At 40.0% G+C, this 57,671-nt stretch carries 49 protein-coding genes and 1 riboswitch (2 of these 50 only partly in view); of the genes, 25 read left to right on the forward strand and 24 right to left on the reverse strand.

From position 1 onward, the window contains the following. On the reverse strand, positions 1–224 hold the start of the coding sequence (locus tag MTCD1_RS00725; protein ID WP_057182456.1) for an ABC transporter substrate-binding protein. Its footprint begins 1,516 nt before the window's first position; the window shows 224 of its 1,740 coding nt (coding positions 1–224); the start codon lies at positions 222–224; the stop codon falls past the left edge of the window. Positions 225–868: 644 nt separating this feature from the next. Between MTCD1_RS00725 and glpK the strand changes: the two genes are divergently transcribed. The 3 genes from glpK to MTCD1_RS00740 all read left to right on the forward strand — a co-directional run bounded on the left by glpK (position 869) and on the right by MTCD1_RS00740 (position 7,990). Continuing rightward, a complete protein-coding gene (gene glpK, locus MTCD1_RS00730) occupies positions 869–2,365 on the forward strand; it encodes a glycerol kinase GlpK (RefSeq protein ID WP_057182455.1) in 1,497 nt (498 codons plus the stop codon). Between the two features lie 178 nt (positions 2,366–2,543). Then, positions 2,544–2,999: a hypothetical protein gene (locus MTCD1_RS00735; protein ID WP_057182454.1), complete on the forward strand. Its 456-nt coding sequence runs from the start codon at positions 2,544–2,546 to the stop codon at positions 2,997–2,999. A 563-nt stretch (positions 3,000–3,562) separates the two neighbouring features. Beyond that, positions 3,563–7,990: a collagenase gene (locus tag MTCD1_RS00740; protein WP_082606582.1), complete on the forward strand. Its 4,428-nt coding sequence runs from the start codon at positions 3,563–3,565 to the stop codon at positions 7,988–7,990. 125 nt (positions 7,991–8,115) lie between these two features. On the opposite strand, the gene MTCD1_RS00745 is transcribed toward MTCD1_RS00740, so the two are convergent. From MTCD1_RS00745 to MTCD1_RS00765, 5 genes are all read right to left on the reverse strand, one after another. Continuing rightward, the gene (locus tag MTCD1_RS00745; RefSeq protein ID WP_057182453.1) at positions 8,116–9,471 is read right to left on the reverse strand and encodes a sensor histidine kinase; all 1,356 of its coding nucleotides are present in this window, start codon (positions 9,469–9,471) and stop codon (positions 8,116–8,118) included. Continuing rightward, on the reverse strand, positions 9,461–10,813 hold the full coding sequence (locus MTCD1_RS00750; protein WP_057182451.1) for a sigma-54-dependent transcriptional regulator: 1,353 nt from the start codon (positions 10,811–10,813) through the stop codon (positions 9,461–9,463). Before MTCD1_RS00750 ends, MTCD1_RS00745 begins: the two co-directional genes overlap by 11 nt. A gap of 198 nt (positions 10,814–11,011) precedes the next feature. Continuing rightward, positions 11,012–13,504 (reverse strand): FtsX-like permease family protein, encoded by a 2,493-nt coding sequence (locus MTCD1_RS00755; RefSeq protein WP_057182449.1) that lies wholly within the window; start codon positions 13,502–13,504, stop codon positions 11,012–11,014. Further along, positions 13,501–14,244 (reverse strand): ABC transporter ATP-binding protein, encoded by a 744-nt coding sequence (locus MTCD1_RS00760; RefSeq protein ID WP_057182447.1) that lies wholly within the window; start codon positions 14,242–14,244, stop codon positions 13,501–13,503. Before MTCD1_RS00760 ends, MTCD1_RS00755 begins: the two co-directional genes overlap by 4 nt. Positions 14,245–14,360: 116 nt before the next feature. Beyond that, complete coding sequence (locus MTCD1_RS00765; RefSeq protein WP_057182445.1) at positions 14,361–15,599, reverse strand: efflux RND transporter periplasmic adaptor subunit; 1,239 nt, start codon at positions 15,597–15,599, stop codon at positions 14,361–14,363. Between the two features lie 591 nt (positions 15,600–16,190). Between MTCD1_RS00765 and MTCD1_RS00770 the strand changes: the two genes are divergently transcribed. The 7 genes from MTCD1_RS00770 (at position 16,191) to MTCD1_RS00800 (ending at position 26,489) form a co-directional block, all read left to right on the forward strand. Further along, positions 16,191–16,619 (forward strand): hypothetical protein, encoded by a 429-nt coding sequence (locus MTCD1_RS00770; RefSeq protein WP_057182443.1) that lies wholly within the window; start codon positions 16,191–16,193, stop codon positions 16,617–16,619. Between the two features lie 22 nt (positions 16,620–16,641). Further along, the gene (locus MTCD1_RS00775; protein WP_057182441.1) at positions 16,642–17,364 is read left to right on the forward strand and encodes a pseudouridine synthase; all 723 of its coding nucleotides are present in this window, start codon (positions 16,642–16,644) and stop codon (positions 17,362–17,364) included. Between the two features lie 136 nt (positions 17,365–17,500). After that, positions 17,501–17,803, forward strand: a complete 303-nt coding sequence (locus MTCD1_RS00780) for a hypothetical protein (RefSeq protein ID WP_057182440.1) — start codon at positions 17,501–17,503, stop codon at positions 17,801–17,803. Positions 17,804–17,885: 82 nt separating this feature from the next. Beyond that, complete coding sequence (locus tag MTCD1_RS00785) at positions 17,886–20,492, forward strand: sensor domain-containing phosphodiesterase (RefSeq protein WP_057182696.1); 2,607 nt, start codon at positions 17,886–17,888, stop codon at positions 20,490–20,492. Positions 20,493–20,734: 242 nt separating this feature from the next. Next, positions 20,735–24,562: a bifunctional proline dehydrogenase/L-glutamate gamma-semialdehyde dehydrogenase PutA gene (gene putA / locus MTCD1_RS00790; RefSeq protein ID WP_057182438.1), complete on the forward strand. Its 3,828-nt coding sequence runs from the start codon at positions 20,735–20,737 to the stop codon at positions 24,560–24,562. 492 nt (positions 24,563–25,054) lie between these two features. Continuing rightward, positions 25,055–25,531, forward strand: coding sequence for an Lrp/AsnC ligand binding domain-containing protein (locus tag MTCD1_RS00795; RefSeq protein ID WP_057182435.1), 477 nt, complete (start codon positions 25,055–25,057; stop codon positions 25,529–25,531). Between the two features lie 115 nt (positions 25,532–25,646). Continuing rightward, entirely contained in the window at positions 25,647–26,489 is an 843-nt protein-coding gene (locus MTCD1_RS00800; protein WP_057182433.1) for an HDOD domain-containing protein, read from the forward strand. Between the two features lie 96 nt (positions 26,490–26,585). On the opposite strand, the gene MTCD1_RS00805 is transcribed toward MTCD1_RS00800, so the two are convergent. Beyond that, positions 26,586–27,482, reverse strand: a complete 897-nt coding sequence (locus MTCD1_RS00805; protein ID WP_057182431.1) for a hypothetical protein — start codon at positions 27,480–27,482, stop codon at positions 26,586–26,588. Positions 27,483–27,714: 232 nt separating this feature from the next. Between MTCD1_RS00805 and MTCD1_RS00810 the strand changes: the two genes are divergently transcribed. Beyond that, on the forward strand, positions 27,715–29,139 hold the full coding sequence (locus MTCD1_RS00810; RefSeq protein WP_057182429.1) for a sodium-dependent transporter: 1,425 nt from the start codon (positions 27,715–27,717) through the stop codon (positions 29,137–29,139). 84 nt (positions 29,140–29,223) lie between these two features. Further along, positions 29,224–30,123, forward strand: a complete 900-nt coding sequence (locus MTCD1_RS00815; protein ID WP_057182428.1) for a class I SAM-dependent methyltransferase — start codon at positions 29,224–29,226, stop codon at positions 30,121–30,123. Here the strand turns inward: MTCD1_RS00815 and MTCD1_RS00820 are convergent. Then, on the reverse strand, positions 30,104–31,042 hold the full coding sequence (locus MTCD1_RS00820; protein ID WP_057182426.1) for a DNA ligase: 939 nt from the start codon (positions 31,040–31,042) through the stop codon (positions 30,104–30,106). The two genes, MTCD1_RS00815 and MTCD1_RS00820, sit on opposite strands and share 20 nt — an antisense overlap. A gap of 135 nt (positions 31,043–31,177) precedes the next feature. Between MTCD1_RS00820 and MTCD1_RS00825 the strand changes: the two genes are divergently transcribed. Then, a complete protein-coding gene (locus MTCD1_RS00825) occupies positions 31,178–31,726 on the forward strand; it encodes a hypothetical protein (RefSeq protein WP_057182424.1) in 549 nt (182 codons plus the stop codon). A 13-nt stretch (positions 31,727–31,739) separates the two neighbouring features. Here the strand turns inward: MTCD1_RS00825 and MTCD1_RS00830 are convergent, their stop codons facing one another. Both MTCD1_RS00830 and MTCD1_RS00835 read right to left on the reverse strand, forming a co-directional pair. Continuing rightward, positions 31,740–32,465 carry a DUF3581 family protein gene (locus tag MTCD1_RS00830; protein ID WP_438819270.1) on the reverse strand — a complete coding sequence of 242 codons (726 nt, stop codon included), beginning with the start codon at positions 32,463–32,465 and terminating at the stop codon, positions 31,740–31,742. Between the two features lie 100 nt (positions 32,466–32,565). Then, positions 32,566–32,844: a GIY-YIG nuclease family protein gene (locus tag MTCD1_RS00835; RefSeq protein WP_057182422.1), complete on the reverse strand. Its 279-nt coding sequence runs from the start codon at positions 32,842–32,844 to the stop codon at positions 32,566–32,568. 52 nt (positions 32,845–32,896) lie between these two features. On the opposite strand from MTCD1_RS00835, the gene arfB reads away from it, so the two are divergent. The 3 genes from arfB (at position 32,897) to MTCD1_RS00850 (ending at position 35,275) form a co-directional block, all read left to right on the forward strand. Continuing rightward, positions 32,897–33,310: an alternative ribosome rescue aminoacyl-tRNA hydrolase ArfB gene (arfB, locus tag MTCD1_RS00840; protein ID WP_057182420.1), complete on the forward strand. Its 414-nt coding sequence runs from the start codon at positions 32,897–32,899 to the stop codon at positions 33,308–33,310. Between the two features lie 133 nt (positions 33,311–33,443). Continuing rightward, positions 33,444–34,295, forward strand: a complete 852-nt coding sequence (locus tag MTCD1_RS00845) for a DUF2797 domain-containing protein (protein WP_057182418.1) — start codon at positions 33,444–33,446, stop codon at positions 34,293–34,295. Between the two features lie 128 nt (positions 34,296–34,423). Next, complete coding sequence (locus MTCD1_RS00850) at positions 34,424–35,275, forward strand: HDOD domain-containing protein (RefSeq protein ID WP_057182416.1); 852 nt, start codon at positions 34,424–34,426, stop codon at positions 35,273–35,275. 74 nt (positions 35,276–35,349) lie between these two features. Here the strand turns inward: MTCD1_RS00850 and MTCD1_RS00855 are convergent, their stop codons facing one another. The 5 genes from MTCD1_RS00855 to MTCD1_RS00875 all read right to left on the reverse strand — a co-directional run bounded on the left by MTCD1_RS00855 (position 35,350) and on the right by MTCD1_RS00875 (position 39,785). Then, positions 35,350–37,023: an FAD-binding protein gene (locus MTCD1_RS00855; protein WP_057182413.1), complete on the reverse strand. Its 1,674-nt coding sequence runs from the start codon at positions 37,021–37,023 to the stop codon at positions 35,350–35,352. 56 nt (positions 37,024–37,079) lie between these two features. Next, positions 37,080–37,904, reverse strand: coding sequence for a PEP-CTERM/exosortase system-associated acyltransferase (locus tag MTCD1_RS00860; RefSeq protein ID WP_057182411.1), 825 nt, complete (start codon positions 37,902–37,904; stop codon positions 37,080–37,082). Positions 37,905–37,993: 89 nt separating this feature from the next. After that, a complete protein-coding gene (locus MTCD1_RS00865; RefSeq protein ID WP_268807339.1) occupies positions 37,994–38,614 on the reverse strand; it encodes a type III PLP-dependent enzyme domain-containing protein in 621 nt (206 codons plus the stop codon). A gap of 40 nt (positions 38,615–38,654) precedes the next feature. Further along, positions 38,655–38,843, reverse strand: coding sequence for an AMP-binding protein (locus MTCD1_RS00870; protein WP_057182408.1), 189 nt, complete (start codon positions 38,841–38,843; stop codon positions 38,655–38,657). A gap of 102 nt (positions 38,844–38,945) precedes the next feature. Further along, positions 38,946–39,785, reverse strand: a complete 840-nt coding sequence (locus MTCD1_RS00875) for a patatin-like phospholipase family protein (RefSeq protein ID WP_057182406.1) — start codon at positions 39,783–39,785, stop codon at positions 38,946–38,948. A gap of 198 nt (positions 39,786–39,983) precedes the next feature. Here MTCD1_RS00875 and MTCD1_RS00880 point away from each other — a divergent pair, with 198 nt between their 5' ends. Continuing rightward, entirely contained in the window at positions 39,984–40,748 is a 765-nt protein-coding gene (locus MTCD1_RS00880) for a S1 family peptidase (protein WP_057182404.1), read from the forward strand. A 20-nt stretch (positions 40,749–40,768) separates the two neighbouring features. Here the strand turns inward: MTCD1_RS00880 and MTCD1_RS00885 are convergent, their stop codons facing one another. From MTCD1_RS00885 to gpmI, 3 genes are all read right to left on the reverse strand, one after another. Continuing rightward, the gene (locus MTCD1_RS00885; RefSeq protein ID WP_057182402.1) at positions 40,769–41,548 is read right to left on the reverse strand and encodes a divergent polysaccharide deacetylase family protein; all 780 of its coding nucleotides are present in this window, start codon (positions 41,546–41,548) and stop codon (positions 40,769–40,771) included. A gap of 102 nt (positions 41,549–41,650) precedes the next feature. Beyond that, the gene (locus MTCD1_RS00890; RefSeq protein WP_057182401.1) at positions 41,651–42,886 is read right to left on the reverse strand and encodes a murein hydrolase activator EnvC family protein; all 1,236 of its coding nucleotides are present in this window, start codon (positions 42,884–42,886) and stop codon (positions 41,651–41,653) included. A gap of 81 nt (positions 42,887–42,967) precedes the next feature. Beyond that, a complete protein-coding gene (gene gpmI, locus MTCD1_RS00895; protein ID WP_057182399.1) occupies positions 42,968–44,530 on the reverse strand; it encodes a 2,3-bisphosphoglycerate-independent phosphoglycerate mutase in 1,563 nt (520 codons plus the stop codon). Positions 44,531–44,729: 199 nt separating this feature from the next. Here gpmI and MTCD1_RS00900 point away from each other — a divergent pair, with 199 nt between their 5' ends. The 4 genes from MTCD1_RS00900 (at position 44,730) to gpsA (ending at position 47,138) form a co-directional block, all read left to right on the forward strand. Then, positions 44,730–45,155, forward strand: coding sequence for a rhodanese-like domain-containing protein (locus MTCD1_RS00900; RefSeq protein ID WP_057182397.1), 426 nt, complete (start codon positions 44,730–44,732; stop codon positions 45,153–45,155). Positions 45,156–45,213: 58 nt separating this feature from the next. Further along, positions 45,214–45,477: a glutaredoxin 3 gene (gene grxC / locus MTCD1_RS00905; protein ID WP_057182395.1), complete on the forward strand. Its 264-nt coding sequence runs from the start codon at positions 45,214–45,216 to the stop codon at positions 45,475–45,477. Positions 45,478–45,586: 109 nt separating this feature from the next. After that, positions 45,587–46,084 (forward strand): protein-export chaperone SecB, encoded by a 498-nt coding sequence (gene secB, locus MTCD1_RS00910; RefSeq protein ID WP_057182393.1) that lies wholly within the window; start codon positions 45,587–45,589, stop codon positions 46,082–46,084. A 49-nt stretch (positions 46,085–46,133) separates the two neighbouring features. Continuing rightward, entirely contained in the window at positions 46,134–47,138 is a 1,005-nt protein-coding gene (gene gpsA, locus MTCD1_RS00915) for an NAD(P)H-dependent glycerol-3-phosphate dehydrogenase (protein WP_057182391.1), read from the forward strand. A gap of 70 nt (positions 47,139–47,208) precedes the next feature. Here gpsA and trmL read toward each other — a convergent pair whose 3' ends face one another. Further along, a complete protein-coding gene (gene trmL / locus MTCD1_RS00920; protein ID WP_057182693.1) occupies positions 47,209–47,673 on the reverse strand; it encodes a tRNA (uridine(34)/cytosine(34)/5-carboxymethylaminomethyluridine(34)-2'-O)-methyltransferase TrmL in 465 nt (154 codons plus the stop codon). Between the two features lie 137 nt (positions 47,674–47,810). Here trmL and MTCD1_RS00925 point away from each other — a divergent pair, with 137 nt between their 5' ends. Beyond that, positions 47,811–48,731, forward strand: coding sequence for a cation diffusion facilitator family transporter (locus MTCD1_RS00925; RefSeq protein WP_082606580.1), 921 nt, complete (start codon positions 47,811–47,813; stop codon positions 48,729–48,731). Here MTCD1_RS00925 and MTCD1_RS00930 read toward each other — a convergent pair. The 5 genes from MTCD1_RS00930 to rsgA all read right to left on the reverse strand — a co-directional run bounded on the left by MTCD1_RS00930 (position 48,724) and on the right by rsgA (position 54,536). Continuing rightward, the gene (locus MTCD1_RS00930; protein WP_057182389.1) at positions 48,724–49,746 is read right to left on the reverse strand and encodes an alpha/beta fold hydrolase; all 1,023 of its coding nucleotides are present in this window, start codon (positions 49,744–49,746) and stop codon (positions 48,724–48,726) included. The genes MTCD1_RS00925 and MTCD1_RS00930 overlap by 8 nt on opposite strands. A 124-nt stretch (positions 49,747–49,870) precedes the next feature. Next, positions 49,871–52,036: a M56 family metallopeptidase gene (locus MTCD1_RS00935; protein ID WP_057182387.1), complete on the reverse strand. Its 2,166-nt coding sequence runs from the start codon at positions 52,034–52,036 to the stop codon at positions 49,871–49,873. Positions 52,037–52,051: 15 nt separating this feature from the next. Further along, positions 52,052–52,435, reverse strand: coding sequence for a BlaI/MecI/CopY family transcriptional regulator (locus MTCD1_RS00940; RefSeq protein WP_057182385.1), 384 nt, complete (start codon positions 52,433–52,435; stop codon positions 52,052–52,054). 151 nt (positions 52,436–52,586) lie between these two features. Then, positions 52,587–53,480 carry an archaetidylserine decarboxylase gene (gene asd, locus MTCD1_RS00945; protein ID WP_498067562.1) on the reverse strand — a complete coding sequence of 298 codons (894 nt, stop codon included), beginning with the start codon at positions 53,478–53,480 and terminating at the stop codon, positions 52,587–52,589. Between the two features lie 9 nt (positions 53,481–53,489). Further along, on the reverse strand, positions 53,490–54,536 hold the full coding sequence (gene rsgA, locus MTCD1_RS00950; RefSeq protein WP_057182383.1) for a small ribosomal subunit biogenesis GTPase RsgA: 1,047 nt from the start codon (positions 54,534–54,536) through the stop codon (positions 53,490–53,492). A 98-nt stretch (positions 54,537–54,634) separates the two neighbouring features. Between rsgA and orn the strand changes: the two genes are divergently transcribed. The 3 genes from orn to MTCD1_RS00965 form a co-directional block, all read left to right on the forward strand. Then, positions 54,635–55,180 carry an oligoribonuclease gene (gene orn / locus MTCD1_RS00955; RefSeq protein ID WP_057182381.1) on the forward strand — a complete coding sequence of 182 codons (546 nt, stop codon included), beginning with the start codon at positions 54,635–54,637 and terminating at the stop codon, positions 55,178–55,180. A 77-nt stretch (positions 55,181–55,257) separates the two neighbouring features. Then, positions 55,258–57,039, forward strand: a complete 1,782-nt coding sequence (locus MTCD1_RS00960) for a DUF885 domain-containing protein (RefSeq protein ID WP_057182379.1) — start codon at positions 55,258–55,260, stop codon at positions 57,037–57,039. A gap of 261 nt (positions 57,040–57,300) precedes the next feature. Then, positions 57,301–57,383, reverse strand: a riboswitch (cyclic di-GMP riboswitch). A 112-nt stretch (positions 57,384–57,495) separates the two neighbouring features. Further along, on the forward strand, positions 57,496–57,671 hold the 5' portion of the coding sequence (locus MTCD1_RS00965; RefSeq protein WP_057182377.1) for a tetratricopeptide repeat protein. It continues 1,768 nt past the right edge of the window; 176 of the gene's 1,944 nt are visible here — the first part of the coding sequence; the start codon lies at positions 57,496–57,498; the stop codon falls past the right edge of the window.

Genomic DNA, 57,671 nt, shown 5'->3' on the forward strand with positions numbered 1-57,671 from the left:
ATGCCTTTAAAGGGTCTGGCCGCATTGATAAACCACTGCATTTCTTTCATTTGTTGCTCTTTAGTTAGGGTACTTTCCTTAAACTCATTGTTAATCCATTTTTCTGCTGCTAGCATATCCGCCATACAGGGCGTGCTAAGAATGCTGGCACATAGAAAAAGAGTCAGCTTTGACACCCGGTGACGCTTACGAGCTAAACACTGTCTTTTTTCTTGGTATACCATAATCAATTCCTTATCATCATAGCTTCATTTCTCCCACAGGAACTACGATAGAATCATGAATAATGTTCAATGAAAAATACCCAAACATTGATATATATGTTCAGTTTCAAATAAGTTATTTTAAGTTTAGCTGAGGTTTTAAAATGAAGGAGTTATATGTTGATATATAACTATTTTATAGATAATGTTTTTTGTTTTTTGTGATTTATTAAAGGATTATTAATCAATTGGTTATGAAAAACTCGTCTGGTGTTTTTTGTGCTGTTACGTTGTCACAACTGTCGCGGCATAGTTAATTAGGCCATATTATTAGAGGTTTTTTTGGTTGAAATCTTTAGGGTTAAAGTTTTATATCCAATAAATACAAGCTGCTATTTATCAAGGTTGAGCTGACTTATGTGGTCGTAATGTAGGTTTTTTTGTGGGCGTTAATCCGCAAGACTTCAGGTAAAACAGTTGCTAGTTTAAAAATAGTATTTTGTTTTTATAGCATTAAACTACAATCAAGCTAACAATATTGATAGCTTATGACTAAGTCATAAGGCGTTTGATGTGGCAAATATGATAACCACCTATTAACCTGGCTAGTCGCTTTTACTGCTTAGTAACTAGCTAAATACTAAAGCGCAGCTAAGGCATTAATAATGATTCTAGCCATAGATCAAGGTACTACGGGCACAACCATCAGAATTACCACGGCCCAAGGTCAGGAAGTTGGCGCGGCATACAATGAATTTCAACAATTCTACCCTAGGCCAACTTGGGTTGAGCATGATGCCATGGAAATTTGGCAAGTCACTCAAGACAGCATTTTACAGGCTTTAAAATCAGCTAAGTTAACCTCTGCTGATATCACTTGCATTGGCATTACTAATCAAAGGGAAACTACAGTTGTCTGGCATAAAAAGACGGGTAAGCCAGTATACAATGCCATTGTTTGGCAATGCCGGCGTTCGGCTACTATTTGTCAAAAAATAAAAGCCTTAGGTAAAGCAGACTGGCTTCATCAGAAAACCGGCCTGATGCTTGATGCCTATTTTTGTGCAACTAAGCTGCAATGGTTATTTAATGAAAAACCCGAATTAAAAGCATTGGCAGAAAAGGGCGAACTTGCCTTTGGCACCATAGACTCTTGGCTGATGTGGAAATTAAGCAATGGTCAGGCGCATTGCACCGACCATAGTAATGCTTCGCGTACCATGCTTTATAATATTCACCAGCAACAATGGGATGATGAGCTGCTGGAATTTTTTGATATTCCCAAGTCAATATTGCCAAGTATTAAAAGCTCAGCAGGCTTATTCTGCCATAGTGCCGCTGATGGCTTTCTTGGCGCAGAAATTCCTATTACCGGTGTTGCTGGCGATCAACAGTCGGCCTTATTTGCCCAACAGTGTACCCAAGCGGGAATGATCAAAAATACCTATGGCACAGGTTGTTTTATGTTGATGTATACCGGTGACCAAGCTTACTTATCTAATAAAGGTCTATTGACCACTATTGCTTGTGATAAAAATGGTCAGCCTGCTTATGCACTGGAAGGCGCTGTTTTTATCGCCGGTGCTGCGGTGCAGTGGCTTAGAGATCAATTAGAACTTATCGACCATGCCAGTGAAACTGAAACGTTAGCCTTAAGTGTTAGTGATAATAATGGCGTCTATTTTGTGCCGGCATTTAGCGGCTTAGGCGCACCTCATTGGGATATGCAGGCGACAGGCTCAATAACTGGACTAACGCAGGGCTGCACTAAAGCGCATATAGTTAGGGCTACCTTGGAAGCCATTGCTTTTCAAAGTTATGATTTAATGCAATTGATGCAACAAGAAAGCTCGATAACAATAAAAAAATTAAAAGTTGATGGCGGTGCCTGTGCCAATAATTTTATCATGCAATTTCAAGCGGACTTATTGGGCGTTACCATTGAGCGACCAGCCAATATAGAATCTACCGTGTTAGGTGCGACTATCTTAGCGGCAATGGGGCAAGGTATTTGGCACGCTGAAACTATACCAGCAAGTTTATATGGTGAAATAGACTACTTTACTGGCAACATGGAGCAAGCTCAGGGTAAAACTTTGCTTGCGGGTTGGCATAGTGCAGTTAATAAGTGTCTTGTGGCTAAGTTAGGGTGTTCTTTCTAGCTTATCTATAATGATATTGTCTTGATATTTATTAGTATTATTCAATTCTTTAGCTGTAGCTAAGGATATTTAACCCCAGGTGCAGATGGATTCACTTAATTGTGCTTGAATCAAAATCAAATTTTGTGCTAGCTTATTGTATTCAATATACAGTTATTGATTTAATGGGAGCGTCAAAATGAATAAAAGCATGAATAAAAATAAAGTGATCTTTGGCATACTTTTTGTTGGAATAGCTGCGGGGCTTATTTATAACCAAATACAACCAGCTAACCAAGCTCAGCAAGGTAAAGAGGACACAAGTGCCTTAAGCAGTACACTGGTAGGTAGCAGTAACAATGAAGGGCTGGTCGATAGCGCTTTGTTAACCGCTACGCCATCGAATACTGTGAATAACAGTGGGCAAAATACCAAGGGAAATAGTGACGCTATTCACTCGCTTGACTCTTCAGCTAGCAGCGAAATTAGCGCCAGAGTTGTGGTAAATAAACATCAACAGCCCGCAGATCACCGTAGTGCTCAGCAACCAAAACCACATGGACATGAAAACCAGCGCCGACACCCAGAAAACAATTCATTAATACCGCCCGGAGAGCCGAAAAAGCCACTGCCAACTCAAGAGTCTAAAGGCTAATTGAGTTCAATAAACCGATAAGGATATCGGTTATTGTTGTTGATAACATTTTAATCCCCCCTTAAAAGCAAGTCACTTATTTCTATTTAATTCGCAAATATGAGTAATTTTAATACATTTTTGTGAATTTATTTACATCTCGTAACATATTAATAACAAACGATAAAAGTCTCATTAATAAAGTACGAAGAAATTCTTATTAATATTACACTTGAATATTGTATACAAAATATCGTATAAAGTGTTTTGAGGTGTATTTTTAAGGCTCTGTTCCATCATACTGTTGTCCACATGGCAACTATATGACTTAATAGGAAGTGTTGCTGAAGTGATAAAAGCGAGCTTCACAAACAAGGATGTTTGTGCCGAGCCCCATGGATGGGTTTACGCGTATCGCTTGTTTACTCAACAACACTAAACTACAACAGAGCCATTTTTAAATACATTTCAATACGAGAGGGATGTACGCGTTAGATGCATTGAGAGCAATAATAAATACAACATGCTTACTTTGCTACACGGACGAAATACCTATCGCTATATTAAGAATAGGCTTAAGAACAATGAAACTAACTGCTAAGAAAACATTACTAGCTAGCGCGATATTTTTATCGTTAAACATGGCAAGCGTCCAAGCAGCAACAATGTGCGGCGCTAAAACTTTAGACCGTCAAGGCGAAGTTCCTGCTAACCAAACTCACTGTATTACCGATTATGGCCATTATTTATATGTGACTGTGCCCTATGAAAATAGTAACGTCACTATTACTACTTCAGGCGGAACATTTATCGGCAATGATGCCGATATTACACTCTACGATGGCAATGACTGGAGTGGCAATGTCGAAGCGAGTAGTGTTACTGCGGGTACTAATGAAGAAAGCCTGTCATTTATTTCCCGTGCGGGCGAACGTTATTTTAAGATTGACGGTAATATTGAGCAAACCAGTTTAACCGTTACTATCACGGGCGGTGATGTGCCACCACCTCTGGCTGACTATATCATTTACAATAGCAATGTCTTTGTTGATGTACCGCCAGCCTCAATTTCGTCTAAAGCGCAATACGGTGCTGTTATAGCGGCAATTTTAGTGGCAAGTTATAGTGACTTTGCTGGCATTGCTGGTGCAGCTAATGACCCTATTGATGAGGTGTCTCAGGCTATACATTACTTAGCCAAAGCCGATGATTTAACCGACCCTGATCTAAACCAATTATTATATTTCTTAGCCTCTTATAAATATAATGCTGCGGCATTGACCGATACCGAAGCATCAGCGCTAAGCACAGCGCTTTTAGCGGTTAGTCAAATGAGCAACTTCATTGCTCCAGCAGGCAGTGTCATCCAAGAAGGTTATGCCGCAGCCTTATCAAATTTTAGAAATGACGCGAGTTCCGCTTATTTTAAAGATCAGTTACCGCATTTATTAGCTATTATTCAATTTTATGCTGAGCAAAGTAACCCATTTGGCATCAGTAATGGTGGCGATACTACTATGGCCTTAATGGGCGCGCTAGGTGATGCTGCTTATTATGGTGATGCCTCAATAAAATCTGCTATCAATAGCAAGATGCTTGATGTGTTATCGGTAATGCGTTCATTTATCTTTTTAGGTGAAACCTCGCTTGATATGCGTTGGGCAACTGAAGCCGATAGAAAGTGGATTATGCCGCACTCATTTATCACCATGGGCAAGTTATCATCAATTGCGAATGATGAAGCCAAAGCTCGTTTTGACAGCACTATTTTAGAAGCGCGTGCCAAAGTGATTCAAACCATTTCGGTAGAAACCACTGAAGCAATTATCACTAAAAAATATTTAGAAAATGCTGGCCGTACTTGTTCTGCAGGTGACCCGTTATTTGGTAGCTGTGTTATACCACCAAAAGAGTCTGATATTTTAACAGTTAGTTACGATTGTACTGCTAACATCACTATTCGCGCACAAGCATCTATTAGCCAAGCAACATTGGCGCAATCATGTGCTGATATGGCCTTACAAGAAACTGAATTCCACGCTTTTTTCAATACCGCCGGCACCCCAGTTACCGGCGATTTAAATAAACATATTGAAGTTGTTGCCTTTGCTAGCCCAGCAGATTATGAAAAATATGCACCAGAATTCTTTGGTATTGCTACCGATAATGGCGGTATGTATTTAGAGGGCACACCAAGTGCCCAAGGTAACCAAGCACGCTTTATTGCTATGCAATGTCCTGATGATTGGCTTGGTGGCTCTTGTCAGTATATCGACCAAATCTATAACTTAAGACATGAGTTTACTCATTACCTAGATGGCCGATACATAAAAGCGGGCACGTATGGTTCATTTGATTATAACGTTTCATGGTCGGAAGGCATGGCTGAATATATGGCTATGGGTAAAGATCACGCTCGAACGTTAAAGACTTTAACCGATGAGACTATTCCGCCGCTTTATAACTTATTATTTATGAGTTATGAATATGACAACTTATACCCATGGGGCTATTTCGCCATGCGTTATTTGTCTGAACAGCATAAAGGTGAAGTAGAAACCCTTACGGCTGCGCTACAAGCGGGTGATAATACTGCCTATATTGCAGCGCTTAAAGGTGTCGCTCAACGTACTGAAGGCGGTTTTGAAGCTTATATGCTGGCCAACTCCGCAACTGTTGCGCCAATTGCTGCGCAATTACCGGCACAAGATGTTATTGGCAGCTGTGACTTGGTACAACAATACGTGCGCCATATTGATGCTGCCACCACTAACTTTAGCTTTACCAATACCACGGATACTCCGGTATCGTTATTTTGGATTGATAGCACTAAGGGGACGGCTAACTTTGCCAAGAACTATAAAACCCTTCACCAAGGTGATAGTTATAACTCAAGCTCTTGGAAAGTGGGCGATCGCATGATGTTAAGCGATAGTAATATGAATTGCTTAGGTGTGGCAGTAATGGCTGAAGTTGATAACAGCTTCACCATTGAAGCCGAGTTAGTTAAACATGTGGTAGCTGAGGTGATTCCAGCCTTAAATCAAATGGGTAGTTGTGCTTTAGCGCAACCGCATTTGATTATGGCTCAGTCACACGAATTTACTATCACTAACACTTCGGACACACCAGTACGTTTATTTAGAATCGACAATACCAAAGGCTCTATCATCACTACCAGTGGTGGTACTGGCTTTATTCATGGCTATGGCGTTTTAGCTCCAGGTGCGAGTTATAACAATGCCGTTTGGTATGGTGACCGTCGTATAATGGTTACCGACAATAGCTTAAACTGTTTAAGTGTTGGTGTATTAGACAACGCCATTGCTAGCTTTACCGTAGACCAAACTATGGTCGCTAATGCTGCTGCCGCAGAAGTTATTCCTGCAGCGAATACCATTGGTAGCTGTGCACTAATGCAGAAGCATTTAACTGGTCCTTTTGAAGCAGACTTCTCCTTTATCAATAACAGTGACCAGCCAGTACGTATTCACCGTGTTGATAATGAAACCGGTGAATTAAATGTTGGCTTTGGCTTTACTACCCTAGCTACAGGGGAAAGCTATGACAGCCTGACTTCATGGAAGTGGTTTGGTAACCGTCGTGCAGCCATTACTGATGAAAATAATCAGTGTTTAGGTGTTGCCGTTATGACTGAGGAAAACACTAGCAATGATTATGTTATAACCAATGTACTAGGTGGTGGCGGTACGCAACCCCTTGATTCAGATGGTGATGGTGTCATTGATAGTTTAGATGCTTTCCCTAACGATCCAACTGAATGGTTAGATACTGATGGTGATGGTGTTGGTGATAACGCCGATGTTTTCCCTAACGATCCCACTGAATGGTTAGATACTGATGGCGATGGTATTGGTGATAACAGCGATCCAACGCCAAATGGTGATGTTGATACTGACGGCGACGGTTATTTAGATAGTGTTGATGCTTTCCCTAACGATGCTACTGAATGGTTAGATAGTGATGGTGATGGTTACGGTAACAACCGTGATGTATTCCCTAATGATGCTACTGAATGGTTAGACTCTGATGGTGATGGTTACGGTAACAACCGTGATGTCTTCCCTAATGATGCGACTGAATGGTTAGATAGTGATGGTGATGGTTACGGTAACAACCGTGATGTTTTCCCTAACGATGCTACTGAATGGTTAGATAGTGATGGTGATGGTTACGGTAACAACCGTGATGTATTCCCCAATGATGCTACTGAATGGTTAGACTCTGATGGCGATGGCATGGGTGATAACTCTGACCCGTATCCAAATGATCCGAGCAATGGCGGCGGTGTTACCGTACCTGATTGTGGTGCAGCAACAATCTCCAGCGGTAAGTTAACGTTGGAAAATAACGAATGTGTTGCTGGCGGTCGTGGTTCATTCTATCTATGGGTTGAAGCAGATAATACCCAGTTATTCCTAAGCACTGCGGGTGGTAACGGTGATGTCGGTATTTATTTTAACGCCGATAATTGGGCGACCGCAGCTAACGCACAAGCGTCTTCTGCCGCGGTAGGCACAACGCAATCATTGCAAGTTACCGCAAACCGAGGCTGGCGCTACATTACTTTAGATAGTACTAATAACTATGCGGATGTAACTTTTAAAGTTAGCCTAACTGGCGAAGTTACCCCACCAGTAGAGCCGCCGGTAACGGCTACCATTACTAACGCTTGTACTACCTTAGCGCCATTTACTTATGGTGCTTTAGAGACAGGTGCCGCGGTTTGTACAGGTAATGGCCACAATAGTTACTACATCTATTTGGATGATAGCGTTACCAGTATTACAGTGAATACCGCCCATGGTAATGGTGCAGTAGAGCTTTATACTGGCACCAGCTGGCCAACCGCTGCTAGCCACACCCATAAATCTACTATTGCCGGTACTACTGAACAAAGCATTACGATTAACAACCCACCTACTGGTTGGTTCTATATCGCAGTAGAAAGTACTGGTAGTGATGTAGCTGTGCAAGTTGAGGTGAAATAGCATAAAAAGCTAAAATGAGTAACTATTGATAAAAGCAAGTTACTCAAGAAAAACGGGCCATTTGGCCCGTTTTTTATGCTTTATTAAGATGAAATCACCGGGAGTATCATTAACGGCATGGTGTATTAATGATTGATTTTATTGCCGACCGGCCATGACATCATTATTTTTGCGCCACCCTCGACTGTATTTTCTAAAGTGAATTCACCGCCATGATTACGGGTTATTTCCGCGCATAGCGATAGCCCTATACCCGAGCCATGACTTTTAGTGGTGTAGAACGGTGTTAAGGCATTATCTAAATTAGCAAAACCTGGGCCATTATCGATAATTTCAATAATCTGCCTGCCTTGTTGATTACCTTGCCAGCTGTCTTGTCGGTAGTAAAGGCTGACACTGATGTCACAGTGCTCTTTATCACCAGCTTCTTGGGCATTCTTGAAGATATTTATCAATATTTGCGCCATTTGCTGTTCGTCAGCGTAGCATTGGCTATTACCTTGATAATGTATAGTGCAGGGCTCAGTGATCATGGCTTTGGCTTCATCAAGTAAATTATTAAAATCAAACCAAGTCGCTCTCGGTCTGGGTAGCTGACTTAACTGACTATACTGCTCAATAAAACTAAGTAAGCGCTCACTTCGTGTCTTTATTCGGCCCAGTACCATGCGGACTTGTGCTTCGTTAAAACTGTCGTTACATAATAAGGTGTCGGCCATCGATGCCATGGGGGTTAACGAATTGCGTAGTTCATGGGCTAATACCCGAATAAGATTTTGTTGGGTGATACTTTGTTGTTGATGTAATGGCTGGGAAATATCTAAGGCAGAAAAGATATGACATTTTTTTTGCTGATATAGATAGCTGATACTCTGACATTGCCACTGCTGATTGAATTGGCTGTGCGATAAATTGTCATTGTCCATAACAAAACCTAAATCTGCCGCGCTGGTGCCAATAAGCATGGGCTGCTGAATTTTATCCTTCATGGCAATATTACGATAGGTCAATTGATTATTCTCATCAAATAAACACACCGGAATAGGCCAAGAGTCGAGGATATGACTCAATAAATGGTCGATTGTTTGGTTTTGTTGCGCTTTTTTTAACTTATCTATAGCGAGCCTAGATATTTCTTGCTGCAATTCAGCCAATAAATTGTCAGGGTGTTGTGCTTTAAAACGTAAGTTTGTTTCGCCCTCACGGATCACTTGGGTATAGGTCGTTAGTTGCATAATGGCTTGGCACCAAAAATGATAACACCGCCAAGCCAGCCAAATAAGAGGATAAGCGAGGAAGAACAGTAAAGTAGCGCTCGCTAATATGCTCCAGCCTAGGCTATTGGTTAATGCCGTCACTAAAGCGAAGATAAGCATTAAGGTCGCTGTTAAAGCAAAACTAAGCCATTGCTCATGACTTAGTGTTAAAGCGAATGGTTTAGCTGGCGTTTTAGGACTAGCAGTTTTAAGGTTATTCAGCATGATGAATGGCAAATTTTTCTAAGCGACGGTAGAGCGCATTGCGAGAAATATCTAATAATTTTGCCGCCTCTATTACCTGACCGCCAGTGACAGTCATGGCTTTTTCAATCAGTTGTTTTTCTGCTTGTTCAAGTGGTTGCAATACCACCTCATCGCTGATGTTATCGGTATGTTCTAATAACAGTTGTTGCGCGGTAATTTCATCTGCGGTGCTAAGCAATACCGCACGTTCCATAACATGGCTGAGTTCGCGGATATTACCTGGCCAATTATGCTGTTTTAATTTATTAAGCGCACCAGCACTGAGCGTTAGCGTCGCTTTAGCATATTTATCACTGAAGCTCGTGATAAAATTACTTGCCAAGGCAGCAATATCTTCAAGGCGTTCACGCAGTGGCGGAATGGTAATCACCAAGGTATTTAAGCGATATAATAAGTCTTGGCGAAAAGCTTTTTTACTGACCAGTTGGTTAAGGTCAGCATTGGTGGCGCTAATTAAACGCACATCAGCCACTTGCGTCTGGCTTGAGCCTAAAATTTCATATTGGCCGCTCTCTAACACTCGTAATAACTTCGGTTGCAGTACCAGTGGTAAGGAACCAATTTCATCAAAAAATAGCGTGCCTTTATCGGCCAGCTGAAAGCGACCAATACGATTTTGTTTGGCATCGGTAAAGGCGCCCTTTTGATGACCAAAGAGTTCACTCTCAAATAAATTATCAGGAATGGCGGCCATATTTACCGTAATAAGTGGTGCCTGTTTACGCAAAGATAGCTGATGAATACGCTCAGCTAGTAATGATTTACCCGTACCATTTTCACCTAAGATCAAAATGTTGGCATCGGTTGGTGCAATCTGCGCCACTAAGGCTTCAATGGCTTGCATACTCGCTGATTGGCAGATCCAGTTTTGTGTACTCTCAGGGGCGAGTAGTTGTCGGTAGCCTTGGTTTTGCTCCTTAACTCGGGAAAAACTTAATTGCTGCTGGATACTGTTTAACAGTTTTAGCTTATTCCACGGCTTTTCAATAAAGTCACTGGCACCCTTTTGTAGGCCTTGTACGGCCAGCTCAACTGAGCCCCAGGCGGTCATTAAAATCACCGGGATATTTAACGGTTGCAGTTGGGCTAAAATGGCTAAGCCTTCTTGACCACTGGTAGTATCACGAGAGAAATTCATATCAAGTAGTACTAAATCAGGTCGTTGTCGATTGCTTTGGATGATGATTTCTTTGGCATTGGCGGCTTCAATAATCTGGTAACCCTCAGCGCTAAGTAATAAGTTTAACGCTAAACGAATATCATCATCATCATCAGCAATTAAAATGGTGGCATTTTGCATAGGAGTTTCCATAAAAGTTAAGCGATTACGCTTTATCAAAGTAAAGCAAAGTAAAAGAAAAGGAAACGAGTTTAATCGTTTCCTTTATTAATCTAATTACTCTTAGTATGCCAATTACTTTAGTTGAATGGCTAGTGTTAGAGCAAAAAAAGCTATATTTATCGGACTGTTATTGCCGAGCTATCATAGCTGCAGCAGTTATTCTTCACGTAAGGCTTGCATAGGATCGCTACTTATCACTCGCCATGCTGGCATAATTACCGATAATATAACGATAATCACTAAGGCCGCATCCAAGGTCGCCATCGCTAGCCAGTTAAAGTCAGGTAACATTGCTAGGTTTTGCGATATTTTGGCATAACCAAAGACCGAGATAATAAAACCTAAACCTAAACCTATCACTAACATAGCAAGGGCATCTTTAAGAATAAACTTAACCAAGGTCGCTTGTTTAGCGCCTGTTGCCATACGCACGGCCAGCTCATATTTTCTGTGGTTAGTGGTCATCTGGGTTAAGCCAGCAACACCAATAGCAGCAAGGAAAAGTGTTAAAGCGGTCATGGCTAAGACTATCCATAAGCTAAGACGTTGGTTGAGTGTTTGTCTCTGTAAAACATCGGCTAATGATTCCACTGTGACGTTAGTTAAGCGCGGGAATTGGCGTTTTACTTCACTGGCTAACATAGCGGCAGTAACCGTTGCTCCTTCTGGCAGCATCACGGTAAATTGAATGGTAGTACCAGGTCTCACTCGATGAGAATAAATTGCCGGTAAACCTATCGGATCCGCAATACCCGTTTGACTTAGGGTGTTAGCAACAATGCCAGTAACAATGGATGGCGGGGTGGAATTATCAGCGCTCATTTGAATGGTTTTGCCGATAACTTCTTGGTAAGTTAATTCTGAAAACAATAGTTTTGCCATATATTCATCGATAACAATTCTATCTTCATCATTATCAATTTGTGCTTGGCTGACATTAGCACCTGCTAACATAGGGATACTAAAAGTAGAGAAATACTTCGCCCCTAAGGTTTTTATTTGGTGAATAACCCGCTGACCTGAGGCTTCATCGAGAAAGGCATTTATACGTAAAGAACTAGACAAAGGGCCATAGTTAGGTGCAATAACTTGGCTATTAGGAACTTGTTGTTCGATTAAACGAGATAAGTCATCAAGCAACTGTTTAGTTTCGCTCTTGCCGTAATCATCAAAGCTATTTAATTGAGTTACGTATTCTTCATCGCTAACCGTCATGGCAATCTCATAACTATTGCCAAGTTCATAACCAAGATCTTGGTAAACGGCTTGATAGCTTTGCATGGCGATCATCACTGATGCGGTCAGTAATATTGAGGCGATCGAAAGTTGCAGCACCATTAATACCCGGCTTAACCATTGATTGCTCTGCGCCTGAATACCTTTACCACTACTATTTAAGTTATTGCTTAGCGCTTGTTTATCAATATCAACCAAGGCCAGCGCGCTAAATAATACACTTAGCGCTAAGATGATGGCCATAGCGGCTAATACCGTGGTGCTATCAATAGCAATGGCATCCATCATAGGTAGGCTATCACCGGCTATTAACGGTAAACTTCTTATCGCCCAACCGGTAACCAATAAACCCGTTATTGCCGCTAGCACAAAACTAGGCAGATTTTCCAGTAAGACCATTAATCTGATTTTAGTTAAGCTTGCCCCTAAGCTAATTTGAATGGCAAACTCTTTGGTTCGGCCTTGATAATGAGCGATAAATAAATTAAGTAAGTTAAGTGTTGCCATTAACAATAAGCCAATAACCGCGGCAAATAAGGCAATAAGTAGCCCTTCAGTTTCTCCTAACATATTGCTGCGATAGCTACTGGCCTTAGCGACTTTATTGGTGTTGCTAATAAAGTCCATAAACATTTGTACTTGCTCACCATCAACATTGCGGCTGACATAATCTGCTAACCAAGCATCAACTTCTGCTTGTGATGGTAGCTGTGCTTGGCCATTAGCCGATTTTAGTATCAGGTTATCAAGTTCATTGCTAATATTACCGACATTATCCTTTTGCGCTTTTATCTTAGTTAGGTTGGCGATAAACCAGACTTGTTGCGCTAAAATTACTTGGTTACTTTTTATGGCCATCACATCTTCAATGACACCGGCAATAATATAGTTTTTATTGGTCATGGTAATTTGTTTGCCAATAACAGACTTAATGCCAGCAAAGGCATTTTGCCAAAGACTTGCTGATATCCACACGTATTTTTCTGGTGACTCTATGGTGACATCATCACCCAGTAATAATTGGCTACCTAACACTGAAATAATGTTACTTGAAGCGTCATAGCGGGTGGTGGCAAAGGTAGTGTTATTGACGATAACATCTTGCTCAGATGGGGCAATACCCGCCCATTCACCGACATCAGCAAAGTGCTCACTGAAATCGACCAAGCGATTCATGTTCCAATAGGAAACACTCAAGGTATCTGACATATTAAAGCGATAATCAAAGGTTTGCAGCGAAGCCTCATTTTTTACCCCTTGCAACGGTTGATACAACAGGGTCGAGGCAATTGAGATAACACTTAATACTGCGCCTAAGGTTAAACCCAGGGTTAAAATTAACGGTACACTTAAGCGCGGTAATGAAAATACCCGTGTTATGCCTTGATATAAGGCTTTTTTCAATAAACTCATGCAACCCCCTGTAAAGACTTTTCATTTTTAGCAATGGTGCTTAAATCAGCGCTTACATTAGTGTTGATTTCTGCAACTATTTGCCCATCGAGTAATTGGATTTGGCGACTGGCACAACGTGAATAACGACTATCATGCGTTACCATGACTATGGTGGAGCCGTCTTTGTTAAGTTGCGCTAACAAGGACATCACCAGATCACCATTTTTACTGTCTAAGTTACCCGTTGGCTCATCCACTAAGATCAGGTCGGGTTTACCGACAAGAGCACGAGCTATGGCAATACGTTGTTGCTGACCACCAGAGAGTTGGTTCGGGCGATAGTGTTGACGATGTAACATATCAACTTGGCTCAGTACTTCTTCTACCCGCTGTTTTATTTCTGCTTTTTTACCGCCTCTGTGCTCTAACGGCAGCGCCACGTTTTCAAATACGGTTAAGCTATCGATTAAATTGAACGACTGAAATACATAACCAATATGTTCATTACGAATTTGTGTACGTTGGTCTACTTTTAAACCGGCAGTAGCAATATTAGCCAGCTGATAATCACCCTCACTGGCTGAATCCATTAAGCCCATAATTGCAAGTAAGGTAGACTTGCCGCAGCCAGAAGGGCCGGTAATTGCGACAAACTCACCTTGGTTGATTTCTAAACTAATGCCTTGTAAGGCATGGGTTTCTATTTGCTGGCTATCGTAACGTTTGTGAATGTTTGTCATGGTAACTATATTTTTCATGGAGTTATCCTTAAATATTATCGTTATTGCTACGGAGATAGCCGTCAGCTTTATTGTTGGTTGGTAACGGGTCGTTCGTTGCTTCTAGTGGTTATTTTTTATTGTTAATTGTACCGTTATTCGGTGATGCTCACCTGTTGGTACTTGCTGTATTGCTGAGTGTCACTACTGACTATCTGCTCGCCAGGTTGAAGTCCGGCAGTGATCACTAATTTATTTCCTGAAAGCTCGCCAAAGGTGACATCTCTTTGTATCAAGGTGTTGTTAGTATCGCGGACAAAAACTCTCTGCTTACTACGAGGACGAAAGCCAGGTATTTGTTCTATGTAGTTAATAGCTAGTTGATGCCTAACAAATACTTGTGCTGAAATGGATAGTGCTGGGCGGGCATTAGAGGTTAATGCTTGATCAATTACCGCCTCAGCTAACACCGAGCCATTACTAACCACACTTTCGATACGGGTGATATGGGCTTTGATTATGCCTTTTTGCGTATCAATCAATACCAGTGCATTGATATCTATTTGATCGGCTTGGTTTTGTGGTAAACGCAAACGCACAATTAACTCTTCATCACTACCCACCTTTGCCAGCGACTGACCTAATTGCACACTTTGGCCCAACTCAACGTCTAAGGATTGTAGTGAGCCACTAATGCCGGCTTTTACTTTCATATCATCAAGTTGTTGCTCAAGTAAGTTAACTTGTGCTTGTTGCTGGGTAATGGTGATGTCACGCTGGGTTAGTTGGTGGCCTTGCATTTTGATAAATTGTTTATATTTTCTCTTTTCAAAGTCGAGCCGGCTACTTTCTTGCTTTACCGCTAATTTAGCGCGTTGTAATTCTATTTTTGATGCAATGCCTAGATCCAGCAGGTTTTTATTTACCGATAACTCCAGCTGTGCTTTTTCAATTTCGGCTTCAATATCGGCGATGCGACCTTGAAAATTTAACCGTTCACTTTGTTGTTCATATTTAAACGCTTCTCTTTGCGCTAATTGCTGAGCAAACTGACCCTTAGCGGCATTAACTTCTTGCACCAATCTAGGGTTGGATAACTGTAAAATAATAGTGTTAGGGCTGACCTTAGTACCAGGGCGTACTAAAATTTCAGCAACCTTACCTAATGCTGGCGCGGTTAATAAACGCTCTTTTGCGGAAGCGAATTCGCCATAGGCATTAGCATAAATATCTAAATCGCCTTGAACTACCGTTTGAAAGCTTAGCTGACTTAACGGCACTGACTTAGTTGCTTTGCCACTGACGCTATAACCAGCGTATGCCATTAATAAGGTAAAGCTGGCAATGACGCTCCATTTCTTCCACGGTTGCTTTTTAGTTAGGGCAATTTTCATAAAGTTTCACTGTTATTCTTAACTGATGAAATAAGTAATGAAATATCTGTGCCAACTTTAAAGTATACATAACATCAATCACTTAGCCTTTATTGTGTTTTTTTAATGCTCAATATGTTCGCTTTTAACGGCAGGGTGTTCGAAAGTGAATTTAGCCTCAGCTATATTGATAGGTGTAACAGCAATCAATTTAGCGCTATATAAGTTTAGGGTTGTAATACGGTGTAATGTTCTCCTTTTCATCTATGGGGTAAGTTAATACCGTGTTATTAAAATCGCTAAATTGTGCCATAAGCAATGCCATAATCAATGCTATAACAAAGGCAATAGCACAGCCGATGTCATCGTAATTGTTAGAGGGCACGGCTGTAAGATTTTTTCTGCTGAACCCTCCATGATGGCACTAGGTTTTACCGCCAGTGTTTTCCTGTTAATAATGGTCGGCAGGCACGGTAATGATATTGAGTGAACAAGCTGAAATTTGTCGGTAACGCGGTTATGATATGAGCTAGAGTAAAGCGCTAGTGAAATTGTATCTTGGCTATACTTACTACTAGCAATTTTATTGCTTAAAAGAGGAAAAGAATTAATATGACGGAAGCGCTACCGCTGACCATTAACGTAAATAGCGACTTACTCGACAAATTTACTCAATTAAAATCAATTAGTAATAAGCTTGAAGCGCAGTTTAATTTTCACACCTTAACGGCTAATTGGTATGGTGATGAAAGACAGGTGTTAGCAATACAACTGTTACTAGAAACACCGCTAAGCTTTAAAGAATGCCAAAAAGGGCTAAAGAGGTTATCGGCAAGTGAGGTGAGTGTTAGCCATTTTTCTGATGATGTGTTTAGTTGCTTTAATGAAGGCGAGCAGCAATTGCTTTGTTATATCGCAATCACTAACTCAGAGCTTGACTTGTTGGCGACGCAGCCAAAATTATTAATGGGCTTTATTCAGGTAAAAATACATAAAGTACTGAATTTAATTGCCGTTCAGCGGTCTCTGGCTAAGATATAACACCTTGAGGTAAGTAAAAAATATGGCTATTAGCACCACACGCCTAGATCGTTTTATTAGTGAATCTTACCAAGTAAATCGTAAAGCAGTACGCTTGATTTTGGCGCAAAAACGGGTTTATGTTGATGGCGTGGTCGCTACCGATATAGCGCAAATTGTTGATCAGTTTTCAACTATAGTTTTGGATGGCAACATACTGCAGGCCAATAAAGCGCATTACATTATGCTTAATAAACCTGTTGGTGTTGTCTGTGCCACCAAAGATGAAAAACATAAAACGGTTATTGATTTACTGGCTGGACAATTTGAGCAAGCAACTAGGGATAGTTTGCATATAGTAGGGCGACTCGATTTAAATACCTCAGGATTAGTACTGTTAACCAATGATAGCCGCTGGTCGGAACGATTAACTTCACCGGCACATAAAGTGGCTAAATGCTATCAAGTCCGCCTTGCTAACCCATTAACAGCAGAGTATATCAGTGCTTTTGCCCAAGGTATGTATTTTTCATATGAAAAAATAACCACACAGCCGGCAGCACTGCGCATTATTAGCCCCTTTGCAGCGGAAGTTATCTTAACGGAAGGGCGTTATCATCAAATTAAGCGTATGTTTGGTCGTTTTCAAAATAAAGTTGTTGCCTTACATCGCCAATCCATTGGTCAATTAAGTTTAGACAAGTCACTCAATATTGGCGATAGTAGAGCTTTAAATAGTGAGGAAGTAGTTAAGATAAGTGGATAAAAAAACATCAATAAAGAGGGTTTATTGCCCTAAATGCTTGATATTACTTATAATGATATAGGCACTCGCATTTTTATCTTGCTTGGGTATAATGTCATAACGTAAAAAATTGTTTTAAAGTGAATGGAATTGTTAAATGAATAAATTATTGTTATTGGCGGTACCGGTTATTGTCTTATTGGCAAGTTGTTCGAGTGTTGATAATGCTTGTGAAGATGTCACCTTAGCATCTGAACAAATTCAACAGTGTCAGGCATTACATAAGAAAATTGTTAACGCCAGAGGTGATATCCTTATTCGCACAGAGTTAGAGCGTCGCTATCAACAAGACTGTATTGAAATTCGTTATTATCGTGATGAACGACAAGCAGCTATATGCGGTAACAAACATAAGATAAAAGCAGTTAATAAATCAGCTAAAATAGAAGCGCAGCAGTAAGCACACTCCGCTATGATAGCATTTGAACTTTATCAAATGCTTACGAAATAAGAGAGCGAAATAATAAAACGGTATGGTAATTTTGAAAGTAGCAAATCAACAGGCGAAAACAAGTAAAGCCGCAGAACAGTTAATATGTGCTAAAGAGGCACGTATTGTTAAACTGACTGAGGATGTTGATTTTTTAGAGAAAAAAAATGCCGACTTACAAGCGCGTTATACCGCATTATTTAAACTGAATCACTTGTCGCAAGAGTGTCTTGATCTAGATAGCTTTTATCCACAAGTACATAACACCATTGCCTCGTTAATGACCGCGAAAAACTTTTTTATTGTCTTATACGATCAAACGTTTGATACCTTAGAATTTGTATATTTTATCGATGAAAAAGATGAAAAACCCTCAGGGCTTATCGATTATCAAGATTATGAGGGCTCATTTACTAATTTAGTTATTGAGTCAAAACAGCCGTTACTGCTAACGCCTGAGTTAGAACAAAAGCTCTTCGATAACTATAAAATTAAACAGTTTGGCTCTCGAGGTACTGACTGGTTAGGGGTACCATTACTGCACAATGGCTTAGTCATAGGCACTATCACCATACAAAGTTATGATGAAAAAACTCGCTATAACGACTCTGATTTAAATCTACTTACTTTTGCTGCCCAACATGTTGTTGGTGCTATGGTGCGTTTGCAAGATCAACAACGCTTACAAAATGCCGTTAATGCTCGCACTAAAGAATTAATGGCGCAAATTCGTGAGCGGGAAAAATCAGAATTATTACAAGAGTCATTATATCGAATATCCGAGTTAACCACGGATATCGAACTAGATATAGGTACCTTTTATAGTAAGGTGCACAATATTATTGGCCAGTTGATTAATGCTAAGAACTTCTTTATTGCCAAATACGAACATGATAGCCAAACGCTGCATTTTTCTTATTATCAAGATGAACATGCCAGTAATTTAATCAAAGATTTTAAACCGAGAAAACTCTCTAACGGTTATTCCGAATTAGTGTTGCGCCGTAGAGAAACCGTGTTACTGACCTATTCGGAAATGATGAGTTTGCACCTTGCCGGTGAAACGGCTAAACCGCAAGACGATATTCACTCTTGGCTTGGTGTGCCATTAATTTATTCAGGCCAATTACTCGGTGTTATGGTGTTACAAAGCTATCACTATAAAACCACATACAACCAGCAAGATGCGGAGTTACTTAATTTCGTTTCTAACCATGTCTCGGTCGCCATTAAACGCCGAGAGTTAGCTGATTTTGAGCGGCGCAGCCATGAATTACTTGAACAGCAAGTTAAATTACGCACATTGGCACTCGAAGATGAGATTACTCAGCGTAAACAAGCGGAGAAATTATTACAGCATACTGCTGCCCATGATAGTTTAACCGGTCTGCCTAACAGAACCGTGTTTCTTGACTTACTCAATCACGCTATTGCTTGCGCTAAGCGCAAAGATGATTTTTCTTTTGCTGTGCTATTTTTAGACTTAGATCGCTTTAAAGTGGTTAATGATAGTTTAGGACATCATGCTGGCGATCTGTTATTAAAAATCATTGCCCGAGAGTTACTCGCTATTGTCCGTGACAAAGATACCGTGGCTCGCATAGGTGGTGATGAATTTGTAATTTTAATTGAAGACTTACGCTCAAATGAAGAAGCCTTTGACGTAGCACAGCGCATCACCAAATTTCTTCAACAGCCTTTTACTCTCGATAATCAGTTAGTTTACACCGGTACCAGTATTGGTATTTCGTTTAGCAATAAACGTTATGATGATGCTAATACCATGCTAAGGGATGCTGATACGGCTATGTATCATGCCAAGGATAATGGCAGAGGGCGTTATGAAGTTTTTGATGACAGTATGCATCAAAAAGTGCAAAACGCCTTAAGCCTTGAGGCGGATATTCGCGAAGCGATTGCTTGGCAGGAGTTTATTCCTCATTTTCAACCAATACTGCAACTCGATAACCGAGAGCTTAAAGGTTTTGAGGCGTTAGCTCGCTGGCAAAGTACCAAACGTGGTTTTGTTTATCCTAATGATTTTATCCCACAGGCTGAGGAAACGGACTTAATTCAAGAAATTGATCTGCAAATTATTGAAAAAGCTTGCCAGCAACTGAAGCTTTGGCAAGATAAGTTAGGCTGTCATGATCTTTATGTCAGCTGTAACTTGTTTGCTAAACAATTTTTTAGAACCAGCTTACCGCAAGATATTGCCAAGGTATTAAAAGACACCGGGTTAGCTCCCCACAACCTGCGGGTTGAGTTAACCGAGCGCGCCTTGTTGGAAAATGCTGAGATCGTACTGACCAATATGCAAGCCCTAAAGGATATGGGGGTTAAAATATTATTAGACGATTTTGGTACCGGCTATTCAAGTTTAGGTTATTTACACCGTTTCCCCATTGATGTCTTGAAAATTGATCGCTCCTTTATTAGCAATGTCCATGAGCATGATAATAATAGTGCTATTATTCGCACCATAGTAGATTTAGCGAACAACTTACAAATGGCAACCATAGGTGAGGGCATTGAAACCTTGGCCGATGCTGAGTTATTACAGCAAAAAGGCTGCATATACGGACAAGGCTATTATTTTGCTAAACCTATGTCACCGGACGACGCCACGGATTATATTATTGAAAAAATGAGTAACTAACAGGCAAGTCACTACTGCTGCAAGTCAGCTAACTAGAGTTTTTCAGTATATTCTGCTGTCAACTTGATATTATTCCCTATAAAACTTCAGAAAACCCGCAAAATAACCAGCACATTCTGTGGCTGCTCTCCTAAAATGCACTTATAAAATTAATATTGTCATTTACTAATAATATTTTTATTAATAGCAATTCGACTATAACTAAAGCAGGATTTAACCTGCTCGCCTTTGAGGAAATAACCATGCTTTATACTGGTTCATTAATTACCGATTGCCCGATTAGACAAAAAATCCGTGAATTTTATCGTATAGATGAAAATGTTGCCGTTGACCATATTTTACCTGCTGCCGAAGTCAATGTTAGCGCTCGTAGTCGTGCTTGGGAACGTGCCCGTAAAATGGTGTTACAAATTCGTCAAGACCAAGAAGGTAATGGCGCAATTGATGCGTTGCTTAATGAGTATTCACTTTCATCAGAAGAAGGTGTGGTATTGATGTGTTTGGCGGAAGCGTTATTACGTGTACCAGATAAACATACTCAAGATGAACTTATTCGCGATAAAATTTCTCAAGGTCAATGGAGCTCACACTTAGGCGCCAGTGACTCTATATTTGTTAATGCATCATCATGGGGCTTATTAATTACTGGCTCTATGGTCGATTATGCTGATAAACGTAAAAAAGACCAATTTGGTTTATTGAAGAAGATCATTGGTCGTCTAGGTGAGCCCGTTATTCGTACCTCTATGAACTATGCCATGAAAATTATGGGTAAGCAGTTTGTCATGGGTGAAACCATTAAAGCCGCTACTGTACGCGCAGCTATCAAAGAACAGCAAGGTTATGTCTATTCATACGATATGCTGGGTGAGGGGGCGCGCACTATGGCTGATGCTGATAGGTACCTTAAAGCCTATCAAGATGCCATCACTGCCATTGGTGAGGTAGCTCTTGCTTCAGGTAAGAACGATCCACGTAAAGTGCCAGGTATTTCAATTAAATTATCTGCCATTCACCCACGTTATGAGTTTTCTCATAAAGCACGGGTAATGGCAGAAATAGTTCCTAAGTTAAAGGCGCTATGTTTACAAGCTAAGCAATACAATATTGGTTTAACGGTTGACGCTGAAGAATCCGAGCGTTTAGAAATCTCCTTAGATATTATTGAAGCTGTGTTTAGTGATAGTGACTTAGGTGATTGGCAAGGCTTTGGTATAGCGCTACAAGCCTACCAAAAACGTGCCATTTTTGTGGTGGATTGGTTGCGTGAATTAACCTTGCGCACGAAACGAAAAATGATGGTGCGTTTAGTTAAAGGGGCTTATTGGGATACTGAGATTAAAAATGCCCAAAAAGATGGCTTAAGTCATTTTCCTGTTTTCACTCGTAAATCTTCGACCGATGTTTCTTATCATGCTTGTGCCAACAAATTACTAGAATACCGCGATACTATCTATCCACAATTTGCTACCCATAATGCCTATACTGCGGCAACCATTGTTGAGCTAGCCGGTGATGATAAAGAGGGCTTTGAATTCCAATGTCTACATGGCATGGGTGATTCTTTGTATGATCAAATTGTTAGAGAGGAAGGCATTCAATGTCGAATTTATGCCCCAGTAGGGCATCATGAAGACTTACTGGCCTATTTGGTGCGCCGCTTATTGGAAAATGGTGCTAACTCGTCATTTGTTAATGCCATTGTTGATAATTCGCAACCGGTGGAAAACTTATTAGAAGATCCAGTAGAGAAAACCCTGCGCTTAAAAGTTAAATACAATAATCAAATAACACTGCCAATGGATCTTTACCAAGGTGAAGGTGAGCAAGGCCGTAATAATTCAAAAGGTTTAGATTTAACCGATATTAATGAAATAATGCCATTAAAAGCGGCCTTAGATACTTGGTTTGTTGAGCATTTACTTACTGAAAGTGAGGTACCTGAAGGAGCTAAAGCGGTAAGGAATCCAGCTAATCGTAGTGAAATTATAGGTTTTCATCAACATGCCAGCAAAGATGATATGTTGGCGATGATTGATAAGGCTGAAACGGCTTTTAACACTTGGTCAACAACGCCAGTAGCTGAACGTGCCGAGTTACTTGGTCGGGTTGCTGATATTATAGAACGCCATATGGATGAGCTCATTGCTTTGTGTATCAAAGAAGCAGGTAAAGTCGCCCAAGATGGTATTGATGAAGTACGTGAAGCCGTTGATTTTTGTCGCTACTACGCCGCCCGCGCTATTGAATTAAATGACGATGAAAGACTAACACCACGGGGGGTGGTGTTATGTATTAGCCCATGGAACTTCCCACTGGCTATTTTCTTAGGGCAAGTTGCCGCCGCTATTGCCACGGGTAATACTGTTTTGGCAAAACCTGCGGAACAAACCGGTTTAATTGCACTGCGCACCATTGAACTGATGAAGTCGGTAGGCTTACCTGAAAACGTAGTGCAAGTGGTAATTGCTCGCGGTAGTGCGGTAGGTAATACCATTATTCCTGATAGCCGTATCCAAGCGGTTATGTTTACTGGCTCTACCGAAACAGGGACACTAATTTCGCAAACCTTGGCTGAACGTGGTGGTGAGCAAGTGCCATTAATTGCCGAGACTGGTGGCCAAAACTGTATGATAGTTGACTCCACCGCGTTACCTGAGCAAGTGGTCGACGATGTGATCTCATCAGGCTTCCAAAGTGCTGGCCAACGTTGTTCTGCGCTGCGGGTACTGTTTTTACAAGAAGATATTGCTGAGCAAGTTATTAGCATGTTACAAGGTGCCTTAGCGGAATTACATGTTGGTAACCCAGCAAAATTAAGTACGGATATTGGCCCAGTGATCGATCAAAAAGCACTTGATGCCCTAAATGCTCATGCCGATTATATGAAGTCACACGGTAAATTATTATACCAATGTGAGTTTTCTGATGAAGTAGTGGCTGAAGATGGTCACTTCTTCTTTGCACCACGCTTATATGAAATTGATGATATTAGCGTATTAAAGCAAGAAGTTTTTGGTCCGTGTGTGCATATTGTTCGCTTTAAAGGCAATGAAATTGAAAGTGTTATTGATAAAATTAATGGCACTGGTTTTGGTCTCACTATGGGTATTCATACTCGTATAGAGAATAGAGCCATTGAGTTAGCCAAATTATCGCGTGCCGGTAATATATATATTAACCGTAATATGATTGGTGCTATTGTTGGTGTACAACCTTTTGGTGGTCGTGGCCTTTCTGGCACTGGCCCTAAAGCCGGTGGTCCAAACTACCTAACTCGTTTAGTCAAAGAAAAAGCCACGCCAGATACTCACGCCTTTAACTTTCCGGCAGAGAAAATTGCCACTTTAACGGGCAGTGCCGCTGAAAAGCATGAAGCAACACGCATAATGGACAAAGCTAACTGGGTAGAGAAAGAGTGGCGCTCAACTGAGCTAATTACCCGAATTTCATGTGTACGTCAGTTACTTGCAAAGATTGCACACGTGGAAATTGTTGATGATTTAGCCGATGATTTAAACCGTACCTTAGCAGCCGCACGCTCACAGCTAATTAGTATTGAAAAACGCTTGAAAAATCCGCAAGAACTACCTGGACCAACAGGTGAATCAAATATACTTTACTTAGAAAACCGCGGTAATATTATTTGTTATGCCGATGAAAAAGTTAGTTTCCACTTCTGGGTGCTATCTATAGTGACAGCGCTTGCTACGGGCAATACGGTAGTTACTGTTGTTTCTGACTTGTTCTACCAAGAAGCATTGGCCTTTAGAGACAAATTTATTACTACCGGCGCTGGTAAAGATGTTTTCCAAGTCGCTAAATTATGTCACTTAGAAACACTGCTTAGCCATCCAGCTTTATCGGGTGTGGTCGTTGATAGTCATTGTGAAAGTAAACACTATGTCAGTGAAAAATTAGCACAACGTGTTGGCGCTATTTTACCGGTAATAAGCTCTGAGTATTTTGATAATTTAATTCAGCGTTTATTGACGGAAAAAACCATCAGCATAGATACCACAGCTTCTGGAGGTAATACTTCACTAATGACTCTGGTTGAAGAGGACTAGTTATACCAGTTTCATTAATTAGGTGAGCTGTTTTATACGTAGGAAAAAAGACCAAATACAAGGCATTTATTTTTATAACTAGTTGTGCTAATTATTAAATAAATAACAACGTAGTTGGTGATTTTAACAAGTAGAAATGATCACATATTTAGTGAGGTTGGTATTAATTGCCATAACAACTTAGTTGTTAATTAACATAAAACGCGAACGTTTACTGGCCAGTAAACGTTCGCGTTTTTTTTTGTACTTGTGCTTTTTTTTGCTGAGGTTATGCTTTTACTAATATTAATACCAATTTCATTAAATTATTGCCCACTTGTGCGGGTTAACATACTCCAAGGCGGTGTTGCTCTCTATTGAGCAATAGCCAACTATTGCTCAAAAGAGCGCCTTGCTTTAATTTATTTTTCCTGTGCACAACAAGATCACAAAGTTAATGAAACTGGTATAATATGGCAATATTAACAATAGCCCCTATTAAATCATGCTGATATGACTATTAACAAAATAAAGCCCCTAGACCGTATCGATAAGGTCATTTTATCTACGCTACAAGCCGATGGCAGAATTTCAAATGTTGAGTTAGCTAAAAAGGTTAACTTGAGTGCCAGTCCTTGTTTAGATCGTGTCAGACGCTTAGAAAACGAAGGTTATATTGAGCGTTATGGCGCCTTGTTATGTGCGAGTAAACTCAATTACGGTATGACAGCTTTTGTGCAAGTTACCCTAAACCGTACTACCTCAGATACCTTCAAACTATTTAAAAATGCCGTGGTAACCATTAAAGAAGTGGTTGAATGTCATTTGATTGCCGGTGGTTATGACTACCTGTTGAAAATTCGTTTTGCTGATATGGAAGGTTACCGCCTGGTATTAGAAAAAATTGCCGACTTACCAGCCATAGCGCAAACGAGTACTTACATGGTGACAGAGCATATTAAGCATGACAGTGGTGTACCGTTAGACTAGCTTGATTTAGGGTAATTACCTGATTTTAAGATGAAATTAATATTGTTAAGCGCAAGTAGCTTTGCTATATATTTAAGGTCTAGACTTTTTAAATAACGTATCTCAAGGAGCTACTATGAACGCACATGATTATGCATTACAAGCTAATGGCTCGTTTGCTCTGCCAGATGCCTGCTTTAAAGTAAAAGCCTTAATGGCCGATGACAGCGCGCAAATTGCTGACTTTGCCGATATTATTGGAATTGATCCCTCCATGACTTCGCGACTATTACAAATAGCCAACAGTGCTATTTATAGTTTTCCAGGTGAAATTAGTACTATCTCGCGCGCGATTACCATCATTGGCACACAAGCTATTTATAATATGATGTTGGTCGATGTTGCCGCTTCAGCTTTTAAGCACTTTGCCAATCAAGCCATTGACTTAAAACGCTTTTGGCGGATGAGTGTTTATTGTGGTCTGGCTTCTAAAAACCTTGCTATTAGTTCAGGAAAGCGTGATATTGAGCGCTTATTTATTGCCGGCTTATTACAAAATTTTGGCGAGTTATTGGTTGCTAAACTAAACCCTGAACTGGCTCAGCGTTGTGAGAAATATAATAAAGATCAGCTGCCTTGGCAGTTGCAAGAGCTGGCCTTAGGTTTTACCTATACCGATGTGTCAGCAGATTTACTAAAAATTTGGCAACTCCCTGAAAAAATTATTTTACCTATTCGCCACTTTCATGCTGCCTCAAGTATTGAAATAAATCAAGATGTCAAAATTTTGAATTTAGCTTCCCGGCTGGCGTTAATTGATAGCCACAGTGATGAGTTTTCTTATGATGATGTGATTGATGAATCTTTATGTCGGTCACTGGGTTTATCTACTGAAGATCTAGCGCAAGCAGCTGAGTATGCTGAAAAAGAAGCGACCAGTATTTTATCTATTATGAATCCAAAACTTTTTTCTAGATAATTCATCTAGGCTCAGTGAGTATTTATGGCACTGAGCTAATGATTCTCTGCGTTTTTGACTAATAAATAATCAGCGTTGATTTTTAGCCTTTACTTTTCAATGGTCATTTTTTAGTGGTATTTGCACTTGAAACACGGCTTGATAAGCTTGATTAAAGTTGACTAAATCTTTACTGGCCAAATAACGCGTGTGTGCCTGATAAAACGGATAACTAAGATAAAGCTTTTGTAGTGATTGATTAATATCGTTGATAACTTGCTGGCCTAAAGGGCCTTTATGACAAGCGACATAACCAACAATATAACCAGGAGAACCCGCGATTGCTACTGAGGCTAGTGGCCAGGCGGTTGAAGAATGTTTTAACGCTTTATTGACACTTACCGGATAATCAACGATGTAGTCTATTCGCTCTTTTAATAGCATTTTAACTAGGGAAGTTGTCGCTTCACCACCACTCCTAATCACTAGGTTATGTGGCGGTAAAGTAGCGATTTGTTTATCTAAGAACATCCCCAAAGAGCGGCCTGCATCAATGCCTAAGGTATAGGTAGATTTACCGGTAAATAACGCCGCTAATGATTTTAAGCGCTTATTATTATCAAGGGCGTTTGTGGGTAAAATGCTAGATGCGTCCCTCTTTTTATAATATAGGCGTAAATTCAGTGCAATATTAAGCGGTGAACTATAAATATTATCTTTTAGTCGCTCAGGTGTTTTAATCCGGTTAGGTGCGCAACTGTTGGGCAGTTTTTTTAATAAGCGCGCAATACTTGGGCTTTGGGCAAACTCAAGGTTAAATTGGTATTGAGGTAAGGAAGCCAGTAATAAGCGGGTGGTATCTATTACCATAGAACTTGGCACATTCGAGTTTTTAATTGACTGAATATAGTCCTTGGCATCGTCGCTGAACCAGTATATCTTCTTTTGCGCATTACTCGTTGGGCAATAGCAACAAAAAGATAACAAGGTGATAATGATGAGCGAATTTTTCATTAAATGTCTGACCTAAAAATTAGTTATCTGTGTTTTACCTGAGAACAGTTCAAAAAGCTAACAAGTGACCTGCTCTATTTGAGTGTGTAATCAAGAATATACACAGTGCCACTTTGGTATTTTCTTGGTAAAAGCAAAGCTTAGCTAAAAACAAGACAAAGTTACTAAAGCTTGTTAGCATCGAGAGTGCAGTTTAATCACGTTATCATAATAATTATAAAAAAGGGTAAGTATGTCGGCTTCTAGAGAGCACTTTAGCTCACGAATGGGATTTATATTAGCGGCCGCAGGCTCTGCGGTGGGTATTGGTAATTTAGTCGGTTTTCCGGTTAATGCCGCGAAAAATGGTGGCGGAGCTTTTTTGCTGCTGTATGCGCTTTTTGTATTTTTTATTTGTTTACCGGTAATGATTGCTGAAATGGCCGTTGGTCGTAACACGGCAAAAGAACCTGTCGGCGCATTTAAAACCTTAAGCCATGGTAGTAAATTTTGGGGTGCTGCTGGTTTTTTAGGGGTGTTAACTCCCTTTATGATTGCTGTTTTTTATATGGTGATTACGGTCTGGATATTTGGTTACATAGTGTTAACTTTAATGGGACATTTAGATTTCCTAGCAAGTGATGCTGGTTTTGGTGTGTTTATTAATAGCCCTTACTTGTATATTGCTTTGGTAGCAGTAGCAGGGATTGTCAGCTTTATACTTGCTGCAGGGGTAAAAGATGGTATTGAAAAAGCCGCTAAAATTTTAATGCCGACGTTACTGGTGATGCTTATCATCATGGTTATCTTTGTCTTAACCCTTGATAATGCCATGGCCGGAGTGGCCTTCTTCTTGGTGCCAGATCTGAGCAAGATAACGCCGAGCGTGGTTAATGGCGCCCTATCCCAGGCCTTTTTCTCCTTGTCTTTAGGTATGGGGATTTTACTGACCTACGGCTCTTATATAAATAAAGAAACTAATATTCCAAATTCTGCCAAGTTGGTTGCGATTACTGATACTGCCGTGGCATTTATTGCCGGCTTAATGATTCTACCGGCGGTATTTTCATTTAACCCTGATATCGATCCCAGTGAGTTGAGTGACAGTTCAGTCTCCTTAATATTTACTTTTTTACCGAAAATATTTTTAGCGCTGCAAACATCAATTGGTTATGTTGGTGCCAGTGCAGTGGCGGCATTCTTCTTCTTATTAGTCTTTTTTGCTGCTATCACCTCCTTAGTCTCTATTATCGAAGTACCTGTGTCCTACTTGGTTACTGAGAAAAAACAAACCCGTAAAAAAGCCTTAGGTTATTTAACCGTTACTGCTGGAGTATTAACTTTATTTGCCACAGCATCCTTCGGTATGGTGCCATTTTTTACTGAGTTCACTTCCTATGCTGGCAGCACTAAGTCATTTTTTGATGTTATTTATGATGTTTTCTACGATACTATTTTACCGTTAAATGGCTTTTTATTGTGTGTGTTTGTTAGTTATCGCTGGAAGAAGAAGCAATTATCTGCAGAGTTAAGTATTGGTAATGAAAACTATAAGGGCTCATGGGTGGAAAAATATATTAACTTCTCACTGGGTACTTTTATCCCTGCCGTGGTCTTACTTATTTTCATTAATACCGTAGCGACAAAATTTTTCGCGGTCAGCTTATTTGGTTTCTAGTTAAACGCTCTAACCGATTTCAACGCCCATTAGTAAATGTTACTATTGGGCGTTTTTTATTATTAATTAATCGATAACTTAACCATGATAGAACATATTACCGCCACTGACTTTACCGACGCGCAAAGACTATTTCATGGTCGAGGCCATGCCTTTGCTAACTTAAACCACGTTAATGTTGACTGGTTATCTCCCGTTGTGCTTATCACCTTATATCAAGCGGTAGATAGCAAGTGGCTGGCGGAACAAGCGAGTGCCTTAAAATCATTGATTAAAGAATGTCGCTCGGTGCAAGTACAGCACCGCTATGAAAAGTTCGCCCCGACAGAGTTGTTATTAGGGGAGCCAGTAAGTAATACGATTGTCAGCGAGCAGGGGCTTAATTATCATATCGAATTTGGCAAGGCACAAAATACTGGCTTGTTTTTGGATATGAGTAACGGCCGAACGTGGTTAAGGCAGCATGCCCAGGGAAAAAATGTCCTTAATCTCTTTGCTTATACGTGTGCATTCTCGGTCAGTGCCATCGCTGGTGGCGCCAGCAAAACCGTTAATATAGATTTAAGTAAAGCGTCATTAAGTAGGGGGAGGGAAAACCACCAGCTTAATCATTTGGCGAAAAAACAAGGTAAAAAAATAATTTTTGAAGGCGTTGATATATTCAAATCAAATAGTCGCATTAAAAAATATGGTCCCTACGATATTTTAGTGTGCGATCCTCCTTCATTTCAAAAAGGTAGTGTTAATATCGAGCGTGATTACGCTAAAATAATCCGCCGTATTCCACAATGGCTCAATGCTGGAGCTAGCTTGATGTTATGTTTAAACTCCCCCGATTTAGATGAAAACTTTTTAAAAGCAGAAGTGGCGCGTGAATGCCCAGATTGTCAATTTGAGCAGCGCCTCGATAACCCCGAAGTTTTTAAAGAAGCACATCAGGGTAAAGGTCTTAAAGTGCTGATTTTTACTTATCAACCAAGCTAACAATGTCACTGGCTTTAGGGTTATCTTTGTGGGCAATGGCCTTTATCCGCCAAAAACGGGCAAATCTTGGGATACCCGCTTGTGTTAAACCGTTGTACTTAAAGGTGATGGTAGTGCCAATTCCTGGTGGATGGGCACGTTGGTAATCACTAAAGCCCGAGCCTATCTTAAAAATAATGCCATTGACTGTTTTAACTTCAATGGCACCAAGCTGTCCTTGATACTTACCTTTACCCTTAGTATGAGCAATGACGATAGCCTCGGCATCTTGATGTTTTTTCAGTTTCATTAACGCTGGGTTTCGGCCTACTCGATAGTGGGCACTGGCAAGGTGTAGCATAAGCCCTTCACCTTGAGCGGTGACCACGTCATGCAATTTATCCTCAAGGGTATTTATGCTGTTAACGCGCACTTGGCTGATCATAGCTAAATAGGGCGATGGCACTTGTATTAATAAAGCCCGCATTTTTTTAACTCGTTTAGCAAAGTCTCCTTGGTATGCTGGCAGATCAAACATCATAAAGCGGACGTTTCGCCAACAGCTAATCGTTTTGTTTTCTTCTGCTTGTCGTTTGCTAACACAGGAAAGTAATGGCTGAAATTGACCTCGTGCTATCCATAACTCACCATCAATAGGGTAGGTCGGCCAATACTGGCTGAACCAATGCGGGCTATTTATTAAATTACCTTGGCGGGTGATTAGTTGTTTACCATCCCAGTAACCGCGTACACCATCAAGTTTTTCAGAAACAAAATACTGACTTATATCTGCTACTTCTTGGTAACTTACACCATGCTGTAAGTTAGGTTTAGTTGGCTTATGCTGTTGTTGCTCAGCTAGCGGACTTTGTTGTGCTTTTAAGGGATAGCAGCTTATTAAAAAGAGTGTAAAGAAAATCAGTAAACTATATGTCTGCATCACTAACCTCCGTGTATCGTGACCTTGGTAAAAAGTAAAGTCTAGTCTATATTTTAAAAATGAATACCTTAATGATTAATACCAAGTGGCTGAGCTTTATGTGCTGTCGTTAACTAGGTTAGCAAGGATGCTAGGATGAAAATAATTACTTACCCTACTGTTATTTATACCTTTATCGCGGTGTTGCTTTTAACATTTAGCGCGTCTACAGCAGCTAAAAAAAGATGTAAACCTTTATTGGCAAAGCTCCATCATATTCAAACCATGCAGCGTAAAGGCTACTCTTTAAAGAGAGGTGAAACTTTACGTGTTAAAGAGGATAAAGCGAGAGATAAATGGTGGCAGTGTGAACATAGCTCTTTGGCGTCATTTAAGGTGAAATATGGCAAAATAAATAAAAAGTCAAAAAAGCAGTCAAAGAAAAAGAAACTGGCGAAGAACAGCATTCATTACAGCCAAATGAAGATAAAAAGGTCCCAGTTAGTAAATAAAGTGGCAAGGTTTAATCAAGGCAGTGCGATTGTAATCAAAGCAAAATATCAAGGAGATAAGAAATGGGCTTGGTTGCAGTTTTATCAGCAACCCATTAAGTGCCAGCGTCCCAAAAATCTCAATGTTTTTGCTTATTGCAGTGAAGATAAACAACAACAACAAGGTGTATTTGAACAAAAGTACAACCGGTAATTAACTGACCCGTTTAAGCTTGGTAGTTTGTTTTACTTGCATGGTATTGCTTAACCATAGCATCGATAGCTTCTTGTTCATAAGCACGCAAGCCACTTAATAACATGTGTTTCTTACCGTGTCCAATAACAGCACCGTTTGATAATAAATCAAATTCAAGCCAAGCATTACCGCGTTTACCATCTATAGATAAACTGGTTTTAGCCAGTTGTAAAGTGACTGATTCAGCCTCTAAGGTATGTAAGTCAATAGACATTGATTGATACATTACCATAGGACGAGCAGGGTTGATCATGACTTTATTTTCAGCCATTAACTTAACTAAAATATCAGGGAAAGTGCGGCCAGAAAAGTCTACATATGCTTTTGTTAGTGCATTGATTATGACAGGGTTCATTGTTTTATTACCGCTGGCACTAACCGTTAAGTAGGTTTTATCTTTTTCATCTTTAATATCGAAGCTATTTTCAATCTTCTGTGGAAAAATCAGCTGAACTTTGTCGTTAACCATGCCGGAAAAATTGAAAGTCATTTTTTGATGCAGCCCAGATTTGGCGATAATGATTGAAAACAGTAAATCACCAGGCACACAGAAACGTCTAGCGTCTATATTGTGTAAAGGGTTAAAGTCATCGGCTACCTGCTTAGCAAAGTCACTGGCTTGTTGGCGGGTGAAGCTGATTTTATCAGCGCTAAGAGGGCAATAATTTTCAATAAACATTTCTTTAATAGACATCATTACAACTTCATTTTGAGTAAAACGTATTCGATCCCAGCAGTCTACAGTAGTTTTACCTTAAATCGAAAAAAAGGTACATATCTCTAACTGAGCAGACCTGTTACTTGTGGTTGAAAATACTGACAAGCTGTTCTTTCTTGGCTTTAGTGAGATGGCGAATTTGATACTCTTTTTTGCAAGCAGAGCTTTTATTGTCAGCTGCTTCAAGGTAAGCCAAGCTCACGGGTCGTCTTGCTCGGGTATATTTTGCGCCCAGTTTACTGTTATTATGTTCAGCAATTCGGCGCTGAATATCAGTGGTAACGCCAGCATATAAACTATTATCGTTACAGCGGAGGAAATAAACCCACCAAGTTGTCGTTTTGTTATCTTCTGTCATATAAAGCAATAATTAGCGGTAAATAAAGTAAAAGTAATCATGGTAAATAAAAGTGCTTGAAATATCAAACAATGTCAGTCTAGCGGATTGGGAAATAGAGCTGAGTGCAATACGTGCGACGGGTAATGGTGGTCAGCGTGTTAATAAAGTCGCCACCGCTATTCACCTACGTTTTGACATTAAGCGTTCTTCGTTACCAACAATCTATAAGGAGCGTTTACTTACTTCTAAAGATAGTCGCGTAACCAAAGAGGGTGTTGTTATCATTAAAGCACAAAAATTTCGTACCCAAGAAATGAATAAAGAGGATGCCCTAGCGCGTTTAAAAGACTTTATTCTTGCCATGATGGTCATTCAAAAACGTCGACGAGCGACCAAACCCACCAAAGGTTCGGTGAAGAGGCGCTTAGCTGGCAAAGCAAATCGAAAAGTCGTTAAACAAACACGAAAAAAAGTGCAATTTTAGTGTCAGATAAACCCGGTTAAATTTTCCTGGCTAAAAGCAGGTAAGTCTTTGCGGTCGCACAGCAAAAAAATCAAACGTCCTTGATGAAAAAAAATAAAAAAACCTAATACAAGATAAAAAATAGAGAGCCATTATGCCAATGAGTGAAGTCGGCGCGATAGAAAAACTAACCGCGCAACTTGATAGTAATAATTTAGTACAGTATCAACTGCCTTTAGCTAGTCTTAGCCGAGATGGAACTAAACAAAGTATTGCCTTAAATCCCTTAATAGGTAAAACCATCAGTTTACATTTTACTGGTAATATAGCTTGTAAACATTGTGGTAAACGCACCAAAAAGAGTTATTCGCAGGGTTATTGTTACCCATGTATGAGTAAACTTGCCCAGTGTGATTTGTGTATTATGAAACCAGAAACTTGCCACTTTCACTTAGGCACATGTCGCGAGCCTGAGTGGGGTGAAAGTCACTGTATGGTTGATCATTATGTTTATTTAGCGAATAGCTCGGGCTTAAAAGTAGGTATAACCCGACACACTCAGCTGCCCACTCGCTGGATAGACCAAGGTGCTTGCCAAGCCTTACCGATATTTAAAGTGAGTACCCGCTTGCAGTCAGGTCTGGTCGAGACCGCGCTAGCTGAATTTATTAGTGATAAAACTAATTGGCGCGCCATGTTAAAAGGGCAGCCAGAGCCGCTTGATCTAAAAGCAAAAGCAGAGGAGTTAATTCCTGAGATTAGTTTTCGCTTATCTGAACTTAGGCTTCAATTTGGCAGTGATGCGGTTGTAGAGTTAAATGAGAGTGTGCAAGATATTCATTTCCCTGTGCGTGAGTATTTAACAAAAATAAGCTCTTTTAATTTTGATAAAACTGCCACGGTTAGCGGAGTACTTATGGGTATTAAAGGTCAATATTTGATTTTTGATAAGGGCGTAATAAATATGCGGAAATTTAGCTCATATCAAATAAGTATTGACTATTAGTAACTTGAATTTGAGAATTGATATATCATATAGTTACATCTAGCTGTAATTAGCCAAAGAGCGAAGGTATTATTGGCTAAGTAACTTAAGATGTCGGAATTTTAGACTGCAGTATTTAAGGGAAAAAGATGACCGCAGATGATTATGTACAGCAAGCGAGTGAAATTTTTGTTTTTTCTGATTCTTTTATTAGGATCAGGGAGTTAATTGATGATGAAGCTTCAACCATAGATGATATTTCAGAAGTTATTCTGCTTGATCCCGCGCTTGCAGGTACCGTCTTAAAACTAGCGAATAGTCCATTTTTTAGTTACCCAGGTAAAATAGATACCATTTCTAAAGCCGTGTTAGTGTTAGGGATCACCGAAGTTTATAACCTAGTCATTGTTTTTTTTACCACAGAAGCTTTTAAGAATATTGATGCCAATCAAGATTACCTTGAGGACTTTTGGATAAAAAGTATCGATTGTGCTTTGCTGATGAAGTTTTTAGGTACTAGCTTGGGCATTGCCCATGCAGAGCGCTTATTTATTTTAGGCTTGCTACATAATTTAGGTGAGTTGCTGGTTCATCAAATGACCGCTGATAAGCATAGTGCTTGCGAAAGTCAGGATATCAATTTATTGCCTTGGATTAAGCAACATAAGGTGCTTGGTTTTACTTACGGGGAGTGCTCAGCCGCGCTACTAAAAGAATGGCAATTACCTTATAGCATTTTTGCTCCCATTCGTGACCAAGATGTTGACGACTTAAGTCAATACAGTACCGAAACACAGCTGTTATATGTTGCTAAACGGGTGATGAGCAAAAACCAGCTGTTTAAAGGGCAAAGTATAGATTACAGTGACTTGTTAACAAAAGAGCAATTAGAGCTACTTTGCATCGATAAAAAGATATTAGAAAATGCCGTTGATTATTGTGCTTTAGAGCGCTTAAGTTTATTAATGATATTAAACCCTAGTGCCGCCATGCTTTACTAATTTTTAGTTACTTTAACAATTTAATGGTCAGTTGATATATAGATAAAGCCCGATAAATAGCCGTTTATCGGGTATTAGTTTGGGTTGTATCGTCCTTGGCTCAAAATATTATTTGGATCTAAGCTGCTTTTTAGCTGATTAACCGTTTGCCAAAAATCACTGTCCTTATTGAGTAGCCATTGTTGCTGATCAATATTAAGCCGGTAAGGTACAAAGCCTTTTTTCAGGCCTTGTTCTACCAACATTTTTAAGCAATTATGGGCATCGTTAACGGCTTTAGGATTGCTTAAATCAAAGACTATAGGGATGGTACTGTCAACGCAGTCGTGTTTTAAGTTGGTAAACGTAATAAAAGGTTCAATATTAAATTTTGGACATGTTGCTCTAATAAACTCAACAAACTCCCGCATTTTATTTGCTTTCATGGGAATTAATGGCGCATACCAAAGTAAACCACAACCATCTTGACCAGGTGATAGCTTATCTTTATCAAAACCATCAGCGTCTTTATGGCGCCAATAGGCTAGTTTTAAGGCAATTTTATTGGGCTTGCCTAGCATTATGTCTTTACCTTTATTAAAAGAATTAAGCTGCTCAGCGATCGTAGTTAACATCGGTACTTTATTGATTAACCATGCGGGCAAAATATCGATAGTTTTATTTGCTAGGATAATACTTAGGCTATTTGAGTAAATACGCTTACATGGTAGTTGTTTGAAAATGTCGTCTATTTCTTTTTTTACCACCTTAACAACTCTGCTACTGCCGTAAATACTACCGACAATAGTCCAACTAGGGGCTCTTAGCTCGCTAGCTAGTTTATTAATATCGTTACTGAGCATGACTTGATGAGCATCATTACCATTAGGGTTCTTGGCAAACATTGACAATAAGCGCCGCTGATCCATAAGGTTAATTGAACCAACAATACCTTCATAATCTTGCAACACCTCTCTGATCAAAGGTACGGCGGCTTCAAGTAGGCTATCATCGGCCATTTGAATAAAAAAGGACGTGAAATCTGGTTTTATCTTCGCTAAGCGAAGGGTCATTTGGCTGACAATACCAAGGTTTGACTGAGTAAATAGTCCCTCTAAATAAGGACCGAGTCCCCACTTAAAGGTTTTATCTACCAGTTTTTCCTCACTGGCATCTAACTCATAAACGGCAGATTGATAGGGTCTACCGTTAGCCCAGTAGCCTTGAATACTAGTAACCGCACTGAAATGGTCGGTATAAGGCGTTATACCGTAGCCCCGCTCTAAAGCATTAGCTAATAGGGAGCAACTCGGGCCTGCACCCGTGACGGGCACCATATAATCATGATTATGCTGATGTAAAAAATCACTTAATTGTTGTTGAGTGACTCCTGGCTCTATGGTAACTAGGCCTAACTCGCTATCAAAATGAGTTATCTTTGTTAAGCGACCTAAATCTAAAAGAATAATATTGTTAGCTAGCCCGGTCGGTTGGCTAGTACCATAACCCCAATTATTACCGGTACTGATGGGGTACAACGAAAAAGCGAGTTTTTCATCCTTGGCACATTGGTTGGCTAAATCAAGTATTAGTTTAATTTCGCTAACGTCAGTCAGTGTAATCACGGCCATCAGCTGTCGTTGTTTGTTGTCAAAGTTATCGAGCCCTTCTGTAGCACGCATAAATCGAGCAAGTTGCTGAGGGGCAGATGAAAAACGTGACTTTGTTGCTAGGACATTTTCAATGAGGGAAGCAAGCTGTGGTGACATGGCAGGTACTTAGCGGTAAACCGCTGTTGAGTGCTGTTAATGTATATTAGCTGAATTTAAGTTAGATTCATTTGCTTCAGTTGCAAGCAGATGTCTTTTTCAATCGTTTTATAAAGACTTTTAAAGCCAGGTGAAAGGTCTTTCATAAATATTTCAGGGCTGATGTAATAGGGCGCGCGTAAGCCATGGTAGTCAACAGTAGGGCCAAGTTGCTGAAAGGATATGCCAATAAACTTCATGCTGCGCGCGAGTCTCGGTTCCATCATCACATAGACATGACGAATTCCCGTATTCATGCCCATGGTTGCTGCCGCCATATATAATCCGATGGCAATAAAGGGGAAGCAACGTAATTCTGTTTCCGAATAGCTAATCTCACTAATTACCCCGGTGCCCGAGCCCTTGTAGTGATCGGCTTTACGGCGACGAAAATCAGCTTTAACGGCTAATCGTGAAATTTCAGCTATTTCAGCACGGTTAAAGCGCTTAGGGCTAAGCGCTTCGTTAGTGATAGAGTCTAGGCAATACTTTTCTATGGGCAGTAATTGCTCGGGACCATTTGAGGTGACTAAGCGCACACAACTGGTAAATGTTTCCGAAGGTTTATGCTTAATTAAAGAGAAAATAGATTGCTCGTCAAACTCATCAGTCTCTTGGCCATTTTCTCTCACCTCTTCAAAAGCGAGTTCTTCGCAGTAAACATTATGACGTATTTTAAATGCTTCTTCTTTTAATGCTTGGTTTACGGCAACATGAGGTTGTAAAAATTGGGTGAAATGTTCTGCAATACTATGCGCTTCTCTACTTGCCTTAGCGGAGATGATTTTTTTAGTGATATTAGCAATAATAGGAGTGCTTAATAATCGTTGATTCCAGTTCATTATTATTCCATGATGAAATTGTAAATAACTAGGCTAATACCAGTATAGTCGTTAACTCAATTTAGCTATAATTAATGTCAAATTGCGCTTTAAAGTAATATTTCGCTTAATTGCGGTTGACTTAGAAAGTCCTTAGGGCTTGCTGAAGCGCCATATGCGCCAGATTGAAAGACTACGACATAATCACCTAGGCTGGCTTTAGGTAGCATAATTTTGTCCGCTAAAATATCAAGCGGCGTGCATAAGGGCCCGACAATGTTAACTTGCTCTAGTTCCTTGCCTATTGCTAGCGGGTAATTCTTGCGAATGACTTGGCCAAAATTGCCTGAGTTAGCGAGGTGATGATGTAAACCGCCATCACACACTAAATACTTTGTGCCACGGGAAACCTTAATATCAACCACTTTACAGACATAAATACCAGCTTCGGCGACTAAATACCGCCCTAGCTCTAAGATCAGCTCGACCCCGTCAGTCAAGGTTTTATATTGCTGCAAAAGTGCCTGTAAATTATCGGCAATTGCTGACACGGCTAATGGCTGCTCATTAGCAAAGTAGGGCACACCAAAGCCACCACCAATATTCAGGTAATCTATTTTTATAGTGGTTATTTTGCGTGTTAACTCAACTAATTGTTGTGCTAAGGCAAATGTTTGTTGTTGCGCTGCCATGATAGCCTCGGCATTAAGGTTTTGTGAGCCAGTATAAATATGAAAACTGCGTAAATTAACTTACTTTAACGGCAGGTCCTTAAGCACTTGAGCAATTTGCTCTTCGATCACCTTGATTAACGCCAAGGGACAAAAAACCTTGTGCGACTGCCTTCACTTCTTTATCAAGTTGAGCATAACTAAGCTGGTTAGTATTTATTTGCAGCGCAATCGCATGGGGATAGCGCTGGGCACTAAAACTAATGAGCTGGTGAATCAAGCTGGTCATTTATCATCCTGAAAATAAAATGTCGGGGGTAATCTGAGTCACACTATTATGACCGTAAAAGCATAACAGAGGCAAGTAGCAGTTAAAGGGAATTCTTAGAATTTAATGAATTATATCATGAGTTTCCATATTCATTTTTAATGGAATAACTTCCATTGCGGTTTTAAAACCAATTTTATATAGCTGATGCTTTTGTTTGGTCGTCATTTTAAAATCAACCGCTGAGTATTCACCTATGTTTATCACTATGGTGTTGTGCCAAAAACTCTCGTTAATATACTCACGGGAAATAGTGGTCATAAAAGTACGAATAAGTAGCGTGACATAGTTAAAGATAGGAAATAAGCCATTAACACTTAGTTGATCATATTCATGTTCACCGCGTAAACGAAAACAAAGTACCGGTGTACCTTTATGATCCCAGTCTCTGTGTAAGGCATCTTCAGATAAAATACTGCCGTCAACCATAATACATTTCCCGTAGGTTTTAAAGCTAAAAACCAGTGGGATAGACATGGAAAATCTTACCGCTTGTGATACCTTCATATCAGGGGTTAATTCAGCATCAAAGATGACGGGTTTGCCGTTAGTGACATCGGTAGCAACTATATGAAGGGTTTTCTCTAATTGAGCGAACGTTTTTCCTTGTAAATGATTATCCACCCAGCGTTCAAAAGCATCGCCAGAGCTTAAGCCACCATGGCGAATAAGTTTGATTAAGGAGAACTCTCGAAATTGGTTATAATTTGTTTGTAAGGCAATTCTTTTTATGTCATTTAAGGCTAAACCGGCGGCATAGAAACTGGCAATGATGCTGCCGCCAGAGACACCGACAAGATCTTCAAAGTCAATATCGAGTAATTGCAATGCTTTTAATACGCCTAAGTGGGCTGGTAGTCGGGTACCGCCACCAGCAAAAATTGGCACTATAGATTTTTTCATTTAACCCCCTTAACCGCAAAGGATATCAAGGCTACTGACATTTTTAACAGTAAACTTTAGCCTTAATTATGAACAAAGTTAGCGATTTTGCGAAAAATATTGTTTAGCAAGGGTAAAGTAATGCATTTTATATCAGGGAGGCTTTAAGGTAGACTTTATTTCGGTAACTAATATCACATAAATTATATAGGAAAAATTATGAGACCAACCATGCAGCTTGTTAGTTTTTGTCTGTGCATACTTATGCCATACGCTCATGCCGACTTTGTTGATGTTGTCGCAAAAATTAAGCCGTCAGTTGTTGGTATTGGTGTGCATACACCTACTAGCCGCCCGCAAAATATTTTACGGGGCACTGGCTTTGTCATTGGTAATGGCCGTTACATAGTCACCAATAATCATGTATTACCGACCTTATTAAACGACAGTCTATTACAAAAAATGGCGGTTTTTATTGGTTCAGGTAAAAATGCTAAAGTCAGAGAAGCTGAAATCGTGGCGACTTCCAGCTTATATGATTTAGCTATTTTAAAAATATCGGGACCGGCTTTACCTGCGATGACCTTGGCTAATAGTGATTTCATCGCCGATGGTAGTTTTATTGCTTTTACCGGTTTTCCTATTGGCGGTGTGCTGGGCTTATACCCGGTTACTCACCGAGGTATCGTAGCTAGTCTTACGCCAATAGTTGTACCAGCGGTATCCGCGCAACAAATCAATTTGAAAATGCTTAAACGTATGCGCAACCCCTACTTAGTTTATCAGCTTGATGCTACTGCTTATCCGGGAAATAGTGGTAGTGCTATGTATGATATGAAAACAGGGGCAGTGGTTGGCATAATCAATAAAGTGTTTGTGCAGAGCACTAAAGAAGCGGTTATTAGTAATCCTAGCGGTATCACTTACGCAATACCGGTAAAGTATTTACATCAAGTACTGCGAGAGAATAACATTTCAATTTAGTCAAACGCTTGTTGCAGATGTTACTCACTAACCGCGGTGACTTTATTGCTACTTTCACTTTGATATAAATGTGATAGCGGTACTAACTTTATACCATGTAAGGCTAACGTTGGGATCAGCTTAGTTAATATCGCCACAGTTTCAGGGTGTGGGTGAGCGATAGCAATAGCGATTTGATGCTTTTGGGCAATCGCTATTAGTTGCTTAAATTGTTGACTAATATATTCATCAGTTAATTCATTATCTAAAAAAATCTGCCTTGATTTTACCGGTACGCCGTAGTCTATCGCCGCTTGTTTCGCCTGTGAATGAGGGCTGGTTTTACTGTCTAAAAAAAGTAATTCATGCTGTTTTAAAAAAGCCATGGTCCACGCCATTGGTTGATAAAGTTGCGTGAGGTAGCTGCCCATATGATTATTAATGCCAATTGCAAAAGGGATTTCAGCGAAGGATTTAGTCAAACTTCTTTTAAAGGCATCTTCATCCATAGCGCTAGTTAACGCGCCAGGGCCTAATTTCTCTCTATTCTTAGACTCCATTGGAATATGGATTAGCACATCATGATTGGCATTATTCGCTTGTATGGCAAGTTTTTTTCCGTAGGTGGTATGGGGTAAAAAGGCATAAGTAATTGCGCCGGGTAAGGTTAATGCGTGTTTATCTGTGTAACGATAGCCCATATCATCAATGATGATGGCAACTCGATTCGTTTGAGCTTGGCTCTGATAACTTATTAGCATCATAACGAGTAGGGGAAAATTAGCTATAAAGGACATTTTTTTCAACAGAGTATTTTGCACCAGATAAGGGGTCCTTATAATTATTTAATTAGTAAAAAGCCTAGTAGTAATTTAGCTAAAAAATATAATATTTTAGCTAAAGGGATAAATAAATATCACACTTTATTTGCACCATAGCTTTGGATTAAGGGCTTTGCCTCGGTGGCGAATTTCAAAATAAAGCCCTGATTGGTCTTGGCCGCCACTTTGGCCAACTAACGCTATAGGCTCGCCTGTTTCGACACGATCGCCAACGGCTTTGAGTAAGGTTTGATTATGAGCGTAAAGGCTCATATAGCCATTGCCATGATCGATAACGGTTAATAAACCATAACCTTTAAGCCAGTCAGAAAATAACACTGTGCCATTATGAATCGTTTGTACTTGGCGGCTGATTGGCGCACTGATTAATACCCCCTTCCACTTTAAGTAACCCTGTTTACGACTGCCAAAGCGATGCAACATACGTCCCTTAACCGGCCAGGACAGCTTTCGTTTTAATTTGCTTAAACCGGTTAAATCAATTTCTGCCTGAATAATGGCGGCTAGTTTATGTAATGCTTGGTTTAAGTTGTTTTCTTCGGCTTTAAGTTTATTCAATTGCTGCTGGCTGGAAAGTAACTTGCGGCTTAATTTTGATAAGGTTTTACTGCGTTGCTTTTTACTGGTTCGTAATTGCGTGCCTTGCTGTAATTGCTCAGCTTTAAGCTGCTGTAAATACGTAACTTGCTCTTGATGCTCAGTGTTTACTTGCAGTAGTTTCGTTATGGTTGCTTGAAATTTATCTATTTCTTTGGTTCTTGCCTGATTTAAATATTGATAATAACTGATGGTACGTTGAATTTTATCACTTTGATTTTGGTTAAGTAGTAATTTAAGGTAATCGTGCTGGCCTGTGGTATATGCGGCTCTAAGCTGTTGTGCCAATAAGCGCTCTTGCTTTTTCTTTGCTATGGTTAACTGTTGTTTTTCTCTGGCTAGTGTGGCTATTTTTACTTGTGTGTTACTGAGTTTAACCTCAATATCATTGATGGCTTTGGCTACTTTAGCTATGGCTAAGTCATCAGTTTTTAGTTGTCGCTCTAGGTTACTGCGTTGTTTATTGGTATCAAAAATATTTGATTCTTGTGTAGCAATGGCTTGCTGAACATCACTAAGTTTGGCACGGTTTTGTTGTTGTGTGCTTTCATTACGCTTATTTTGCTCAGCGTGCGCGGGAAAAGCAAACAGCAAACTTACTATGAATAAGCTTGCTGCGCCTAGCTGCTGAAAGTGTTTACTGGATAAATAAGTGTCGATAAACAAGCTCGCAATCGATAGTGACAAAAAGTTAAAAACCAATATATCACTTATAGCCATGTTAGCTCAAGATGCATCTTGACTAGCCATTGCTCTGGTGTCGGCAAGCACATTTTTTAAGCTATCATGGCTGCTTTAAGATCACTTCGTTAGTGGCATTAATATTGAACCGGTCATTTCTTCCGGCTGTGCCATGCCCATTAAGTGCAATATACTTGGTGATATATCACTTAAAGTACCCGACGCTGCGGGAGTAGCCTTACGGCCAACATAGATTAGTGGTACCGGCTCACAGGTATGGGCAGTATGTGCTTGGCCTGATATGGGATCTTCCATTTGCTCAGCATTACCGTGATCGGCGGTAATAAAACATTCGCCACCATGTTCTTGTAATGCTTTAACTACACGACCAACACAAGTATCTACGGCTTCACAAGCCTTTACTGTCGCAGCAAAGTTACCCGTATGGCCAACCATGTCACCATTAGGGTAGTTGACGACGATAAAGTCATATTGACCACTTTCAATAGCGCCGACTAGCTTATCAGTGAGTATTGTTGAATTCATTTCTGGTTGTAAATCGTAAGTCGCCACATCGGGTGAGGGTATTAATATGCGCTCTTCTCCGGCAAAATTATCCTCTTTACCACCGCTAAAGAAGAAAGTGACGTGGGCAAACTTTTCCGTTTCAGAAATACGTAGTTGTGTTTTATCATGTTTGGCTAACCATTCACCCATGACGTTAGTTAACGTCGCTGGCGCAAAAGCTGATGGTGCGTCAATGTCGACTGAATACTGGGTTAACATCACAAAACTACCGATGGCTGGCGTGCATTTCCGTTGAAAACCCTCGAAGTTATTTTCGGTAAAACATCGGCTAAATTGACGGGCGCGGTCGGCTCTAAAATTCATAAAAATCAACGTATCACCATCATTTACTTTGATAGTTTCCCCCGATGGCGTAGTTATCGCGCTGGCGCCAACAAACTCATCATTTTCATTGCGTTCATAAGCCGCAGTTAGGGCATCTAAGGCGTTATTATATTGGTGTAATCCGCTACCACTAACCATCAAGTTATAAGCTGCTTCAACACGATCCCAGCGTTGATCTCTATCCATGGCATAGTAACGACCAATAACAGAGGCTATTTGTCCTTCGCTTCCTGTGTCGGTAAATAATTCAGTAAATTTTTGTTGGGCTTTTGCTAAGGATGCTTGTGCACTACGAGGCGGAGTATCTCTGCCATCAAGAAAGGCATGTAAATAGACTTTTTTTGCGCCACGGTTTTTGGCAAGTTCCATCATGGCGAAGATATGATCTTCATGGCTATGGACACCACCAGGAGAGAGTAAACCAAAAATATGTACGGCGTTATCCCCAGATACGGCCTTATCAACCGCTTGGCATAACGTCGGGTTATCCTTAAAGTCACCATCGTTGATGGCTTTAGTGATACGAGTAAAGTCTTGATACACTACACGGCCAGCACCTAGATTTACATGGCCAACTTCCGAGTTGCCCATTTGTCCATCGGGTAGACCGACAGCCATGCCTGAAGTATCGATAAGCATATTAGGGTAATTGGCTTTTAAGTCATCTAATACGGGGGTTTTTGCATGGTGTATAGCGTTTGAACTAGTCTCTTCTCTGTATCCCCAACCATCTAGAATCATTAGTACCATTGATTTTTTATGCGCCATTATTTTCCCCGTTATAGTTAATGTTTACCGTATTTTATCGGCAAGTATTGTACACCCTAGTATGGTGTTATTCACTAAGGATTTAACATAGAAATGTTCCAACATGGGTTACTAAGTTTTACCTCGCGGTATATGCTCGCAATTCTAAGTGATTTGCGTATAATATGCCGATTCGAAATTTGATAAAAAATGGTCTTTATTTATGGAACAATTAATTACTTTTGCAGTCGATAATGGCATGCTGAGCGCGGTTTGGGTTGCCTTAGTGGTAATGATTATCTTCATGACAATTAAAATGAAAATGTCGCCAATTAAACAAATTAGTACACAAGATTTAACTTTTTTAATGAATAGAGAGGCAGGCGTTGCCCTTGATATCCGCAAGGACAAAGAGTTTAAAGCGGGACATATCCTTGATGCCATCAACTTGCCTAGTGAAAAAATCAGCAAGAATGGTCTGACTAGTCTTGAAAAATATAAAGACAAACCCATCATTGTAGTATGTGCGGCCGGTATGAGTGCTATGCAAATAGCTAACGATTTATTTAAGGCTGGTTTCAGCCGTGTTAGTGTACTAAAAGGTGGTATGAATAGTTGGACGGGTGCCGGTTTACCGGTAGCAAAATAATTAGTTCGCTTGTCCACATGACTAATCCATATCATTAATTAATGACAGAGAAATTAAAATGGCAAAAGTTGATATTTATACCAAAGCATACTGCCCTTATTGTACTCATGCATTGGCCTTACTCAAAGGTAAATCGGTAGCTTACAATGAAATTAAGATCGATGGTGATATGACTATGCGTACCGCCATGATTGAACGTAGCAATGGCGGTTATACCGTACCACAAATATTTATTAATGATGAACATGTTGGCGGCTGTGATCAATTAGTCGCCTTAGAAATGAATAATCAGCTAGATGCGTTATTATGCCAAACGGATTAATTAATGCTCGCTCAATGAGCAATAAATTAGTCCGATTGGTTCTAAACGCATAATAATAAGACTCAATCAGTTAAGTTTACTGACAACAATTACAATAAAGGAGCCACTCATGGCTGAAGAAAACCAAGTAGCGAACAGTGAAGCAACACAACCATCTCCAGAATTCTCCATTCAACGTATTTATACTAAAGATGTCTCTTTTGAAACACCAAATTCTCCGGCCATATTTCAGTTAGATTGGAAACCAGAGATCAAGTTAGACCTTGATACCCGCTCGACTAAGTTAGCTGATGATACTTATGAAGTGGTGTTATCTGTAACAGTAACCGCCACCGTTGAAGGTCAAACAGCCTTTTTAGCGGAAGTACAACAAGCTGGCATCTTTACTATTGGTAACTTACCTGAAGCTCAATTAGCCCATACTATTGGCGCTTTTTGCCCAACAACATTGTTCCCATATGCACGTGAGACGGTAGCAAGCTTAGTAAACCGCGGTTCTTTCCCACAATTTAATTTAACACCCGTTAACTTTGAAGGTTTATATGCTTCTTATGTACAGCAACGTGCAGCAAAAGAGAACATGCCTCAAAGCAGCGAAACACACTAGTCATTAGTACTTAAGTGCAAATAACATTAGCTTATAAATAGGGTTGAATATGTCTTTAGCTGCAAAAATTACTGTGCTCGGTGCCGGATCTTATGGCACAGCCCTAGCAATTTGTTTAGCCAGAAATGGTCATAAAACCCTGTTATGGGGGCGTGATACTAAACATGTCGCTACCATGGCGCAAGATAGACAAAATATTAAATATCTTGAGGACTGTGCTTTTCCTGATGCTTTAGTACTAGAAGCTGATTTAACAAAGGCAGTGCAAGCGAGTGATAATATATTGGTTGTGGTACCAAGCCATGCTTTTGCCGATATGCTTAAGCAAATTAAGCCAATGTTAACCAGCAATGCAAAAATTGCTTGGGCTACTAAAGGTTTAGATCCTGAAACTGGGGATTTATTGCAGAATGTCGCCATTAAGATACTTGGCAGTAAAGTCTCTTTAGCGGTGCTATCCGGTCCTACGTTTGCTAGAGAAATGGCTTCAGGTTTTCCTACTGCTATTTCCTTGTCATCTGAAGATGATGATTTTGTTGCTGAGTTATCAGACTTACTGCATTGTGAAAAATTATTTCGGGTTTATTCGAATAAAGATTTTATTGGTGTACAACTTGGTGGTGCCGTTAAAAACGTTATCGCTATTGCCGCCGGCATATCTGATGGTATTGGTTTTGGTGCCAATGCCCGTACGGCATTAATTACCCGAGGTTTAGCTGAAATGACCCGCTTAGGTTTAGCGTTAAATGCTGAGCCGGCCACCTTTATGGGCATGGCAGGCTTAGGTGATTTGGTTCTTACCTGTACAGATAATCAATCTCGTAATCGCCGATTTGGTTTAGCGTTAGGTAAGGGCAGTGAAGTTGAGCAAGCTATTACTGATATTGGGCAAGTAGTTGAAGGCTACCGTAATACAAGAGAAGTGTATATGCTAGCCAAACGACATGGCGTGGAAATGCCTATTGTTGAACAAGTATACCAAGTACTTTATTGTGGCAAAGATACCAAGTTAGCTGCGGCTGATTTACTTTCTCGTGATAAGAAATTTGAATAACTTCATCACCTAGAAATAGCAGGGTAAATCGGCTTGAAAGCCGATTTACCCTTACTTTATACCCGGCTTATTATACCGCGTTTGGAAAACCTAATTGACGCCAAGCATCGTAAACAATTACCGCTGCGGCGTTTGATAAATTCATACTGCGACTTTCTTTTAACATCGGAATTCTAATTTTATTTTTATCTGGGATTTGTACACGAACTTCTTCGGGTAATCCCGCCGTCTCTGAGCCAAACAATAAATAATCCCCTGCTTGAAACTTAACATCGCCATAAAAATTGTTGGTCTTAGTTGTTATGGCTAATACTCGCTTGGGCTGCTCTTTGTCCATAAAAGCTTTGAAATTTGCATGGCGTTGTATTGCGGCAAATTCATGATAGTCTAAACCGGCACGACGTAATTTTTTATCCTCTAAATCAAAACCTAAGGGTTCAATTAAATGCAAACGAAAGCCTGAGTTTGCACATAAACGAATAATATTACCGGTATTGGGCGGAATTTGTGGTTGAAAAAGTACAACATCTAGCATAACAATCATCATCGGATAAAATTTTTGTTATTATATACTTGTTACCCGTTAAAATACACGGTGTAACTTACCGCTTGATTGGAAGCGGCTATAAGCACAAATAACTTTTAGCTCTTAATTTTCTTCAAGGATTGGCTATGGCGATAAGTTCAATATCAACGGACGAATATGCATTATGGGTACGGCGGGCCGCTATATCTTCTACTTCAATAGCACTGATCTTAGTGGTGATTAAACTCTATGCTTGGCTGGTTACTGATTCTAGCGCCATGCTCGCTTCTACCACTGATTCGATTTTAGATTTATTCGCTTCGCTAATGAGTATTGTTATTCTGCGTTTTGCCCTTGCACCAGCAGATAAAGAGCACAGCTTTGGTCATGGTAAAGCGGAAAGTTTAGCGGGGTTAGTACAAGCATCTTTTGTGCTTGGCTCTGCCATTATCCTTATTTTCAGTGGCGTCTACCGGGTTCTTAATCCACAAGTTATAGTGCAAAGTGAAGTGGCTATTTGGGTGACTATTATCGCTATTGCCTTAACACTTTGTTTAGTCACTTTTCAGCGTTACGTGATAAAGCGTACTGGCTCCATTATTATCAGTGGTGATGCCTTACATTATCAATCGGATTTATTGCTAAATTTAGGGGTTCTAGCCGCAATCATCTTGAGTCAAGGTATATGGCTACACGCTGATGGTGTGTTCACCATATTGGTCGCTCTTTATCTTGTTTTTGGCGCGGGTCAAATTATGGTACAAAGTGTTTCCCAGTTAATGGATAGTGAGTTATGTGATGAGGAACTGGCGCAAATAAGAGCTATTGTTTTAAGTAACGGCCAAGCCATGGGTATTCATGAGTTACGAACAAGGCAGTCGGGCGTGAAGCGCTTTGTGCAGTTTCATTTAGAATTAAGTGATGATTTATCATTATTTGAAGCGCATAGCATAGGCGATGAAATTGAAGATGAAATTTGTCGCCTGTTCGCCCCTTGCGAAGTCTTTATTCATCACGATCCTAGCTCGGTAGTGCAAAGTGAGCAGTCAAAAGGCTCTGTTAGCTAATTGCTGCAGCAGTTTTATGTTGCTTAAACCAATTTATAGTCTGGCTTAAGGCGCTGTTTCTATAGTCATCTATTTCAAAGAATAATTCGTGCAATGCACCATCAATCCTACTTGGTACTCCCTTAGGGCAAGACTGTGGTTGTAACTTATGTAACTGCTGACAAAAGTCATTTTGTGCTTGTTGGCAAACAACGCTATCACGCCCTGCTTGCAGTAACAATATCGGTGTTTTAAGTTGAGCCATGTTAGCGAAAATATTTTTTTGCGCGGCAATGCTCTGCGCTAACCAATGTGTAGTAACCCCACCAAGTTGAATGACGTTGTTTTTTTTGTATAAGTCGATAAAAATTTGATAACGCTTTGTTGAGTGAGTCAACTTATTCTCGCTAAAAGTAACGGCAGAATAGTTTTTTTGTCCAAAAAAATACCAAGGTGTTTTACTGATTAAGTTATTGAGTGTTAGCTTGGCGGCTATAAGTGTGTATGCAATAGATGTCGGTAATAAACCTGAATAGAAGCCTAACATAGGTGATGAAATTACTGCAGCTGCAATGGCCTTGGGTGAGTCTTGCATAAAGCGGGTGGCAATGGCAGCACCCATTGAGTGAGCTAACAGGTAAGGTTTAGCGGGACAGTGGTGTGTCACGATATTTTCAATGAAGTAGTGTAAATCATCAACGTAGTGTTGAAATTTAGCCACATAACCTTTATGTAAATTGGCCAGTAAACGTCCAGATAAACCTTGACCGCGGTGATCGAGGATAAAAATATTATAGCCTTGCTGGTATAAATCAAACGTTAGTTCTTGGTATTTTAAATAACTTTCACCACGCCCTGATACTATAACGATAGTTGGCAGTTGCTCTTGTTGCTGAATAAATTGCGCATAATGAATATTTACTTTATTCACACCAGAAAATGAATGAAATAAGCCTTGTTGCCAGAAAGAGGTTATTTTATCTGGCAGCATACCCTTAATGTTTTTTTCTTGGTTAAACTGGGATATTTGGCTCAAGTGGAACCCTAATAAGTAAGGTGAAATAAGTGGCTATTGAGGTAAGTCTATGTGAGCGTCGATTATTTTTAGAGGGCTGGGTTACGCCTTACCTTGAGCATTAAGTATTCAACATAAAGTCATGTTATGCATGCAAGCTAAAAGAGAATATTTTACTCATTTTACTGTTAACATTTCGGTTGTTTTTGGTTGCTGGACTAAAACGCCACTTTCGCAGTGCTGAGCGGATAGCCGATTTGAAATAGATTAGTTTACTCTGCTGGCTAAAGTGAATATCTTTTACTTTACCATTAAGATCAATAGTGAAATTTACTTTTACTTCCATCTCTATGCCACGGCGTTTAGCCAAGGTTGGATAAATAGGGCTGATTGAATTCAATAGCTTTGCTACATGTGACCTAGGTGTTGCTATGGTTTCTTTACTGGTCTTCTTTATTAAAGCAGTTGTTGAAGCCAGAGCATGTGATGCGGTATATAGCTCATCCTGTACGGCTAATTCGTTGAGCTCTTGGCGATATGAAAACTGAGCATAAGGGCTGTTGTTACTGTGAAATTTATTATTGAATTGTGCGGGGAAATGCCTATTACCTTGCTCAGGATAATCAAGCGTAGCTGATACCGCCGCTAAGTTGATAGCTGCTGTTGATTTAGTCACTTTTGTTATTGAGCTTGATTGCGTTGGAGCAACCATGGTGGCGCTAGTCTTTATTAGACTCTGTTCTACCACACTAACACTGAGTATGGCCTTTTCAGCCGTTAATTTAGCGTTTAAGCCATCCTCTGCCGGATTAGTTACTTTATGTTGAGCGGTATTTATCCGACTATTAAACGATTTTTCTAGTGGTTTTTTTTGCTTATCCGTTAAAGGGATTTTAGTTATTTGTACTTTATCTCTGTTAGCTACTTGGCTAGACACAGGCGGAGAAACCGCGGTCATTTTTATTGTGGGTTCAGCAATAACTTGCTCTTGTTGCTGAAACGAGGGTTCAATCATTGCAGTCGTTAATGCTATATCATTAGGTCTTACTAGACTAACGTCACTTTGACTATCAGCAGGATCAACCGGTGATCTATTAGTCGTATTCACCTGACTATTTAACAGTTGCTGAGCAATGGAATCCTTGGTTATTTTAGTGTTTTCTTGCTTGAATAGGGTTTTATTGAGCTCAACTGCGCTAACATTTTTTTGAAAAACATACGGACTAAAGGCATTGTTTTTTTGCCAAGGGAAATGATTATTTAGCTGCTGGGCGTATGGCATGGTGAGTAATTGATTTATGCTCAGTAAGGTTAATGCCAGTAAGAGACTAATAGCAGCGAGCCATTTGCTAGCATTATTGCTCGGTGCACAATGGTGATCAACAATACGAAGTACTCGTGCTTTTAAATCACCACCTGTTGCGGCCATTGCCATCGTTGGAATGGTATGAAAATTCGCTTTAGCACATAACGAGGCGGTATCAGTTAAGGTGTGCGCATAGGCAATGGCATCACCGCAATGTTGCACCGCAATATCGTCACTACAATATTCACGTTCATTGCGTATTTGTTTGCCTATCCAATGCACACTAGGGTGGAAAAAAAATAATAACTCGATAAGTGTCTGCAGAAAATTAACTAAATAATCATGGCGACGAATATGAGCTAGTTCATGCAAAATTAGCATTTCAAGTTGAGCCGAACTTAAGCCAGTGACCATACTCGCGGGTAGTAATACTACGGGTTTTAACCAACCTATTGCCATGGGTACTTCGGCTTTTAATGAGATAAGTAGCTTAGGGGTTTTTGTTAACTTTATTTGCTGAGCTAATTCATCAAAGCGCGCTAGTAAAGCAGTAGAGGGGGAAACGCTGCCATACATAGGTAAATTATTTACATTTCGAACCTCAATTAAGAGCTTACAGGCAAGTGCAGTAATTATCGCCAGCCAAAGTAATGACAGGTAAGGCAAGGAGTAAGCTAATATTGAGGGTAGTAATTCATGGTAATTTAACAACGCATTCTTCTGGGTTAACTCATGGACTAAACTCGTTAACGCAATAGGGCTGAGGTTACTGTTAATGCCTGAATTGGTGTCAGGATAGACCATGACAAAGGTAAGTATAGCGAGGCAGGCATTTGTTAACATGGCTAATATTGCTAAGGCATAGCGTAATATTGGCTTACTTTTATCAATAATAAATAATGCGGACTTTAGTATAAATGCCACCAATAAACCTTGCCACAAAAAGTGCACTAAGGTTAACGATAAGCTATATAAAAAAGGGCTATTAAATAATTGTTCAAGCATAATTAAAGTAGAGTCTTACTGTTTTTCTAATGAGTTTAACAGCTGACGAATATCATTGATTTCTTGCGTACTGGTTGAGTCATCAATAGCGCGCATTACTAGTTTCGAGGTAGAGCCACCAAAAGCTTTACTTATTAGGTCTCTAATAAGTGATGTTTGTGTGTGTGTTTGGCTATTAGCCGCGGCATAAACGTGTGCGCGATTACTTTCATCACGAATGACTAATGTTTTTTCATGCATAATTTGCAGTATTTTCAATACGGTGGTGTAGCCTGTTTTTTGCGTTGCACTAACAACATCATGCACCTGTCGTACCGTAGCGGGCCCCATTTTCCAAAGAACATTGAGTAAGGTTAACTCTGCCTCTGTGGGTTTCACCGGAGAATTATCATGCGCCATGTACACTTCCTTTTTGATCGTTTTTATTAGGCTAAGTATTTTTATAATACTTAGCCAAGTTACGAATTTAATCGTATTTCATCTAAGCTTATATCGAGTACACTAAATGAGCAACCGTTTTGTTGATTGATATTCGTACTGAGTAAAAGGTCTATTTTGCTGATTTATCTAGTGAGGCATAAACCTCGCCAAGACGAGTGACCGTACCTGGGCCCGCATTGGCGGCAAATTCACTCAACATATTCGGGGCGAAGGTGCTAACGACCGTTGAACCTAGCTTAAAGCGGCCCATTTCATCACCTTTTTCAAAAGTAATAGCCTTGCTGCCCTCTTTAGGGTATTGCCATCTGAAGATGTCTTTGCCTGCGGGTGGGGTAATAACACCTGCCCAGGTTGTTTCAATGCTAGCAACAATTGTTGCGCCAACTAATACCATAGCCAGTTCGCCATATTCGGTATCAAAAATAGCGACAACACGTTCATTGCGGGCAAAAAGATCGGGCACATTTTGAGCCGTTAGTGGATTGACAGAAAATAGTTCCCCTGGCACATAAATCATTTCCCGCAAAGTACCGGCCATGGGCATATGAATGCGATGGTAATCTTTTGGCGCAAGATAAATACACGAAAATTTACCGCCTTGAAAAGGTGCTGCTGTTGCGGCATCACCACCAAGTAAAGAGGTTAAACTGTAATTGAAACCTTTTGCTTGGATAAGCTGACCGTCAACAATATCACCTTGTTGACTAATGGCCCCATCTACGGGGTAGCATATGGAATTGTTATCATCATCAATAGGGCGAGCCCCGTCGGCTAATTCACGGGTGAAAAAGTTATTAAAGGTGTCAAAATCACTGGCGTTTTTTAATTTCGCCTCATTCATATTGATACCGTAAGCCTTAATAAATAGACTAATAAGCTTAGTAGTTAACCAACCCATTTTTGCCGCCGCAAACTTACCTACTAAACGTGAAATAGCGTGTTTAGGCATAATGTATTGCCAGGCAATTTTAATTTTATCGCTAAGATTGTTTTTTGAAGACACTCGGTTTCCTTAATTATTAAAACGTGAGGTTAATGTATTATCATTGAGGCTGGCTAATATGCGCTGAAAACTCGCTAGGCGATCAGGGCTTATTTTTTCATTTTCACCCGCGGCTATTAAGGCGCAGCCGAGATCGGTTTGATGTTTACAATCTCGAAATTTACATAGGCCAATATAATCTGAAAACTCGATAAAACCATGGCAAACTTGTTCAGGGGTTAAATGCCATAAACCAAATTCACGAATACCTGGGGAGTCAATTAAATCACCGCCCTCAATAAAGTGATATAAGCGTGCCACTGTGGTGGTGTGTTGCCCTAAACCTGAGTTTTCTGAGACTTCTTTTGTCAACAGCCCTAATTCAGGCATTAAGGCATTGACCAAGGTTGATTTACCGACACCTGACTGACCGACGAAAATACTGGTATGTTCAGCAAGTTGTAACTTTAGTTTCTCAATACCGTCAAGAGATATGCAACTGGCATAAAGTACTTGATAGCCAATATCTTGATAGATTTGTAATTGCTTTTTGATTGCCGCTTGTTCGTCGGTGGAAATACTGTCTAGTAAGTCCGTTTTGTTGAGCACGATAACAGGGGTAATACCGGTCTGTTCAGCCGCGACTAAATAGCGATCAATAATATCGCTGTTAAAAGCGGGTAATACCGAAGAGACAATCAGAATTTGGCTAATATTAGCCGCGATAGGTTTTATCCCATCATAAACATCGGGGCGACTTAACACGGTATCACGCTCATGCACGGCTTCGATAATGCCAGTAATACTATGCTGGGTTTGTTTACCAAGACGCCATTGCACCTTATCACCACAAACTAGGGAAGCTATCGAACGGCGTAAATTACAGCGGAAAATTTCACCGCTATTATTTTCGACATCGGCGTGCTGACCAAAGCGACTAATGATCACCCCTTGCTCAGGAGCGCCGAGGTCGCCATCATCCCACTGCACTTTATCTTTACCGCCTTGCAGTTTTTTATCATGATTTGCTTTAATGCGTCTTTGCTGACCTTTAGTCAGTTTTTTTACTTTAGCCATGTGAATTATTCATACTATTTAATTTGATCCAACTTAGTTCTGGCGTATTATACTAACAATAATATATGAATGCTTGTGCATTTTTTTAAGGGAAATTTATGGCGGGTAATGACAGTAACTTAATTTGGCTTGATTTGGAAATGACGGGACTAGATCCTGACGATGATGTTATTTTAGAAATTGCTATTATTATCACCGATAGTCATTTAAATATCTTAGCGCAAGGGCCAATATTTGCCATCAATCAAAGTGATGAAGTGCTAGATAATATGAACCTATGGTGTATTGAACATCATGGTCAATCAGGGCTTACGCAAAGGTGCCGTGATAGCGAGGTAAGTTTGGCGCACGCAACCGAACAAAGTGTGGCTTTTGTGCAAGAATGGGTACCGCAAGGTAAGTCACCTATGTGTGGTAATAGTATCGGACAAGATAGGCGCTTTATAAATAAGTATATGCCTGACTTCGAAGAGCATTTTCATTATCGTAATCTAGATGTTAGTACCATAAAAGAGCTGGCTCGGCGTTGGAAGCCTGAAGTACTAGAATCTGTGGTTAAAACCGGCGCACATTTAGCGCTCGATGATATAAAAGAATCTATTGCTGAGTTAAAAGTTTATAGAGAACTCTTCTTCAAACTATAGTTTTAACAGACAAAAAACTAAGGCACAAAAATTATATAGCGTTATTATCGTGCCACCTTTATTTTTGAGTAAGCCCAATGAAAAATATAATCAGTTATCTAGTGCTTTTTGCACTGAGTATTTGCCAAATTAATACCAGCAATGCCACGAATATAGCTAAGAATCACAATAGTGAAGAGCAAAAATTAGCTCATATTATTCAAATATATGAAGAGTTTTATCTACAAGCAAGTCCTTTTAATCAGCCTGAGGTAGGTGGTAATAATGCTAAATTACCCAACCTATCAGCAGAGACTTTATTAGGGCAATATCAACAGCGCTTGGCTATATATCAGCAGTTAATTACCCTAGATGAAGAAAAGTTAAATCAAGATAATCAGATTGATTTATCAGTACTCACTTATAGCCTAAAAAACCAGTTAGATAGTTACACTAACAAAGAACATTACATGCCACTCATGGCCGAGTCAGGTTTTCATGTTTGGATAGCCAATATTTCCACGAAAGTTGATTTTAAAACCTTGGCCGATTACCAAGATTATTTAGCACGTTTAGCGGCATTACCACGCTATTTTTCACAGCAAACTCACTGGATGAAAGCCGGACTGAAACACGGAATTAGCCAGCCTAAAATTGTTCTTATCGGCTTTGAGCAATCTATCTCCGCTTATATTAAAGAAGATGTCACAGAGAGTGATTACTATAAACCTTTTAATAACATGTCTACCTTTATTAAGCCAAGCCAGCAAAAGGATTTACAGCGACAAGCTAAGCATATTTTGAGCACTAAAGTTATGCCTGCATATAGAGCTTATTATGACTTTATGGTGAATGAATACCAACCCAATGCCCGAGATAATATTGCCGCCAGCTCTTTACCGAATGGCGAAGCCTATTATCAAAATAGGTTGAGGCATTATACCACCTTGCCTCTGACAGCAGTGCAAGTACATCAACAAGGTCTTGCGGAAGTAAAGCGTATACGTGCTGAAATGGACGCTGTTATTGAACAAGTTAACTTTGATGGGGATTTTGCCGAATTTGTGCAATTTTTACGTACCGACCCTCAGTTTTATGCCACCACGGCAATTGAGTTATTAAAAGAGGCTGCTTTTATAGCTAAAAAAATGGATGCTAAATTACCTGCGCTCTTTAAAACACTACCAAGAACGCCTTATGGTGTTATGGCTGTGCCTGCTAATATTGCCCCCAAGTATACTACGGGTCGATATGAGGGCTCATCTCGAGATGATCAGCCAGGTAACTACTGGGTTAATACTTATCGACTTGACCGTCGACCACTTTATGTTTTAACCGCACTAACACTCCATGAAGCTGTGCCAGGTCATCACCTGCAAATATCTTTAGCTAAAGAAATGGTTAATGTGGCAAAGTTTCGCAATCGCACTTACATTTCAGCCTTTGGCGAAGGTTGGGGCTTGTACTCGGAATATCTTGGCATTGAGGCTGGCATGTATGAAGACCCCTATCATAACTTTGGTCGATTAACTTATGAAATGTGGCGAGCGTGCCGCTTAGTCGTTGATACCGGCATACATACTCAAGGCTGGAGTAGAGCACAAGCCATTGATTTTTTAGCGAGTAATACTGCTTTGTCATTGCACAATGTTACCACAGAAATAGATCGCTATATCTCTTGGCCAGGACAAGCATTGTCATACAAAATAGGCGAATTAACTATTAAACGTTTGCGTAAAACAGCAGAGCAAGCATTAGGCAAAGATTTTGATTTAAGAGACTTTCATGATCAATTGCTCAAGCATGGTTCTATGCCATTATCTATGATGGATAAAGTCGTTATGCAGTATATCCATGAGCAAACTGAACAAAATAAATAAGCTTATTTATCTCAGGGCATAGCCAGATTTACCTTAGGTAACATTCGGCTTAAATACTGCCATTAGTGAGGTGATTACTGGGGTAATAAAGCGGTACGATCAGTTACTTAATTGATAATCAATCAGTAATTTAAAAGTAACTTGTACAGTTAATGAGGAGTTTAACTAACCTTAAGAATTAAGGGAGAGGGAGCACGCAAAGAAAACGGAAGAAACAGATAGTGGAATATCGAATTAAGATAAGCCCCCACTATATCTAAACTTGGTAGTCCCGCTATCATAGGTTTCCCTTTAGACCGGTAACTTTGCGTCTCTAACTTTCATTAGATTTGCCCTTATCAAGCTATAAAGCTCAACCTCATTATAGGGGGAGTTTTATAAATGTAAACAGAAAAGGCTACTTTTGCTTAGCTTTATAGGTTAAAAGTAGTAATAAATACTATTGGATAACTTTCAATGTTTTTCTTTTCAATCACTAACGGTATGAATATGACTAATAGGCAGTTATTTTCTTTGATAATATTAACGTTTAAACGAGTAATATTTTTTTCATTATTTGCAGTTAATGCTTATGCTCAGCCTTCTTCTGAGCAAATCATTTTGAGTAATCAAGTGCTGAAATTGCTAAAAGT

It is taken from the genome of Colwellia marinimaniae (assembly GCF_002207865.1).
Taxonomy (GTDB): Bacteria; Pseudomonadota; Gammaproteobacteria; order Enterobacterales; family Alteromonadaceae; genus Colwellia; species Colwellia marinimaniae.

What these genes read in the sequence shown, in the direction of transcription:
- glpK (WP_057182455.1), top strand. Translation starts at nt 869, where the DNA reads ATGATTCTAGCCATAGATCAAGGTACTACGGGCACAACCATCAGAATT.
- MTCD1_RS00735 (WP_057182454.1), top strand. Translation starts at nt 2,544, where the DNA reads ATGAATAAAAGCATGAATAAAAATAAAGTGATCTTTGGCATACTTTTT.
- MTCD1_RS00740 (WP_082606582.1), top strand. Translation starts at nt 3,563, where the DNA reads ATGAAACTAACTGCTAAGAAAACATTACTAGCTAGCGCGATATTTTTA.
- MTCD1_RS00745 (WP_057182453.1), bottom strand. Translation starts at nt 9,471, where the DNA reads ATGCTGAATAACCTTAAAACTGCTAGTCCTAAAACGCCAGCTAAACCA.
- MTCD1_RS00750 (WP_057182451.1), bottom strand. Translation starts at nt 10,813, where the DNA reads ATGCAAAATGCCACCATTTTAATTGCTGATGATGATGATGATATTCGT.
- MTCD1_RS00755 (WP_057182449.1), bottom strand. Translation starts at nt 13,504, where the DNA reads ATGAGTTTATTGAAAAAAGCCTTATATCAAGGCATAACACGGGTATTT.
- MTCD1_RS00760 (WP_057182447.1), bottom strand. Translation starts at nt 14,244, where the DNA reads ATGAAAAATATAGTTACCATGACAAACATTCACAAACGTTACGATAGC.
- MTCD1_RS00765 (WP_057182445.1), bottom strand. Translation starts at nt 15,599, where the DNA reads ATGAAAATTGCCCTAACTAAAAAGCAACCGTGGAAGAAATGGAGCGTC.
- MTCD1_RS00770 (WP_057182443.1), top strand. Translation starts at nt 16,191, where the DNA reads ATGACGGAAGCGCTACCGCTGACCATTAACGTAAATAGCGACTTACTC.
- MTCD1_RS00775 (WP_057182441.1), top strand. Translation starts at nt 16,642, where the DNA reads ATGGCTATTAGCACCACACGCCTAGATCGTTTTATTAGTGAATCTTAC.
- MTCD1_RS00780 (WP_057182440.1), top strand. Translation starts at nt 17,501, where the DNA reads ATGAATAAATTATTGTTATTGGCGGTACCGGTTATTGTCTTATTGGCA.
- putA (WP_057182438.1), top strand. Translation starts at nt 20,735, where the DNA reads ATGCTTTATACTGGTTCATTAATTACCGATTGCCCGATTAGACAAAAA.
- MTCD1_RS00795 (WP_057182435.1), top strand. Translation starts at nt 25,055, where the DNA reads ATGACTATTAACAAAATAAAGCCCCTAGACCGTATCGATAAGGTCATT.
- MTCD1_RS00800 (WP_057182433.1), top strand. Translation starts at nt 25,647, where the DNA reads ATGAACGCACATGATTATGCATTACAAGCTAATGGCTCGTTTGCTCTG.
- MTCD1_RS00805 (WP_057182431.1), bottom strand. Translation starts at nt 27,482, where the DNA reads ATGAAAAATTCGCTCATCATTATCACCTTGTTATCTTTTTGTTGCTAT.
- MTCD1_RS00810 (WP_057182429.1), top strand. Translation starts at nt 27,715, where the DNA reads ATGTCGGCTTCTAGAGAGCACTTTAGCTCACGAATGGGATTTATATTA.
- MTCD1_RS00815 (WP_057182428.1), top strand. Translation starts at nt 29,224, where the DNA reads ATGATAGAACATATTACCGCCACTGACTTTACCGACGCGCAAAGACTA.
- MTCD1_RS00820 (WP_057182426.1), bottom strand. Translation starts at nt 31,042, where the DNA reads ATGCAGACATATAGTTTACTGATTTTCTTTACACTCTTTTTAATAAGC.
- MTCD1_RS00825 (WP_057182424.1), top strand. Translation starts at nt 31,178, where the DNA reads ATGAAAATAATTACTTACCCTACTGTTATTTATACCTTTATCGCGGTG.
- MTCD1_RS00830 (WP_438819270.1), bottom strand. Translation starts at nt 32,465, where the DNA reads ATGATGTCTATTAAAGAAATGTTTATTGAAAATTATTGCCCTCTTAGC.
- MTCD1_RS00835 (WP_057182422.1), bottom strand. Translation starts at nt 32,844, where the DNA reads ATGACAGAAGATAACAAAACGACAACTTGGTGGGTTTATTTCCTCCGC.
- MTCD1_RS00845 (WP_057182418.1), top strand. Translation starts at nt 33,444, where the DNA reads ATGCCAATGAGTGAAGTCGGCGCGATAGAAAAACTAACCGCGCAACTT.
- MTCD1_RS00850 (WP_057182416.1), top strand. Translation starts at nt 34,424, where the DNA reads ATGACCGCAGATGATTATGTACAGCAAGCGAGTGAAATTTTTGTTTTT.
- MTCD1_RS00855 (WP_057182413.1), bottom strand. Translation starts at nt 37,023, where the DNA reads ATGTCACCACAGCTTGCTTCCCTCATTGAAAATGTCCTAGCAACAAAG.
- MTCD1_RS00860 (WP_057182411.1), bottom strand. Translation starts at nt 37,904, where the DNA reads ATGAACTGGAATCAACGATTATTAAGCACTCCTATTATTGCTAATATC.
- MTCD1_RS00870 (WP_057182408.1), bottom strand. Translation starts at nt 38,843, where the DNA reads ATGACCAGCTTGATTCACCAGCTCATTAGTTTTAGTGCCCAGCGCTAT.
- MTCD1_RS00875 (WP_057182406.1), bottom strand. Translation starts at nt 39,785, where the DNA reads ATGAAAAAATCTATAGTGCCAATTTTTGCTGGTGGCGGTACCCGACTA.
- MTCD1_RS00880 (WP_057182404.1), top strand. Translation starts at nt 39,984, where the DNA reads ATGAGACCAACCATGCAGCTTGTTAGTTTTTGTCTGTGCATACTTATG.
- MTCD1_RS00890 (WP_057182401.1), bottom strand. Translation starts at nt 42,886, where the DNA reads ATGGCTATAAGTGATATATTGGTTTTTAACTTTTTGTCACTATCGATT.
- MTCD1_RS00900 (WP_057182397.1), top strand. Translation starts at nt 44,730, where the DNA reads ATGGAACAATTAATTACTTTTGCAGTCGATAATGGCATGCTGAGCGCG.
- grxC (WP_057182395.1), top strand. Translation starts at nt 45,214, where the DNA reads ATGGCAAAAGTTGATATTTATACCAAAGCATACTGCCCTTATTGTACT.
- secB (WP_057182393.1), top strand. Translation starts at nt 45,587, where the DNA reads ATGGCTGAAGAAAACCAAGTAGCGAACAGTGAAGCAACACAACCATCT.
- gpsA (WP_057182391.1), top strand. Translation starts at nt 46,134, where the DNA reads ATGTCTTTAGCTGCAAAAATTACTGTGCTCGGTGCCGGATCTTATGGC.
- trmL (WP_057182693.1), bottom strand. Translation starts at nt 47,673, where the DNA reads ATGCTAGATGTTGTACTTTTTCAACCACAAATTCCGCCCAATACCGGT.
- MTCD1_RS00925 (WP_082606580.1), top strand. Translation starts at nt 47,811, where the DNA reads ATGGCGATAAGTTCAATATCAACGGACGAATATGCATTATGGGTACGG.
- MTCD1_RS00935 (WP_057182387.1), bottom strand. Translation starts at nt 52,036, where the DNA reads ATGCTTGAACAATTATTTAATAGCCCTTTTTTATATAGCTTATCGTTA.
- MTCD1_RS00940 (WP_057182385.1), bottom strand. Translation starts at nt 52,435, where the DNA reads ATGGCGCATGATAATTCTCCGGTGAAACCCACAGAGGCAGAGTTAACC.
- rsgA (WP_057182383.1), bottom strand. Translation starts at nt 54,536, where the DNA reads ATGGCTAAAGTAAAAAAACTGACTAAAGGTCAGCAAAGACGCATTAAA.
- orn (WP_057182381.1), top strand. Translation starts at nt 54,635, where the DNA reads ATGGCGGGTAATGACAGTAACTTAATTTGGCTTGATTTGGAAATGACG.
- MTCD1_RS00960 (WP_057182379.1), top strand. Translation starts at nt 55,258, where the DNA reads ATGAAAAATATAATCAGTTATCTAGTGCTTTTTGCACTGAGTATTTGC.